Genomic DNA, 40453 nt, shown 5'->3' with positions numbered 1-40453 from the left:
GATGCCCAGCCAGGGGAAGTTCGAACATGGGTCACTTCTCAGTGGAAATTCCCGGTCCACCCGGGTCAGCTCTCAGCCGAAATCAACACCTGGTGGACCCAACGGCCGTCCGGCTTGGCCGTTTCTCGGAAGGTTCCAGAATCGAGCTGATCAGCGGGTTCTGAGGTTTCGCCCGCGTCGACCGCATCAACGCCCAGGCTCGCGACGGCGGGGGCCATTCCAGCCCGGTCTGGCATCGTGGAAGGCCAGTCGACGGCTGGAAGGTAACGGCGGCCTCAAACCCTTCGATCGCATCGGACCCGTGGTCGACATGGTGCCCTGACCGCGATCTTTGTCCAACATAATCGTTGACCTTGTCGGACAAGGAGGCAGACTAACCCCAACAGATGGAGCGATGATGGACGGACCTGTCACCCTTGCCCGCGCGACGCATGTCAGCCGCGACGTCATGGATGACCTTGTCGCGCTCATCGTGGCCGAGGGGATCAGGCCCGGCGACCGCCTCCCGACCGAATTGGACCTCGCCCGCCGCCTTGGCGTCAGCCGCCACCGCCTGCGCGAGGTGCTGACCGCCTGGACGCGCGTCGGCATCGTCAGCCGCAACAAGGGCGCCGGGACCGTTCTTGCGGCGCCTGTCACGGGGCGGACCCTGCATCTGCCCCTGACCGTGACGGTGGAGGCCGAAAGCCTGCTGCGGACCCTGGCGGTCCGGCGGCCCCTGGAGGTCGAGGCCGTGCGCCTTGCCGCCCGCGATGCCTCGCCCGCCGCGCGGGACCGCATCGTGGCCCGGATGCTCGACCTCATGGCGCAGCACGAAGCCGGGGCCGACTGGCGCGCGGCCGACAGGGCCTTCCATGCCGCCATCCACGACTCGACCGGCAACCCGCTCTTCGGGCAGCTCATCACCCAGCTCCAGCGGGCCTTCGACACGATCTACGAGACGCCCTTCGGGATGTCCCACCTGGGCTCCGACACGATCCCCATGCACCGCGCCCTGGCCGAGGCCGTGGTGGCCGGGCAGGGGGAGGAGGCTGCGACCCTCATGACCCGGATCCTCGACGACACCGAAGCGGCCGCCCGCGCCGTCATGGAAGGACCTCAATGACCGGCCGCCCGTCCCTTGCCACCCGTCTCGCCAAGCCCTGGGCCGAAGGCTCGGGCCCCATCACCCCGCCCATTCACCAGACCTCGCTCTTCGCCTTCGACGATTACGCGGCCTTCGAGGCGCGGATGATGGGCCAATCCGCCGAGCCGCTCTACACCCGTGTCCAGAACCCGACCGTCGCCGCCTTCGAGCAGATGATGGCCGACCTCGAAGGGGGCGGGGCCGCCGTCGCCTTCGCCAGCGGCATGGGCGCGATCTCGGCCACCGTCCTCGCGCTCGTGAACCCCGGCGACCGAGTGGCCTGCGTGGAGCACGTCTACCCCGACAGCTACCGCCTCCTCGAACGGGTGCTGCGGCCCATGGGGGTCGAGGTCACCTACCATCCGCCCCAGGCCTTTGCCGAGGACCCGGACCTCCTCCGGGGCGTGACCCTCGCCTATCTCGAAAGCCCCACTTCCATGGTGATGGAGGTCATCGACCTCCCCCGCGCCGCCGAGAACGCGCGGCGGCATGGGACCCTCACCGTCCTCGACAATTCCTGGGCCACGCCGCTCCACCAGCGCCCGCTGGAATCCGGCATCGACGTCGTGGTCCATTCGGCCTCCAAGTACATCTCGGGCCATTCCGACACCGTGGCGGGCGTGGCCGTGGCCTCCTCGGCGCTCATCGCACGCCTGCGCGACCTGACGCTGCCCCTCCTTGGCGCCAAGCTCGCCCCGTTCGAGGCCTGGCTCCTCGTGCGCGGCCTGCGCACGCTGGTCCCCCGGATGCGGATGCACGAGGCGACCGCGAACCTCTTCGTCGACCGCCTCGCGACCCTGCCGCAGGTCACGCGCGTCCGTTCCCCTGGCCCGAACTCCACGCCGGGCCTCACTGGCCGCTCCGGCCTCCTTTCGATCGAACTGGCCGAGGGCATCGACATCCCCCGCCTCGCCGACGCCCTCCAGCACTTCCGCCTGGGCGTGAGCTGGGGCGGCTTCGAGAGCCTGATCGTCCCCGCCGCCATCACGCTGAAGCAGGCGGGCGAAAAGAACGCCCCCCAGCGCTTCGGCGTCTCGCCCCGCCTTGTCCGTCTGTCGCTGGGGCTGGAGGACGCCGAGGATCTTTGGGCCGACTTCTCCGCCGCGGTGGAGGCTGCCGCCACCTGAAACCACCAGGCCCACCAAGAGGCCGCATCACCAACCCCTGGGAGGACCCGCATGACTCTGAAATCTACCCTGCTCGCCGGCGCCGCGCTCGCGCTCCTGGCCGGAGCGGCCCCCGCCGCCGACCTCACCCTGGTCGAGGTCATCACCTCGCCCGAGCGGACCGAGGTCCTCCAGGGCCTCGTGTCCGCCTGGGAGCAGGAGACCGGCAACACCGTCGAGATCGTCTCGCTGCCCTGGGGCCAGGCCTTCGAGACGCTGGCCACCATGGTCGCGGGCGGCGACATCCCCGACGTCGTCGAGATGCCCGAACGCTGGATGGCCCAGTATTCCGCCGCGGGCCAGCTCACCGACCTTGGGCCCTATGTCGAGAAGTGGGAGAACGGCGCCACGCTGACCGAGCAGACGGTCCGCATGGGCAGCATGACCGCCGCAGGCAAGCTCGAGATGATCCCCTACGGCTTCTATCTGCGGGCCATGTTCTACAACAAGGACCTGCTCCAGCAGGCGGGCGTCGCCGAGCCGCCCAAGACCATGGAGGAGTTCGTGGCCGCCGCCAACGCGGTGAGCCAGATCGAGGGCAAATCCGGCTACTGCCTGCGCGGCGGCCCCGGCGGCACCAACGGCTGGATGATGTTCGCCGCCGCGATGAACGACAATCCGGAGTTCTTCGACGAGAACGGCCAGTCCACGATCAACCAGCCGGGCGCCGTCCAGGGCCTTCAGATGCTGATCGACCTTTACACCTCGGGCGCGGCGCCCCGCGACAGCATCAACTGGGGCTTCAACGAGATCGTCGCGGGCTTCTACTCGGGCACCTGCGCCTTCCTCGACCAGGACCCGGACGCCCTCATCGGCATCGCCGACCAGATGGACCCGGACACCTTCGCCGTGATGCCCATGCCCGTGGGCCCCGGCGGCCGCGCCTTCCCGACCATCGGTTACGCCGGCTGGTCGATCTTCAACACCACCGAAAGCCCCGACGAGGCCTGGAGCCTCGTGGCGCACCTGTCCTCGCCCGAGTCGAACTCCACCTGGGCCAAGCGCGTGGGCGTGATCCCGATCCACCAGGGCGCCGACCAGGACCCGTACTTCCACACGCCCCAGTTCGCCGGCTGGTTCGAGGAGCTGAACAACCCCGACACCTACATCCCGCTGTCCATGCCGTCCTACCTCGAAGGCTTCGGCTACTTCGCCGACCAGCTCTCCATCGAGACGGCGCAGCAGGCGCTCCTGGGCCAGATCACCGCGCAGGAGATGGCCGACCAGTGGGCCGAGTACCTGACCGCCGAATACACCAAGTACAAGGACGCGGGGGGCAATTGAGCGCCGCCCTGACCGACACCCCCGGGGGAACCCGGGGGCGCCTCAGCCGCGCCTATCTCGGGATGGTGGCAGAGCCCTGGCTCTACCTCCTTCCCTCCCTGCTGCTCATCGGCGGGGTGATGCTGCTGCCGCTCGCCATCGGGCTCGGCTACGCCTTCCAGGAGTTCAACCTGCTGCGTCCCGGCGCCGCGAAATGGGTGGGCCTCGACAACTTCCAGGACCTCTGGGCCGACCCGCAGTTCTGGCGCGCGCTCCGCAACACGCTGGTCTGGACGGGGGCGAGCGTCACGCTCCAGTTCGCCGGCGGCCTCGGCCTGGCGCTGCTCCTCAACACCCGGTTCCACGGAAAGAAGCTGGTGCAGGCGCTCGTGTTCCTGCCCTGGGCGGTGCCGACCTTCCTGACCGCGCTGACCTTCTCCTGGCTCCTCAACCCGGTCATCGGGCCAGTCCCCTACTGGCTTTCCGGCCTCGGCCTCATCGAGGAGCCCTACAACATCCTCGGCAACCCCGACACCGCGCTCTGGGGTCCTATCCTGGCCAATGTCTGGTACGGCGTCCCGTTCTTCGCCATCACGCTCCTCGCTGCCCTGTCCGCGATCCCGTCCGAACTCTACGAGGCCGCCGAGATCGACGGCGCCTCAGGCTGGCAGAGCTTCACCAAGATCACGCTGCCCTTCCTCGCGCCCATGATCGTCATCACGGTGATGCTGCGGACCATCTGGATCGCCAACTTCGCGGACCTGATCTACGTGATGACCGGCGGCGGCCCCGCCAACTCCACGCAGATCCTGTCCTCCTACATCTTCACCACGGCCTTCAAGCGGCTGGACTTCGGGCACGCCTCGGCCATCGCAGTGGTCCTTCTGGCGCTTCTCATGATCTATGCCGCGATCCTGCTCGCGGTGCGGTCGCGGCTGGTGCGCCGCTGATGGCCGCCCTCGGTCGCCCCCATCCGGCGCTGGTCGCGGGGAAATACCTCGCCCTCGCGGCCTACGTCGCCTTCGCGCTCTTTCCGCTCTACTGGCTGGTGAAGATCGCGGTCACGCCCGACCGGCTCATCTACTCCGAAGGCACCCGCTACTGGCCCTCGGCCGCCACCTGGGACAACTTCCGCGAGGTCCTGGGCTCGGACTTCCTGCGCTTCTTCGGCAACTCGGTGATCGTGTCGCTGTCCACCGCCGCCATCACGGCGGTCATCGCGGCGGGCGGCGGCTATGCCTTCTCGCGCTTCGACTTCCGGGGCAAGCGGCTGGTCTCGGCGCTCCTCCTGCTGACGCAGATGTTCCCGCTCCTCATCATCATCGCGCCGATCTACCGGATCGTGGCGTCGCTCGGGCTGCTCAACACGCTGCCCTCGCTGATCGTCACCTACACCGCCTTCAACATCCCCTTCGCCCTCTTCCTGATGCAGTCCTTCTTCGACGGCATCCCCAAGGACCTGGAGGAGGCCGCGATGATCGACGGCTGCACGCGGATGCAGGCGCTCCGCAAGGTGATCCTGCCCCTGACCCTCCCCGGCCTCGGCGCGACGCTGGGCTTCGTCTTCACCGCGGCGTGGAGCGAGATCCTTTTCGCCCTCATGCTCATCCGCAAGGAGGAAAGCATGACCTTCCCCGTGGGCCTCCTCAACTTCGTCTCCAAGTTCTCGGTGGACTGGGGGCAGATGATGGCGGCGGGCGTCCTCGCGCTCGTGCCCTCCTGCCTCTTCTTCGCCTTCATCCAACGCTACCTCGTCCAGGGCCTCACCTCGGGCGCGGTGAAGGGCTGATCCATGGCAGGCATCGAACTTTCCGGCATCGCCAAGTCCTACGGGGGCGTCGAGGTGCTGCGCGACGTGGACCTCGCGGTGGGGGAGGGGGAGTTCGTCGTCCTCGTCGGCCCCTCCGGCTGCGGCAAGTCCACCCTGCTCCGCATGATCGCGGGGCTGGAGCCGATCACCGCCGGAGAGCTCCGCATCGGCGGCCGCCGCATGAACGAGGTCCCCCCGCGCGGGCGCGACATCGCCATGGTGTTCCAGAGCTATGCCCTCTACCCCCACATGACCGTGGCGCGGAACATGGGCTTTCCCATGGAGATCGCCCACCGCCCCAAGGCCGAACGCGCCGGCCCCGTCGCCCGCGCCGCCGAGGTGCTTGGGCTTGGGAAGCTCCTTGACCGCTACCCCCGCGCCCTGTCCGGTGGCCAGCGCCAGCGTGTCGCCATGGGCCGCGCCATCGTCCGCCAGCCCCAGGCCTTTCTTTTCGACGAGCCGCTCTCCAACCTCGACGCCGCCTTGCGGGTCGAGATGCGGCTGGAGATCGCGCGCCTCCACCACCGCATCGGCGCCACCACCGTCTACGTCACCCACGACCAGGTCGAGGCCATGACCTTGGCCGACCGCATCGTGGTGATGAACGCGGGCCGCATCCAGCAGGTCGGCACGCCCATGGACCTTTACGAGCGTCCCGCAAACCGCTTCGTCGCGGGCTTCATCGGCTCGCCCACCATGAACATCGTCGAAGGGACGCCGGTCCCGGACGGCCTGCGCCTCGCCGACGGCACCGTCTGGCCTGCGCCCCTTGGCGCCCGCGCCCTCGGCATCCGGCCCGAGCACCTGCACGTCGCCCCCGACGGCGACGGCGCCGGCCTCCGCGCCGAGGTCCAGCTGATCGAGCGCCTGGGCTCGGACACCAACCTGTTCTGCGAGGCGCCCGGCGTCGGCCCGCTCCTCGCCCGCGTCCATGGCGACGTGAACCTGGCCCTGGGCTCCTCGGTGGTCCTGACCCCCGACCTCGCCCGCCTCCATCCCTTCGACGCCGAGGGCCGTCGCGTCCCCGTCGGGCGCTAGGCGTTCCCGACACACCCATCCCCGACCGTCCCAGGCCGGAATGGCCCCGCGTCCCATTCGCCGCTATGCGCACTGGGACGCGGCCAAGGTCTCTCTTGGGTTGTTCCCGCTTCATCTGATAAACTGTCAAAGCAGGACCGGAGGACCCATGGCGAAGCGGGACGGAGTGGTGGCCGAGGAACGTGCCGGCGCGCGCCGATCCACCCGCCGCGCGGGCCAGCTCGACGGGGTCATCGAGTTCCGCGGCATCCTCGGCTCGACCGTCGCCGAACTGGGCCGCCGCATCGTCGGCCAGGAGTGGAAGCCGGGTGACGCCCTCCCGCGCGAAAGCGACCTCGTGGAGGAGCTGGGCGTCGGACGGTCCGTCGTGCGCGAGGCGTTCCGCATCCTGGGCGCCAAGGGCCTGATCCGCAGCCGCACCTCGGACGGCACCCGCGTCCTCCCGCGCGAGGAGTGGCGGCTCCTCGACGCCGACGTGATGGACTGGCGCATCAAGGCCGGCGACACGCGGGACCTTCTCCTTGAACTCCTCCGCGTCCGCGCCGTGCTCGAGCCCGGCGTGGTGCGCGAGGCGACCCTGTTCGCCTCGCCCGAGGCCCGCGCCCGCATCCACGCCGCCTGGGACGCCAAGGTGGAGGTATTCCTGAACGAGGACCCCGACCTCGCGGAGCGCCGCCGCCGCTTCATCGAGACCGACCTGGAGTTCCACCGCGCCTTCCTCGCCGCCGTCGAGTCCCCGCTGCTGGGCCAGCTCTTCAACGTCATCGAGGCGGCGCTGCGGCTCCTCTTCGACCTTCAGATGCGGGCGCGGGGCTACGAGACCGAGATGATCGGCATGGAGGACGGCCACCGCCACCACGCCGAGGTCATGGCCGCCTGGCTCGAGGGCGACGCCGACGGCGCCGCGCAGGCCATGCGCGCGCTGGTGGCACGGGCCATGGAGGACGCGCAGGAGGGGCTGGCGAAGGCGGGGCGGTAGGGCTCGCCGTAGGGTGCGCTTCAGCGCACCATGGCACGGGGGCCGCGAATTGGTGCGTTGAAGCGCACCCTACGACCGTCCCACCGATCATTAGTCTTTCCTCAACCTTTCCATGCCATCTTGACCCCGTCCGCGGGAGGCCACCCGGCGGGGTAGGGGAAGCTGCGCCTTCCGCTCATTCGTACATCCGGATCGACACGCCGCCGTCGATCACGATGTTCTCGCCCACGATGAACCGCGCCTCGTCCGAGGCGAGCAGCACCGCTACCGCCGCCACCTCCTCGGGCCGGCAGAGCCGCCCCGGCGGCTGCTTGGCCTCCACCTCGGCGCGGAACGCCTCCGGGTCGGGCTGGCTCGCGAAGTAGGCGGCCACGGCGGGCGTTTCGGTGTAGCCGGGCGAGATCGCGTTCACCGTCACGCCCTGCGCCGCATACTCCAGCCCCAGCGCCCGCGTCATGCCAAGGAGCGCGTGCTTGGCCACCGGGTACGGGAAGGTGCCCCGGATGACCGTGAAGGCGTGGTTCGAGATGATGTTGACGATGCTCCCGTGCCGCTTCGCCAGCATCCCCGGCAACACGGCGCGCGAGCAGTGCCACGCCCCTTCGAGGTCCACCGCCATGCAGCGCCGCCAGTCCTCGTCCATCATGGCGAGCGGCTCGCGAAAGACGTTGATCCCGGCGTTGTTCACCAGCACGTCGATCCCCCCGACCCGCGCTACGGCAGTCTCGTGCATCACCTTCACCGACCCCGGATCGGCCACGTCGCACCGAAGTCCCAGCGTCACCGCTTTGGTCGCTTCCGTGATGGCCCGCGCCTCGTCCTCGGCGCCGTCGAGGTCGGCCAGCACCACCGTCGCGCCCTCCTCGGCAAAGCGCCGAGCGATGGCCGCCCCGATCCCCCGGGCCGCGCCCGTCACCAGCGCGACCTTGCCTCCCAACCGGCCCATGCGACTTGCCTTTGTCTGATAAACAGCCATACTCGGGCGCATAAGAACACATCCCAGGGAGGAAACAATGCACTTCCGCAGAACGGCGGCTGCCGTGCTGGGCCTTGCCGTCGCCGCGTCCGGCGTTACGGCGCAGGAGAGCAAGGGCCTGCTGGTCGCCATCTACAAGTCGGGCACCCAGCAGTACTTCATCGACCAGGCGCAGGGCTTCACCGAGGCCGCCGAGGCGGCCGGCTATCAGGCCCAGACCATCAATGTGGAACTGGATTCCAACCTCGCAGTCAGCGCGGTGTCCGACGCCATCGCGGCGGGCGCCAAGGGCATCGGCATCACCGTGCCGGACCAGTCGCTCGGGCCGGCCATCGCGAAGGCGGCGGCGGACGCGAACGTGCCGCTGGTGGCGACCGACGACGCGATCCAGGACGAAGCTGGGGCCGCCGTGCCCTTCGTGGGCTTCAACGGCACCGACATGGGCACCAAGGTCGGCCAGTCGGCGGCGGAGCTGCTCCAAGGGTCGGGCTGGCTCGATTCGGGCGACTACGGCGTCCTCGTGGTCGAGGTCTCGACGCTGTCGGTCTGCATGGATCGCACCAACGCCGAGCGCGAGCAGCTTCGCGCTGCCGGCGTCACCGACGACAAGCTCATCACCGTGCCCTACGATGGGACCACCGACGTGGCGCTGACCGCCGCCGGACCGGTCATCACCGCGAATTCGGGGATCAACAACTTCGTGGTGGTGGGCTGCAACGACGAGGGCGTCCTGGGCGTCGTCAACGCGCTGCGGAACGCGAGCTACGAGCCGGCCTCGGTGATCGCCGTGGGCCTGGGCGCCTATGAGGCCTGCCGCCCCTGGAAGGAAGGCATCGACACCGGCTTCCGCTCGGCGCTGTACCTGTCGGGCGTGGACGTGGGCAAGGCGGCGGCCGAGGCGCTGATCGCCCACATCGAGAACGGGACGCCGCTCCCGCCCGAGACGGTCGCCAACACCACCATGGTCACGCCCGAGAACTGGGAAGCGACCATGCCCTGTGGCTGAGGCCGATGACATCGTTCCAGGCGGGCCTGTCGCGGGCCCGCCCTTCGGTTCGGACCCATTCATGACCGCATCCATCCTCGACGTCGCCCATGTCGGAAAATCGTTCCCCGGCGTGCGCGCCTTGGCCGACGTGTCGCTCACGGTCGCGCCCGGCGAGGTCGTGGCCCTGGTGGGCGAGAACGGGGCGGGCAAGAGCACGCTCCTCAAGATCCTGTCCGGCGACTACCGGCTGGACGAGGGGACGGTGAGCCTCGGCGGCGCCGAAGTCTCCCACGCCTCGCCGCTGGAGGCGCGCCGCGCAGGCTTTCGGCTGGTGCGGCAGGAGCCCGAGATCGTGCCCGACATCTCGGCCGCCGAGAACGTGTTCGTGGGGGAGTATCCGCGCCGCTCCCTGGGTCGCGTGGACCACGGCGCGATGCGCGAGGCCATGGCGGCGCAGCTCCGGCGCTATGGTTTCAAGGGCCTCGTGGACCCCGACCAGGCGGGGCGGTCGCTGTCGCCCGCGCAGACGCACATCGTGGAGATCGTCTCGGCGCTGAAGCCCGGCGTGAAGGTCGTGGCCTTCGACGAGCCTACTTCCTCGCTCACCTCGGACGAGGTGGAGCGGCTGTTCCAGCTCATCCGGCAGCTCAAGGCCGAGGGGCTCGGAATCATCTACGTCTCGCATCGCCTCAAGGAGGTGCTCGCCATCTCGGACCGCGTGGTCGTGCTCAAGGACGGGCGGGTGACGGGGAACCTTGTCACGGCCCGGACCAGCGAGGACGAGATCGTCCGCTACATGGTCGGGCGCGAGCTGGTCCACGATTTCCGGCGCGAGGAGACGACCCGCCCCGAGGTCGTGCTGGAGGTGAGCCACCTGTCGAGCCGCTGGCACCGGGACGTGAGCTTTTCCATCCGAGCGGGCGAGATCCTGGGCTTTGGCGGCCTCGTCGGAGCAGGCCGGACCGAGCTCGCCAAGGTCCTGTTCGGAGAATACCCGCGCGCCGGGGGCACGGTCCGCCTGCTGGGGCGGGAGCGGGACATCCGCTCACCGTCGGATGCCATCGCGGCGGACATCGGCTTCGCGCCCGAGAACCGCAAGGCCGAGGGGCTGATCCTGGTGCGGAGCGTCATCGAGAACGCCTCCATGGCGGTCTACCGTCGGCTGTCGCGCTGGGGCGTCCTCAGCGACCGGCGCATGGTCGAGAAGGTCGCCCCGGTGATCCGGGCGCTGGACGTGAAGACGCCCTCGATGGAGCAGGAGGTCGGCAAGCTGTCGGGTGGCAACCAGCAGAAGGTCGTGCTGTCGCGCTGGCTGGCCGCCGGGCCGCGCCTCCTGATCCTCGACGAGCCCACGCGGGCCGTGGACGTGGGCGCCAAGGCCGAGATCTACCGGCTGATCGACCGCCTCGCACGGGATGGCATGGCGATCATGCTGATCTCCTCCGAGATGCCGGAGCTCCTGGCGCTGTCGGACCGGATCGTGGTGATGAGCGGCGGGCGGCTGTCGCCCGTCATCGAGAAGAAGGACGCGACCGAGGAGATCGTGGTCTCCTACGCGCTGGGCAAGGGAATGGCGGCATGAGCGTAGCGGAGGCGCGGGACAACCGCGCGCGCAAGGGGGCGGGCCAGAGGGCGCTGGAGGCGGTGGGGGCGGAGAACCTGTCGCTGCTCATCGCGCTCGCGCTCCTCGTGGCGCTGATCGCGTCGCAGTCGGACGCCTTCTTCTCCTCGCGCAACATGCTCAACATCGCGCAGAACATGGCCGTGACGGGGCTCGTGGCCGTGGGCATGACCATGGTGATCGTGTCGGCGGGGCTCGACATCTCGGCGGGGGCCATCGCGGGTGTCGCCGGGGTGGTCTGCGCGCTGCTGGTGACGCAGGCTGGGACGCTGGTCGGCGGGGTCGCGGGGGGCCTCGCGATGGGCGCGCTTCTGGGCCTCGTGAACGCGTCGATCATCAACTACCTACGGGTGAACCCGGTGGTGGCGACGCTGGCGACGCTGTCGGCCTTTCGCGGGGTGGCCTTCCTCATCGCGCCGGAGGGGAAGCCGGTGGGCGTGCTGGACCCGACCTTCGCGCTCCTGGGCTCGGGCCGGCTGTTCCAGTTCGGGGGCTTCCCGGGCCTGCCGATCGCCTTCCTCATCATGGCGGTGGCGGCCGTGGTTGGGCACTTCATCATGTCTCAGACGGTGTTCGGGCGGTCCATCTACTCGATGGGCGGCAACCCGGCGGCGGCGCGTCTGGCGGGGATCGACCTCAACCGGATGCGCCTTGCCATCTACACCATTGCGGGGGCGCTCTCGGGCCTAGCCGGGGTGATCCTGGTGGCGCGGACCTCCTCCGGGCAGCCGCAGGCGGGGACGGGGCTGGAGCTGGAGGCCATCACCTCGGTCTTCTTGGGTGGCGCGCTGCTGGCGGGGGGCAAGGGGACGGTCGCGGGGACGATGCTCGCGGTCCTGCTGCTCGCGGTGCTGTCGAACGGGATGAACCTTTTGGGCATTCAGACCTTTTACCAGCTTGTCGCGAAGGGTCTGCTGCTGGTCGTCGCCGTGGCCATCGGGCAGTGGCGCATGGTCCGGGCCGAGCGGCGGCAGGCGCGGCTCACGGCGGCGGGGCAGGGCTGATGCGGATCACGGCCCTCAAGACCTTTCTCGTCCCGCCCCGCTGGCTGTTCCTGAAGATCGAGACCGACGAGGGCGTCTCGGGCTGGGGCGAGCCGGTGCTGGAGGGGCACGCCGAGACGCTGGCGACCCAGGTCGCCGAGTTCGGGGATGTCCTGATCGGCCAGGACCCGAGCCGGATCGGCGACATCTGGCAGACGCTGTATCGCAATGGCTGCTACCGTGGCGGGCCGGTGCTGATGAGCGCGCTCGCGGGGATCGACACGGCGCTCTGGGACATCAAGGGGCGGGCGCTGGGCCAGCCGATCCACGCGCTCCTGGGCGGTCCGGTGCGGGACCGGGTGCGGAGCTACGCTTGGATCGGGGGCGACCGGCCCCGCGATCTCCTCCAGGGGGCCGAGGCACTCATGGCGCGGGGGTTCGACGCCTGCAAGTTCAACATCTGCGACGAAATGCAGATCGTGGACACCCACGCCAAGGTGGACGCCGTGATCCGCAATCTGTTCGGCTTGCGCGAGGCGGTGGGGACGCGGATGGACCTCGCCTTTGACTTCCACGGGCGGGTGCACCTGCCGATGGCGCGCGTGCTGCTGCGGGAGCTGGAGCCGCTGCGGCCGCTGTTCGTCGAGGACGCCGTGGCGGCGGGCGCGGTGGAGGAGGCGGAGGGGCTGTCGCGCCTCACCTCCATCCCGCTCTGCTTCGGGGAGCGGATGCACAACCGGTCGGAGTTCAAGCACCTCTTCGAGCGGCGCATCGCGCAGGTCATCAACCCGGACCCGGCGCATGTGGGAGGCATTTCCGAGACGGTGCGGATCGGGTCCTGGGCCGAGGCCTATGACGTGGCGCTCGCGCCGCATTGCCCGCTCGGCCCCATCGCGCTGGCGGCCTGCCTGCAAGTGGACGCCGTCTGCCACAACGCCTTCATCCAGGAGCAGAGCCTCGGCATCCACTACAACACCGGGGGGGAGGTGACGGACTACCTCCTGCCGGGGAACGACCTCACGCTCCGGGACGGGTTCCTGCACGTCCCCACGGGGCCGGGCCTCGGGATCGAGGTGGACGAGGCGGCGGTCGTGGCTGCGGCCGAGCGGGGCCACCGCTGGCGCGCGCCGGTCTGGCGGCACCGGGACGGGTCCATCGCCGAATGGTGACGCCCAACGTCACGGGCGTCCACTGCGTCCTGTTTGCGCTGTTCGATGCGGAGGAGGGGCTCGACCGGGCTCATACGATTTCGGTCACCCCCGGGTGGGTGACGGGGGCCAGGGCAAACAATCCTGCTTGGTCTCCCGCAACCTGAAAGATCGCGTGCAATGTCGTTCCCACAGCCGATCAGGATCCTCTATGTCGCTCCGTACGTCGGGATAGATTCGATATCGGAGCCACGGCAGGCGTATGATCTGATCGCATCGGTCAGGTCGCACGTCACCGGAGTGATCCTGAAGCGGCAGGACCGCCATACCCGCGACCTGGAGGCGGCGCTGCCCAATTTCCAGGTCGTTGAGATCAAGGCGGAACGCCCGCGTGCATTCCCCCAACGCCTGGCCTCGGTCGCGCTGCCAGAGTATTTCATCTTCGAAAGAAAGGCCAAAGGTGTAATAAAGCGCCTGATGAGCGAGCAGCCGTTCGACCTGGTCCATCAGGTCACGCCGATGTCGATCAGGTATCCCAGCCCGGCGCGGCATTTCACCGTTCCTTACATCATCGGCCCCGTCAACGGCAGCCTGAAAACCCCCGTCGCGCTCCGTGTCGAGATGGCGAAGGAGCCGAGCTACATGAATCTGCGCGGTCTTGATGAATTCCGTCTGCGATACAGCCCAGCCCTGCGAAGATCCTTCAGCCGCGCCCGCCTGGTCATCGGAGGTACCTCCTACATTGGCGAGACCCTGAAGGCGGTCACGAGGGGCCGTTTCACGGTTCTGAGCGAACACGGGATCGAGCGACCGGATGTCTTGCAGGGCGTCGCGCGATCGTTCCGTCACGATACCCTGAACATCCTGTTCGTTGGCCGGCTGGTGAGAACGAAAGGGGCGAGAGAGCTGGTGCGGGCGATCTCGCTGGTTCAGCCTCACGTCAAGCTCGTCTGCAGGATCGTGGGCTCGGGTCCTGACTTCGATGATACCTGCGCTGAGATCGAGCAGTTGCGCCTGGGTGATCGCGTCAGGATGTTGGGGCGTCTCGGGCCGGATCAGGTCCGAGAGCAATACAGGAGCGCTGACGTCTTCATCTTCCCGAGCTTCCGCGAGGCTTCGGGCGGCGTTCTCATCGAGGCGATGTCATCCGGGTTGCCGATCGTCACGGTCGATTATGGCGGGCCGGCTGAACTGGTTGATCGAGGATCAGCCATTCTCGTCCGACCCCAGGAAAGCTGGGGGATGGCGAAGGAGATCGCCCAAGCCATCTCCGCGCTTCACGATGATCGGAGCCAGCTCGAACGGATGTCACGGAGTTCCCTGGAGCATATCAGGCGGAATTACCTTTGGAGCAGCAAGTCGATGCGCCTGCTGGACATCTACAGGACCGCTTTGTCGTGAGCCGTCGCCCCGGTTGGTCACCATTCGGAGCTGGGGCGATCTGTGCCGTCGGGGGTCAGGCCTCCCGGTCGCCCTGATGGTGCGCCGGAGTTCGCAGGGCATCCGCAGGGCGCTGCCGGCACGGGGCTTCGCTGCATGGCGAAATCACTCGCCGGCTTGATCTCCCTGTCCGGCCCCCTGGTAGCCGTTCCACCATTGCGCTCGACTCGCCCATACTTCTTTCTTGAGCAAGAACCCTGGCCGCTTCACCTGGAACGCTTGGAGGGCCAGGGCCAGTCCATATCTTGAACCCGCCCCCAGTCGGATCAGGGCAACGGCGATAGGCTGCTGCCAGACCGGGAAATGTTTGCGCGCGAGTCGGATCCGCGCTGCGAACAACTGGATTTCCCGTGGGCCGTCTTGTTGGGACTGACCGTTCAGGTGAACGATCGTTGCTGCTGGCGTGAAGGTGGGACGCGCCCCGAACGCGCGTGCTCTCAGGCAAAGATCGGCCTCCTCGCCGTAGACGAAGAAGGCCGGGTCAAAGCCGCCGAGGTCATCCCACAGGCTGCGCTCGATCAGGAAGAAGCACCCCGTGACGATGTCGACCTCCCGTTCGTGGTCACGACCGAACCTCGGGTAGGCTTCCGGGTTCGCCAGGTTCGAAGCCGGCCAGGAGGCACTCAGGCCCAAGCTGCGGCAGATCACGCTCCAGAGTGTCATGCGGCGCCAGCAGGACGTGGGATTGAGCCGTCCATCCTGGAAGATCGTGCGTCCTCCCCAAATCCGCGCAGCGGGGCGCCTCCGGGCGAATGCGAGCAGGGCGTCGACCGCGCCCGGCAGCACGACCGTATCGGGATTGAGCAAGAGGAGGTACGGCGCTCTGGACGCCTGCGCGGCCAGGTTGTTGCCGGGGCCGAATCCGATGTTGGCCGGCAGCGCCATCAGGCGCACGCCCGGGAACTCCTGACGGATCCTCGAGGCTGAACCGTCCTCCGAGGCATTGTCGACCACGATCACCTCGTGGGGGGCTGTGGTCCCGGCGGCAAGGCTTCGAAGGGCGGCACATGTCAGATCACGAGTGTTGTAGCTGATGATGAGGACGGAGACGTCCGGATCTGTCTCAAGATTCCGCTCCTCGCCCGGCTGGACCAATGAAACCTCCACAATCTCTCGGCGCTGATCCGATTGGAATGGCACGCAGCGCAATGTCGCGGCTATCGTCGTCCAGGTGAAGCGGCTTAGTTGAACCTAAGAGCCTCCCTTGAGCCGCTTCTGGCTTGGCCCACGGAATTGCAACTTGTGAGATCCGGCCGTCGAGGTGCCGGAGACCAGACAGTAGCGGAGTATGCCAGTTGAATCGTTCCGTGAGGGAGCCCCGAGCTATCCGTCCTGCAAGGGCGACGTCGCCCGCCAGCCGACCCGATGGCTCCTCCGCGCTCCCCCAGGCCCACCGGGTCCTGATGGTCGACCTCAACAACTTCGCCAGTTTTCCCACTCTGGCCATCGGCCTTCTGGTCGCGGCGCTCCGCAATCGCGGTCATCAGGTCCAGCTGATCTCCCCATTGGCCCACGATGTGCCAGCCACGGCCCGCGAGCGCCGGGAGACGTGGTTCGATCACGCGCAGCGCCGCATCCATCTATCTGACTGGCAGCCTGTTCTCTCGGTGCGCGATGCTCTGCGCCGGATGCGGTCATGGCGCAACGAGTTGCTGCATCCCGTGGTCCTGCGCGAAGTGGCGCAAGCCATCGAAGCCCGGCCGGACGCAATCCTGCTGTCGGCCTATCTCCAGCATTTCAACACGGTCCGTGAGATCGGTCGTCTCGCCGCCGCCCGGGGTATACCTGTCCTGCTCGGCGGGCCGATGTTCAACGTCGCCGATGTTGCGGAAGCGTGGCGGGGCCTCCCGGGGCTGGCGGGCGTGGTCGGAGCCGAGGCCGATCGCGATCTGCCGGAGATGGTCGAGACGCTATGCTCGGGTGGGGACATCGGCCGATTTGCCGGGCTTACCCTGCCGGACGGATCGCGGAGGACCACGGCGGCGCCCCTGCGCCAGTTGGACGCCACGCCCATGGCCGACTTCACCGATTTTCCCTGGGACCGCTATCCGGTGCGGATCGTCCCCCTGATGACGGGGCGGGGGTGCCAGTGGGACAAGTGCCTCTTCTGCAGCGACGTGATCTCGGCCAGCGGGCGCACGTTCCGCACCCGGTCGGTCGAGAACGTTCTGCTGGAGATGCAGGAGCAGGCCCGGCGGCACGCCACGACCAACTTCCTGTTCCTCGATCTCAAGCTCAATTCCTATCCCGACATGATCCGTGGCATCGCCGACGGGCTTGGCCGCTACGTTCGGGGGGCGGAATGGATCGGCACCGTCCATGTGGACCAGCGGCAGGACAACGGCCTGTCGCGGCAGGACCTGTTCGCCGCGGTTGCAGGCGGGATGCGGCGGGTGAGCTTCGGGCTCGAGACCGGAAGCCAGCGGCTCTTGGACCTGATGCAGAAGGGTGCTTCGGTCGAACGCAACTCCGAGTTCATCCGCGACGCCCATGCCGCGGGACTGAGCGTGCGCTGCACGATGTTCAAGGGGTTTCCCGGCGAGACCGCCGCGGACATGGAGGCCACGGCCCGGTTCCTGGAGGCCCATTCACGCTACCTCGACCGGGTCCGCTTCAACGATTTCTCGCTGCAACATGACACGCCGATCTTCAGGAAGGTCATGGAGAAGGGGGGCGCCTTGGGCGCGCTGGTGGTGCGCCGGACCGAGGACCGACGGGCCCGGGCGGAGTACCGTAATCCAGATGCAGGCGACCGCAGCTATCGCAGGGCCAAGGCGCGCGCCCTGGCGGTCGTGCATGAGATCAACCGCCGCCCGTTGCGGGACACCGCGCGTCAGTTCGATGGCCTGATGTGATGCTGCGACGTCTCGCGCGGTTCGGCGTGGCCCGGCAGGACTACGCCCGGGGGAGCAGTCCGCTGGAGCGGCGGCTGCGACGGATTTCGGCTCTCGAGCGGCGCGAGGAGGCCCGCGCGTTCCTTGATGCGTTCCATGACACCACCGGAGCCCCGCGCGAGGTGCGCCAACGACGCTGGGCCGAGGTCCGGCGCGGCCTGTCGTGCGAGGGGTTCTACGAGCACACCCCCGCGGAGCTCGCCTTTGGTGCCAGGCTGGCGTGGCGCAACCACGGACGCTGCATTGGCCGGCTGTTCTGGGAGAGCCTCGATGTCGTGGACGCACGGACCCTGACCGGGCCCGAGGCGATGGCCGAACGGATCACGGGACACATGACGGAGGCGCTGGGCGATGGTCGCGTCCGTTCGGTGATCTCGGTGTTCGCGCCGGTCCGGGGCACGGCGCTGCCGGCCTTCGTGGAAAGCGCGCAGATCACGCAATACGCCGGGCACGCGGTCGCAGGGGGCGCGGTCATCGGCGACCGGAGGAACGTGGAAGCCACCCGCATCGCCCGATCGCTCGGCTGGCACCCCGAGGGGGAGCCCGACCGCTTCGATCTGCTGCCGTATTTCGTTCGCGATGCGCAGGACCGGCGCGTCATGTTCGAGCTTCCGGCCGGGGCCCTGCGCGAGGTGCCCATCACGCATCCCGAGAACGCGGCCCTCGCCGACCTGGGCCTGCGCTGGTATGCCGTGCCCTGCGTGAGCGGGATGATCCTGACGATCGGGGGCATCGACTACCCCTGCGCACCGTTCAATGGCTTCTACATGTGCACCGAGATCGCCTCGCGAAACCTCGCGGACCGCGACCGATACGATCTCCTCCCCGAGGTGGCCCGGGTGTTGGGGCTTGGTCACGCGGCAGGAGAAGCCCCGTTCTGGCGAGACACGGCGCTGACCGAGCTCAATCGCGCGGTGCTGCACTCCTACAAGGCAGCCGGTGTGACGATGGTGGACCACCATTCGGCCTCGGACCAGTTCATGGAGTTCCACCGCCGCGAGCAGGCGCAGGGCCGCCAGGTCGCGGCCGACTGGCGTTGGATCGTACCCCCGCAGGCCAGTGGGGCCTGCGAGGTGTTTCACCTGCGGATGCGCAACTTCCATCCCGTGCCCAACTACTACACGAGTCGTGTGGACGACGGATTACGGCTGATGCCGTGGTATGGGGACCGGTATCGCAAGCTGCCGGAGCGGGTGATCGACCGGCTCAGGCGGCGCTGGAAGCTCTGGAAGCGCATGGCGTGGTAGGGCTGGCCTGGACGCGCGACCATGATGCGAGCGTCGGGTCGATCCGAAGGCTGCCGGTGCCCGGGCCCATGCCGTCCCAAGTGGAATGCCCCAGTGCGTCCGCCAGAATCATTCCTTCGGGTTCGTGAACAGCAGCCCCAGGGAGCCCGCGAAGGCCACCATGCAGAAGATCATGGCCGCGTGATCGGTCATCCCGGACAAGGCCGTTGCGAGCCCCATCATGGCCACCTGCAGTCCCAGAAAGACGCCCTTCGTGGAAATGAGCCATCGGGTGCCCAAAAGCCGTTCCGGCCGATGGGCGGGGAGCCAAGTTTCCCAGGTTCCGGGCTGACCGGCTTCTTGCTCGACGACGAAGTTCTTGATCTGCATGGTGCGGACGCCGTGGTGGCACCACTGCAGCAACAGGGCCCCAGAGGCTACGGCATGGATCGACGCCGTGATCCAGGCCGAGCCGGGCCGAACGAGGCCTACGATGGCCAAGCCAGTGAACATGGCCACCGCCCCGACGAGCAGAAGGTTCTGCAGGACGATCCGGACTAGCAATTCAAACTTCTGGGGAGTCAGGTCAGGGCGCAAGGGACAGTCCACCGGGCAGCAGAATGGTTCATGACACACGCCGGATGCACGGGGCCCGACCTGCACGACTGCAGCAGAGGAGCCGAAGGGGCGTCGCTCGCTCCCTCATCTCTGCCCCGATCCCGGCACAGGAACAACCGGATGGTTGGCCGCCCTGGAAGTGTGGAGATGATAAAGGTGGATCGGGCCCAAGAGGCACCCGTGCCGATGCGGCCGAGGTCACGGACCGGGCAGCGCGTGCATCCAGGGTTCCGTGGCTCGAGCCAAGCAGGGATGGGGGAAGCGGGTCAGGGAGCCGGTCGATTGGCCGCTTTCCGGTGAACTCCCTGGCCAAGCTGGACGCCGATCCTTGCTCGACCCTTGCAACGGCTCGTTGGCTGCCGGCGAGAGCAGTCCAGGCGACGCGAGATCCGGCACGCCCGCCAGAACCGAGACAAGTTCGCATTGGTCTGACAGCACATTCCCAAGACTGTCCTTGAATCCCCCTGCCGCGCGTCCACTATGGCGGAGCCGTGGACACAGGCTGCCTTCGCGGCCCGCCAGAGGAGTCACCATGCCCCAGGCCCGGATCCTTGCCCTGACGCGGAGCGGGCCTTCGCCACGCCTCGCGCTCAGCCTCCTGGCGCTCGCCTCGGCCGTCTGGGCCTGGGAGGCGCGGGCGCAGGAGGCTGACAGCGACGCGGCATCACCCCAGGCTGCTGCGGGAGGCACTGAGGTGGCGGGGATGAGCGCGGCCGGCGCCCCTGCCGCCGGGAGCGAGACGATCATCTCGCACGGCTATTCCTTCTTCGGCGACCTGAAGTACGCGGCCGACTTCGATCACCTCGACTACGTGAACCCGGACGCGCCCAAGGGCGGCGAGATCTCGGAATGGGCGCAGGGGAACTTCGACAGTTTCAACATGTACACCATCCAGGGCAACGCGACCCCCTGGGGCGCCTTCCCGTTCGAGTCGCTGATGGCCAGCACCGCCGACGAGGCGACCGCGTCCTACTGCCTGATCTGCGAGACGCTGGCATATCCCGAGTCCCTCGACTGGGTGATCTTCACCATGCGCCCCGAAGCCAGGTTTTCGGACGGGTCGCCGTTGACGGCCAACGACGTCAAGTTCTCCTACGACCTTTTCATGGAGCAGGGCCTGGAGTCCTACCGCATGGCGGCGGGCGGCTTCGTGACGGAGGTCGAAGTGCTGGACGACCATCGGATCAAGTTCACCTTTGCGCCGGATTCGCCGGTTCGCGACCGGATCCCCTTTGCGGGCGGCATCTCCATCCTGTCGCAGGCGGAGTTCGAGCGGACGGGTGCGCGGCTCGACGCCCCGAGCGACGTGCCGTTCCTGGGCTCCGGGCCCTATCTGGTGGACAGCTGGGACATGGGCCGCCAGGTTTTGCTGCGCCGGGACGACGACTACTGGGGCAAGGACCTGCCCATCAACGTGGGGCGCAACAACTTCGACACCATCCGGGTCGAGTACTTCGCCGACGCCACCGTGGCGCTCGAGGCCTTCAAGGCCGGCGAGTACACGTTCCGGAACGAGACCGACCCGCTGCTCTGGGCCACGGCCTACGACTTTCCGGCCGTGCAGTCGGGTCAGGTCGTGCGGGAGGAGATCCTTAACGGCGGCGTCCCGGTGGCGGCCTATTGGGCCTACAACCTGCGCCGTGCGGTCTTCCAGGATGTCCGGGTCCGCGAGGCGTTGAGCCTCGTGTTCAACTTCGAATGGACCAACGCGACCCTGCTTTATGACCTCTACGAACCGTTGCCGTCCTTCTTCACCAACACCGACATGATGGCGGTGGGCACGCCGACCGAGGGCGAACTCGCCATCCTGCAGCCGCTGGTGGACGACGGGCTCCTGGACGCGTCCATCCTGACGGACGAGGCCGTGCTGCCCCCCGAGTCGAGCCCCGACCGCGAGATCGACCGGGGCAACCTGCGCCGCGCGAGCGGGCTCCTGGACGAGGCGGGCTGGACCGTGGGTGCCGATGGCCTGCGCCGCAACGCCGACGGAGAGGTGCTGCGGGTCGAGATCCTCGAGTTCTCGCCGACCTTCGAGCGCCTGACCCTGCCCTACGTCTCGAATCTCGAGCGGCTGGGCGTGGACGTGGAGTTCGAGATCGTGGACCCCGCGCAGGCCACGCAGCGCCGCGACAGCTCCGACTTCGACATGAGCCGCTGGAGCCCGGGCATGGACTTCGAGCCGGGCTCGGGGCTCAAGCAGTGGTTCGGCTCGGAGTCCGCGGCCGAGTCCAACCGCAACCTTCCGGGCATCCAGGACCCGGCGGTGGACCGGATCATCGACATCGTGGTCAACGCCGACACGCGCGAGGGGATGGAGACGGCGGCCCGCGCGCTGGACCGGGTGCTGCGCGCGATGCGGCTGGGGGTGCCCCGGTGGTACAACCCGAACCTTTGGGTGGCCTACTACGACATGTTCGACCATCCCGAGGCGCTGCCGCCGTTCAGCGTCGGCGAACTGGACTTCTGGTGGTATGACGCCGAGGCCGCGGCGAAACTCCAGGCGGCCGGGGCGTTCCAGTAAAGCGACACGACCTCGAGCTGGGGCAGCCCGCACCGGCATCATCAGGACAAGCCGGTGTGGCAGCGAGAGTGCGCAGGCCGCTGGCGGGTTTCCAAGGGCCCCTTTCGGCCCTGAGCCAAGCGACGCTGATCCAGTGCCCAAGAGAACGGGGCAGGGCCTCTGCCCGCTCATCTGACAAAGCTGCCTGGGCCGCCCGATCCAGGATCGGGCTGGCAGTTTTCGCTCGACTCCGCTGACAACTCTCGGTGGCGTCGGGGGCCCACAACCAACACTGATTGCAAGGCCGCCTCCGGCAACGGGGCGGCCTGGTTCGCCTTTGGCCCACCCCGCCCGGGAGTGGTGCCGAACCAGCAGCCCGGTCCGCGGGTCCTTTGGTGGGATGCCGGGACCCGCCGGATCCTCGGGCGAAAGCGTCAGGGCGCCCCGGTTGCGAACGCGTCGATGGGGGTCACAAATCGGATTGCCGCATCACTGGTATGATGAGTATGCTTGGGAACAGAATGCGCGGCTGCCCCGGTCTGGGCCGGGGCCAGACACAGCGCAACCAACCAGCGGAGGAGGAAACCAGATCATGTCCAGGCGATTCGTCGTTCTGCTCGGCGCGGCCATTGCGGCCATTCCCGTTACTGGTCTGACCAGCGCGGCTGTGGCGCAGGACGCCCCGGTCATCGCGCTCAGCAACTCGTTCTACGGCAACACCTGGCGGCGGCAGATGGTCGATGCCTTCACGGAGCAGGCCGAAGCCGCCAAAGCCGAAGGGCTGATCGCCGACTACGTCGTGCTGAACGGCGACGGCTCGGTGGCACAGCAGAACGCCCAGTTGGCCGAACTCGTGCTGCGGGGCGTGGACGCCATCGCGATCAACGCGGCCTCCGAGACGGCGCTGAACGGCATCGTCAAGCAGGCCTGCGACGCCGGCATCAAGGTCATCGCCTTCGACTCGCTCGTCACCGAGCCCTGCGCCTGGAAGGTCGGCTTCGACTTCACCGAATACAAGACGGCCCAGGCCGAAGCGACGCTCGACCTCATCGGAGATGCGGGCAACGTCATCGTCGTGCGGGGCGTGGCGGGGTCGGGCCCTGACGAGCAGATGTATGCGGCGCAGATGGCGGTGCTGGCGCAGCACCCCGAGGTGAAGGTCGTGGCCGAGGTGATCGGGCAGGCCACCGCCTCGGAGGCGCAGCAGGCCATCGCCAACATCTTGCCGAGCCTGCCTCAGGTGGACGCGGTCCTCGCGCAGGGGGGTAGCGACGATTACGGCATCGCGCAGGCCTTCGAACAGTATGGTGGTCCCTACGCCGAGAAGATGCCGGTGATCGAGGGCGGCGGCAGCAGCGACTTCGTCCTGTGGTGGGCTGGCAAGGCGGCGGACGGCTACAAGACCACCTCCATGAACACGACGCCAGGGATCGGCGGTGCGGCCTTCTGGCTCGCCTACGAGATCACCCAGGGCGCGCAGCCGCCGATGGAGATGACCATGCCCGTCGCCGTCGTCGAGGACGAGAACCTTGCGACCTTTGCCGAGGGGCTCGAGCCCGGGTTCATCATCAGCCCGAGCTACGACCGCGCCTGGGTCCAGGCGAACCTGCTGAACGCGCAGTGAGCGCTGCCACGGCCTCGCGGTGTCGGTCCTCCCTGTGGCGAGACCAGGCGGCGACATGAACGAAATGAACGCCACGCCTCTCGCGGCCCGTGCCGACGCCCCGTCGCGGCCCGCGTTACTGCGGCTCGAGGGGATCTCGAAGTCGTACGGCCCCACGCGCGCGAATCGCGAGGTGACCTTCTCCATCGCGCCGGGCGAGGTGGTGGGGCTCGTCGGCGCGAACGGCGCGGGCAAGAGCACGCTGATGCGCGTGCTCACGGGGGGCGCGGTGCCCGACGCCGGGCGCCTGGTCGTGGACGGAACGGAGGTGGCTTGGGACCGCTACGGCCCGCGTGCGGCGCAGCGGCTCGGCCTCCGGATCGTTCACCAGGAACTCTCGCTCTGCCCCAACCTGACGGCGGCCGAGAACATGTACCTGGAGCGGCCCAGGACCCGCGCGCCGGCCTTTTGGCTCGGTCCCTACCGCCGGATGGTGCGGGAGGGGCTCGCCGCCGTGTTCCCGGACGCGCGGATCGACGCCGACCAGCGCGTCGGGCGGCTCGATCTGGCCGAGCAGCAGATGCTGGAGATCGCGCGGGCGGCCGGCGACCCGGCCCTGCGGCTCCTCATCCTCGATGAGCCGACCTCGTCGCTGTCCTCCGAGGCGGCGCGCGCGCTCCACGCCCATGTGGCGGCGCGGGCCGCGCAGGGGCTCGCCGTCATCTTCATCAGCCACAAGCTGCCCGAGGTGCTCGCCGTCTCGGACCGGGTCGTGGTCATGAGGAACGGCGCCGTGGTGGCGGACGCGCCGCGTGAGGAGATGACCCTGCCTGACCTCATGGCTGCCGTCGGCGGACGTGCGGCGCTGGCCGAGGTCGCACCTCCCGCCCCGTCCGGAGCCGAGGGGCCGATCCTCGTCCGGCTGGGTGGCGCGCTCACCTCGGCGCTCGGGCACGAGGTGGAGTTGCGGGCAGGCGAGGTCGTGGGGCTCGCGGGGCTCGAAGGCGGCGGGCAGAAGACGCTCCTGCGGCGCATCCGGGAGGCGGACGGGCGCGGCGCCAGCGAGGTCGAGCGGCGGGGCCGCGCGAGCTTCGTGTCGGGCGACCGCAAGGCCGAGGGCGTCCTGCCGCTGTGGAGCGTGCTGCGAAACATCGTCCTCGGTCGTGTCGCCGCCGCGCCGCCCCTGCGTGCCGTTCGTCCCGAGGCCGAGGCCGCAGCGGCGCGGCAATGGGCCGAACGCCTCTCCCTCGCGCCCGAGCGGCTGGACGACGGCATCCTCGACCTTTCAGGGGGCAACCAGCAGAAGGCGCTGATTGCCCGTGGCCTGGTGGACGCGAGCCCGATCGTTCTCCTGGACGACCCGACACGCGGCGTGGACATCGGCGCCAAGCGCGACTTCTACCGGGTGTTGCGGCAGGTCGCCTCCGAAGGGCGGCTGGCGGTCTGGCATTCGACCGAGGATGCCGAGTTCCTCGAATGCGACCGGGTCCTCGTGCTGAGCCATGGCCGGATCGTCGCCGACCTGCGGGGCGCGGCCATCACCGAGGAGGCGATCATCGCGCAAAGCTTCGCGACCCCGGACGGAACCAGCCCAGCCCGACGACAGGCAGCCGCGCCGTCGGAGCGGGTCTTCGGCGCCATCCCTTTCCTCGGGCTCGCGTTGCTCGTGGGGCTCATGGCCTGGATCAATCCGCTGGTGCTGTCAGGCTTTGGGATGCAGCTCCTGCTTGGGCCGGCGGTGACGCTGGTTCTGGTGGCGCTGGCGCAGATGTTCATCGTGGGCGGCAGCGAGGTGGACCTTAGCGTCGGCAACTTCGTCAGCATGGTCAACGTGCTGAGCGCCACGGTCCTCGTGACCGCGCCGTTCTTCGGGGGGCTAGCGCTGGCGGCAGGCCTGGGGGGCTATGCGTTCCTGGCGGTCCTGATCCGCACGCGGGGCATCCCGGCCATCGTGGCGACGCTGGGCGCCTCCTTCATCTGGTTGGGCGTGGGGCGGACCATTCAGCCTTCACCGGGGGGAAGCGCGCCGGACTGGCTGGGCGCCGCCTTCGACTGGCAGATTCCGGGCCTGCCTGCGCCTCTTGCGCTCATCCTTGCGGCGGGCGCGGTGGCGCTGCTCATCGACCGCTCTCCGCTGGGCGTGGTGCTCCGGGGGTTCGGCGCGGCGCCCGACGCGCTCGCGCGGCTGGGTTGGTCGCCGCTGCGCTATTCGGTCTGCCGCTACGTGATTGCGGGGGCCTTCGCCATGGCCGCGGGGCTTTATCTCACCGCCATGAACGGGGCGAGCGACGTGCGGGTGGGTGGATCCTACACCCTGCTCAGCGTCGCGGGAATCGTGGTGGGCGGCTGTGCGCTCCTGGGCGGGCGCATCAACCCGCCGGGCGTGGTGGCCGGAGCCGTCACTTTGGCCCTGATCGGGGCGGCGCTCGCCATGCTGGGGGTGGGGACGGACTTCAACGCACTGGTGCAGGGAAGCCTTCTCATTGCGATCCTCGGGCTTCGAACGGCTCTGGGGGGGAGGCGGTCCGATGCGGCCTGACTTGATGCGGTTCGCCGGGCGGCATCGCTGGATCTGGGCGGCTCTGGGCGTGGTGATCCTTTGGACGGTCCTCAGCGGGCTCACCCAGAGCATCAGCCTGCACGCGCTGACGGGGGTCGCCACCTCGGCCGCCTTCCTGCTCATTGCCGCACTGGGGCAGATGGTCGTGGTGACGACCGGGCGTGGGAATATCGACCTCTCCATCCCGAGCGTCATCACCCTGTCGGCCTTCGCCACCGTTACCGTCTCGGGCGGGCAGGACGCCAACGTGCCGCTTGCGGTCGCGGCAGTGACAGCCGTGGCGCTGCTGACCGGCGGCCTGAACGCCATCCTGGTGGTGCTGCTGCGGATCCCTGCGATCATCGCGACGCTGGCGACGGGCTACATGCTCGCCACCGTGACGCTGCTGGTGAACCGGCAGGTCAAGTCCTCGGGCACGGCCGAGACGCTCGCCTGGCTGGCCACCAACCGGGTCGGTGGCGTGCCCGTGGTGGCGCTGCTGGCCCTGGCGGCCACTGTTGTCGCCGCCTGGGTGCTGGCGCGGCTTGCCTATGGCTGGCAGCTCTCCGCCACTGGCCAGAACTGGGGTGCGGCGCGCCTTGCAGGGGTTCCGGTGGGGCGCACCACCGCGCTCGCCTTTCTCGCAAGCGCGATGCTTGCCGGGATCACCGGCATGCTCCTCTCGGCCTATGCGGGAGGGGCCTTCCTCGAGATGGGGACACCCTACCTCCTCCAGACCGTCGGGGCCGTGGTGCTGGGCGGCACCCTCATCGCGGGCGGCTCGGCGGTGCCGGCGGGCACCCTGTTCGGGGCGCTTCTCCTGGTTCTCATCGTCGCCACCATGCAGATCGCGGGCCTGCCCCTGGGAGCACAGGATATCGTGCAGGGGGTCGTCATCATCCTGGTGCTGGCGCTGGCCGGTCCCCGGAACGCCCGCTGAGCGCATGGGAGGCCATGTTTGCTTCCCGCGAGCCCACGTCAGGGCTCGGCGGATTCCGCCTGTCGGTCAGATGACCGGCACTGCTGGCAAGGTTGGGACGAGTTGAAGCCGCAGGTCGTCGAACATGTCGCCCGGGAAGGGGTGACCCCGACCCGTCGGGTCTACACCCGGTCGAAGCTGTAAGGTTCGGCTCTCATCGGGGCTCGTTCAGCAGCCCGCGCCGGATGGCATAGCACGCGCCCAGCAGGACCACCGGGGACGGGAAACCCGTCGAAACAGCCATGGCCTGCAATCCCGCGAGTCCCCCGCCCAGAAGCAGCGCAATGGCCCCAAGCCGGCCGAACGTGACCCAGAACACCCTCTGCGGAATGGGCGCGTTCACCTTGCCTCCGGCCGCGATGGCGTCGAGCACCAGGGAGCCCGAATCCGAGGAGGTGACGAAGAACACCACCACGAGCACGATGCCGACCAGGGAACTCAGGAAGGTCAGCGACAACCGGGTCAGCATGGCAAAGAGCTTCGGCTCCAGCGCGGCCTCCTGCGCCGGAGGCCAAGGCGATGGCCGTAATCACAAGGATGACGACCGCCAGCGCCGGGTTCGAGGAGGGGAGGCGAAAGAGATCGTCGAGCCCACCCGCGACCTGCTGGGCGCCGATGCCCAGAGACGTCGCCAGCCCGAATATCGTGGCGGGAATGGCCAGGATGTCGATCACATGTCCCGGCCGTCCTCAGGTCCACTCTCCCAAGATGGGTTAGACGCAGGAGCGCCGCGTCAGCGGCACCGGGCCCACATCCGCAATCCGCCGATGTCGGAACGTCCGCCCTACGGGAGCGCCGCAAACCGCTCGACTTCGCGTACCGGGCCCGAGACGATCAGGAGGTCCCCTTGCTCCGGCACGGTTTCCGGGACGGCATAGGTGAAGTCGGCTCTGGGCCGCTTCACGCCGACTACGGTGACCCCATAGCGACTCCGCAACCTGGATTCGGCCAGGGGGCGACCCACGGCCTCCTTGGGCGTGCAGGTCTTCACGATCGCGAACCCGTCCTCGAATTCCATGAAGTCGATCATCTTGCCGGTCACGAGATGCGCCACCCGCTCGCCCATGGCGGATTCGGGAAAGACCACATGGTGAGCGCCGGTGCGTTCCAGGATGCGGCCGTGATTGCGCGTGCTGGCCTTGGCCCAGATGTCCGGCACGCCCAACTCGCTCAGCGCCAAGGTGGTCAGGACGCTCGCTTCGATGTCCGTGCCGATGCCGACGACGGCGTGCTGGAAGTCCTGCACGCCAAGCTGGCGCAGGACCTCGGCGTTGCTGGTGTCGGCCTGGACCACATGGGCCAGCTGGTCGCTCCAGGTTTGAACCAGCGCGGCGTTCTCGTCGATGCCGAGAACATCGTGGCCGAGCCGCGCCAGGGACTCGGCGACCGCGCCGCCGAACCGGCCAAGGCCGATGACGACAACGCTGTCGCCGCGCGGGATGAAGACCTTACCCAACAATGGGACGCTCCTCGGGATAGCGGTAAAGGCGCTGACGCGGGCGCAGGGCCAGACCAGCGGCGGCGGTGATGGTGCCGACGCGACCCACATACATCAACAGGACAAGGATGAACTGCCCGCCGGATGGAAGCTCGTCCGTGATGCCAGTGGACAGGCCCACCGTGGCCGCCGCGGAAAGGACCTCGAACAGGATCAGGTCGAGAGGGAAGGATGTCATGAACAGCAGCGCCAGGGTCGCCAGGCTCACGATGGCGGTGGCCAGGAGCACCACGGTCAGCGCCTGACGCTGGACTTCGGTGCTGATGCGCCTCTTGAAGGCCGATGCGTCTGAATGCCCCCGGACCTCGGCCCAGACGACGAAGCCCAAAAGGAAGAAGGTCGTAATCTTGATGCCCCCCGCCGTGCCGGCGCTGCCGCCTCCGATGAACATCAGCATGTCGCTGAGCAACAGGCTCTCGGAGCGCAGCGCGCGCGTGTCGAAGGTGTTGAATCCTCCACTCCGGGTCATGACGGAATGGAACATGGCGTTGAGCAGACGTCCCCCAAACGGCAGCTGACCCAGGGTCCGCCTGTTGGTCCACTCGAACGCCAGGAAGGCAAGGAAGCCCCCCACGAGGAGGATGACGGTTCCTAGTATCGTGATCTTGGCATGGACCGACCAGAGCCCAGGCCTCCGCCACTCCTCGTGCAGTTCGTGGAGCACCGGAAACCCCAGCCCGCTGACCACCACGGCTGCCATGATCGGCACGAGAACGACGGGATCGAGCGCGAACCGGGTCAGACTATCGGAGTGAAGCGCGAAACCTGCGTTGTTGAAGGCCGATACCGAGTGGAAAAGACCGCTCCAGGCCGCACGAGCCCAGGGCTCGCCGTAGCTCAGATGAAAGCGCAGCGTCAGGATGGCGGCAACGATCGCCTCCACCGTCAGCGTGACAGCCAGGACCACGTGGATCACGCTCCGCACGTCCGCCGGGGTGAGGCTGCGGGTCTCGGCCTGCAGGATGCGCCGCTGCGTGAGGCGAAGCCGTCGACTGATTAGAAGCCCCAGTAGCGTCGCCCCGGTCATGATGCCAAAGCCACCTACCTGTATCATCCCCAGGATCACGGCTTGGCCGAAGGCGGACCAGTAGGTCGGCGTGTCGACCACGACCAACCCTGTGATGCAGATCGCGGACGTCGCAGTGAAGAGCGCCGTGATGAACGGCGTTGCGCCGTCCCCCGAGGCTGCAACGGGCAGGAGCAGCAGAAGCGTGCCCACGACGATGGCGCCCAACAGGGTGAGCGGGATCACGCGAACTGGATGAGTAATCTGGCGGGAGTTCACCGGACCATCCGACTTGGACGCTGCATCAGAGTTTTGCCTTCGGAGGTAGGCTCATTGGCGTGGTGGGCGACTGCAATCGTAACGGGCAGTTAATCGTGGAGCCGCTACTCCGCGACGCTTGCGACAGTCGCGCCGCAACGTCCAGACTCGTCGAAGCCGGAAGGGATGTTGCCAGGGTGACGAGGATCGAGCGGGGCAGCGGGCCTGCGACACTGCTGATGCCGGCCAAGCACGCCCCATCTCGGCACTGGGCCTCGTGCCGCTAGCCTTGGCCTTGAGCCGCGCAACGCTGATCCAATGTCCGGACGGATGAAGGGCAGGGCGGAACGGAGCGGATGCTACCGTTGAGTCTGACAGATCCGTCGAGATACCCAAAAAGCTGCGCGTGACATCGCTCTCGCTGGGTGCCGGGCGATTTGTGCCGCCTGAGATCAGGCGCCCGCGCCGAACTGGGACTGGTTCGTAGCTGTCCGACAGCACCCTTGATCATCCGCAGATCGGTCCGGGGCACATGGTTCCCTTGGCCGCACAACCCTCAGGGAAAGGCTAGCCCGGTGGCCCACATTCAGCTGGCAGGTCATCTCAGCTGAAGACCTCGACAGAACTCGACCCAGCTTGGGGGAAGGGCCACCTTGCCTGTTGGCTGATCCGAAATGGTGGGGCCGCCGCCTAAGACCCTTCGACCAGATCCGCGAGATGCCGTCCCAGCGGCTGCTTGGGATCGGCGAGGTCCAGGACGACGTTCATGTGGTTGAGGTTCGGCTCGGTCCGCAACTCACTCTCCGAGCCTTGGGCGCGAAGCAGCCTGTGCAGCCGGCCGGCCTGGTCATGGAACGGCTGGGTCTCCTCCCCGCCGACGATGAAGGTCCGTGGCGGGGAGGACATCTGGCGCGATGTGACCGGGGACCAAGCCGCAGCCTCCTCGGGCGTCATCCGCGCCTCGTCCTTGAGGAAGCTCGCCGGGATGCCGGACAGGTCGTAGATCCCGCTGACCAGCAGCAGCCCCCGGAGCCGGGGCAGGTCCGGCGGCGTTTCTTGTGGGCCTGCGGCCGCGAGATAGGAGGCCAGATGGGCCCCCGCCGAATGGCCGCTGACGGTGATGCGGTCGGGATCGGCCCCGATCCCGGCTGCGTGGCGCTGCAGCCAATGGACCGCGCGACGCACCTGCCCGACAAGGATCGCAAGACGCGTGCCGGGCATGAGGTCGTACTCGACCACGGCAGCGATCCCGCCTGCGGCCAGCACCGGTGCGGCCACGCAGCGATAGGCCTCCTTCTCGCCCGAGCGCCAGTAACCCCCATGCACGAACACATGGAGCGGTGCCCCGGCGGTCGGGGCGGGCGGCAGGATCAGGTCCAGCGTCTCGCGCGGGCCCTCCCCGTAGGCGAGGTCGGCCCGCACCGTGGCACGGGCGGTCAGGCTCCGGCTGCGCGCCGCGATCTCGGCAGAGATCGCATCAAAGCCGGGCACGAAGTCCCTGATCCGGTAAGGGTCGCGACCGTCCATCCACATCCTCCCCGCCCCGAAGGCTAGCTCAGAACTCCAGGGCGTAATACTTCGCTTCCATGAATTCGAGAATGCCGGTCGTGCCGCCCTCGCGTCCGAGCCCGCTTTCCTTGACCCCGCCGAAGGGGGCGGCCGGGTCCGACATCAGGCCCCGGTTGAGCGCCACCATGCCGCTTTCGAGCGACCGGCCCACCCGCAGCGCGCGGGCGAGGTCCGATGTGTAGACATAGGCCGCGAGGCCGTATTCGGTCGCGTTGGCAAGCTGGATCGCCTCGGCTTCGTCGGCGACGCGGTAGATCGCCGCCACGGGGCCGAAAATCTCCTCGCGGGCAATCTCCGCGTCCCGGGGCACGTGGTCGAGGACCGTGGGCGGATAGAAGAAGCCGTCACCGCCAAGCGTCACGCCGCCCGTCCGGACCCGCGCGCCCTGCGCGACCGCGTCCGACACGAGGCGGTCGATCTTCTGCACGGCCTTCCGGGTGATCATGGGGCCGCACTGGGTCGCGGGGTCCGTCCCCGGGCCGACCTTCAGCGCCGCCATGCGCCGGGTCAGCCCCTCCACGAAGGCGTCGTGGATGCCGTCCTGGACATAGAAGCGGTTCGCGGCGGTGCAGGCCTCGCCCGCGTTGCGCATCTTGGCCACCATCGCCCCGTCGAGCGCGGCGTCGAGGTCGGCATCATCGAAGACAAGGAACGGCGCGTTGCCGCCGAGCTCCATGGAGCAGCTCACGACCGATTTTGCGGCCTCGGCGAGCAGCCCCCGCCCGACAGGCGTGGAGCCGGTGAAGGACAGCTTTCGCACGCGCGGGTCGGCCAGGATGGCGGACACGACAGGGCCGGGCCGCGTGGTCGTCAGCACGTTCACCACGCCGGGCGGCACGCCGGCCTCCTCGCCCAGCCGCGCCATGGCGAAGGCGGTGAGGGGGGTCTCGCTCGCGGGCTTCAGGATGACCGTGCAGCCGGCAGCGAGGGCAGGGCCGATCTTGCGCGTTGCCATGGCGGCCGGGAAGTTCCACGGGGTGATGAGGAGCGCGATGCCGATGGGTTCGTGGTCCACGAGGATGCGCTGCGCGCCGGAGGGCGCGGTGCGGAACTCGCCGGGGATGCGCGTCGCCTCCTCGGCGTACCAGCGGAAGAACTCGGCCGCATAGGCGACCTCGCCCCGTGCGTCGGCCAGCGCCTTGCCGTTCTCGCGCGAGATGAGGACGGCCAGTTCCTCGGCGTGCTCCTTCATCAGGTCGAACCAGCGTCGCAGGATCTCGGAGCGCTGGCGGGCGGGCGTCGCGCGCCAGGACGCCGCGGCGGCGTGGGCGGCGTCCACGGCGGCGAGGCCCTGCTCGACCGAGGCGTCGGGCACCTCGGCGAGGATGGCGCCGGTCGAGGGGTCGACGACGGGGATGCCGCCGCCGGGCAGCCAGCGGCCGCCGATGTACTGGCCCTCGGCGTGCAGGGCGGGGTCGGAGAAGTCCGGGTTCAGGCCGCGGACGGAAGCGACGGTCATGGCGGGGGCCCTCCTGGGCATCAGTGGACGAGAGCCCGGTCGCCCGCATAGGCAGCGGCGACGAGGCGGCGCATCCCGGTCCGGTCGATCGGACGGGGGTTGTTCTGGATCAGGCGCTCGATGCCGCAGGACTGGTCGGCGACCCAGTCGATACGGTCCTCCTGAAGCCCCAGGGAGCGGAGGGAGGACGGGATGCCGATGCGCTCGAACAGGGCGGCGATGGCGGGGATCACCTCGTCCCCGCACGGAAGGCCGATGGCCTGGGCGATCTCGTCCAGCTCGGGGCCGATGGCGGGCCGGTTCCACTCCATCACAAAGGGCATCAGGCAGGCGACGCCGGTGCCATGGGCGGTGTGGGTCGTGGCCCCGATGGGATACTGGATGGCATGGGCCGCGGCGGTCCCGGCCACCCCGAAGGCCAGGCCCGCGAAGGTCGCGCCCATCATCACGCGTTCCCGCGCGGCGCGGTCCGCTCCATCGGTGCAGGCCGCCTCGAGTCCTTCCCACAGGAGCGCGATGGCCTGGAGCGCCAGCCGGTCGGACATGGCGTTCTTGCCGATGAAGACCCGTTCGGTCGCGAGCGAGGCCGAGACGGGGCGCCGTCCAGCCGTAAAGGCCTCGATGGCATGGGTCAGGGCGTCGGCGCCGGCGATGGCGGTGAGGCCCGGCGGGCAGGTCATGGTCAGCTCGGGGTCGCAGATGGCGACGGTCGGGATCAGGTGTGGGCTCGACACGCCGACCTTGAGGCTGCGTTCGCTGTCCGACAGGACCGCGACCGGCGTGACCTCGGACCCCGTTCCGGCCGTGGTGGGAAGCGCGATCAGCGGCAGCACGGGGCCCGGCACCTTGAGTTCGCCGTAGTAGTCCTGCGGCCGCCCGCCATGGGCGAGGAGAAGCGCGATGCACTTGGCGAGGTCGAGGCAGGACCCGCCGCCCACGCCGATCACCAGGTCGGGCGCGAAATCGCGCGCTGCCTTGGCGCAGGCCACCGCCGAGTCCACCGGAACGTCAGGCAGGGCTCCGGCTTCGATCCGCACCTCGAGGCCCTCGCGCCGGACGGATTCGGCAAGGGCGACGAAGTCCGGGTCACCGGCCAGCCGGGCGTCCGTCACCATGAGAGCGCGCTGTCCCAGCCTGCGGGCCATGGCGCCCACGGCGTGCCGCTGCCCGAAGCCGAACAGCAGCTCCCGTGGGGCCCTGATCGTTCCAAAGAGATCCATTCAACCCTCGCATCGCATGAGTCAGGCCAAGGCGGCCCGGAGACCGTGAAGTTCGTCGAAAAGAGCGTCCGGCACGTCGATGCCGTCCCGGAGCGCGGCGGCACGGCGGCGTCGCATCCCGTCGCCCGGCGCTTCCACCGGGTGCCGGGGGTCGGCAGGGCGCGAGGCCCGGAGGGCGTCGAGGTACAAGGACAGCCGGCGCGTCCCGGCGGCGTCGCGCCCCGGATCTATCAGCAGGAGGAGGTCGCCCTTGTTGGCGACGTGGGTGTCGTCCAGCGTCCCTCGCACCTCAGGCGCCAAGGCCGATCCTGCGAGCAGCGCGACCATGAGCTCGAGCGCGAGGCCCAGGCCGTAGCCCTTGGCGCCGCCGAAGGGGGCGATGGTCCCCGCCTTGGCCGCCTCGGGGTCGGTCGTTGGGCGGCCCTGCGCGTCCACGGCCCAGCCTTCGGGCAGGGGCTCCTTGCGTAGCGCATGGGCATGGATGCGGCCCATCGGCACAAGGCTCGTGGCCATGTCCAGCACGAAGGGCGCCCCGCCAGTCGGGAGACCGATCGCGAGGGGGTTGGTGCCAAGCATGGCCTGGGTGCCGCCAAAGGGATGGACCAGGGCCTCGCTGTTGCAGGTGACCAGGGCGATGAGGCCGCGCGTGGCAGCCTGCTCGGCGTAGTAGGCCAGCATACCGATGTGGTTGGCGTCGCGGATGGCCGCGACGGCGATGCCGGTTGCGGTCACGGTCGTGGCCAGGGCCTCGAGCGCCGACATCATCACCACCGGCCCGAGCCCGCGCTGTCCATCCACCTCGAGCATCCCGACCCGTGGCCAGCGGTGCCGACCCGACGCCACCGGATCGGCGAGCCCGTTCGCCACCCGGCTCAGGAGCCGCGGCAACCGCTGGAGACCGTGCGAGGGAAGGCCCCGCAACTCGGCCTCGATGAGGAGGTCCGACTGGAGGCGAGCCGCCGACGCGGGCACGCCCCGGCTTTCCAGCAACTCGGTCGCGAGGGCACGCAGCAGCGGCTCTTGGCACAGCATCCCCTCGCCTCCCTATATCATATACGATATTATATTTGACAGGGACCATCCTATCTGGAACAACAGTCCTCGTGTCAAGCCGAACATCAGGAGGCCCCATGGGGATCGCGGCGGATCGAGAGGGGCGGAGCGGGCCGGTGCGGCCGGCGAGCATCGTCGATGGGGTCTACGACGCCATCTACGAGCGGCTGATGGCCCTCGACATCGCCCCAGGGGCGCGCATCACCATCGACGTCCTCGCGCGGGAACTGGAGGTGTCGCAGACCCCCGTCCGCGAGGCGCTGAGCCGCCTCGAACGCGAGGGGCTCGTGCGGAAGGCCCATCTGATCGGCTACAGCGCCGCGCCGCAACTCACGCGCAAGCAGTTCGACGACCTTTACAGCTTTCGCCTGCTTCTGGAGCCCGAGGCCGCCCGCCTTGCGGTGCGGAACATGAGCCCCGAGGACCTGGCCGACCTGGAGGCCAAGGCCGCCGAAATGCGTCGGGGTGGCGCGCCGGCTGACCGCAGCAGCCGGTACTCGCATTTCGCCCGCTCCGACGCCGAGTTCCACGACCATATCCTGCGGCTCGGGGGGAACGAGGTCATCCGCAGCACGCTGGCCAACCAGCACGTCCACCTGCACATCTTCCGCCTCATGTTCCACACGCGCGTGACCCAGGAGGCGCTGGAAGAACACGACCGCCTTCTCGCGGCGATCCGCGACGGGAATGCCGATGGCGCTGCAGCGGCGATGCACCAGCATATCGAAAGGTCGCGGGATCGCCTTCTCGCGGCGTTCGATTGAACATGGCGGCGACCTCGCGCCTCCGGGACCGGATCCCGGTGCTCCGCGCCGAGGGGCTTGCCAAGGCCTACGGCCCGATTACGGTCCTGTCCGGCGTCACGCTCGACATCCATGCGGGCGAGGTCCACGCGATCATCGGCGAGAACGGCGCCGGCAAGTCCACCCTGATGAAGATCCTGTCCGGCCATGTCCGGCCGACCGCCGGTCAACTCGTCCTCGATGGGCAGCCAGTGGTCCTTGCGGACGCCGTGGCGGCCGAGGCGGCCGGGATCTCGCTCGTGCACCAGGAAATCCTGCTCGCGGCCGACCTGACCGTGGCCGAGAACCTGTTTCTTGGGCGCGAGATCACGCGGGGACTCATGGTCGATGACCGGGCGATGAACCGCCGCGCGGCCGAGGTTCTGGAGTCCATCGGTGCGACGGGCCGCCCGCGCGACCTCGTCCGCGACCTGCCGCTCGCCCAGCGCCAGCTGGTGCAGATCGCCCGCGCCCTTCTGGAAAAGCGCAAGGTCGTCATCCTCGACGAGCCGACCGCCGTGCTCGCCAACGACGAGGTCGCGGCGCTCATGCGCGTCGTCCAGCAGCTGCGCGCGGCCGGTGTCGCCGTTCTCTACATCTCCCACCGGCTGGAGGAGGTCGAGGCGCTGGCGGATCGCGTCACCGTCCTGCGCGACGGCCAGATGATCGGCACCTACCCCGCCGCGAGCCTCACGCAGCGCGCCATGGCCGAGCTCATGGTCGGGCGGGAGCTCGCAATGCTCTATCCGCCGAAGCGCCCTGCCGCCACCGCCGCGCCGCTCCTCGAAGTCGAGGGGCTGTCGGTGGGGCACGGCGAGCAGGCTGGCTCGTTCCACGTCCGACCGGGCGAGGTCCTGGGGATCGGCGGCATGATCGGCTCGGGGCGGACGGAACTGTTCGAGGGGCTCATGGGCCTCAGGCCATCGCGCGCGGACCGCGTCGCGTTGAACGGGCATGCCATGGCGCGCCGCTCCGTCCCGGCGTGGCGGGACGCGGGGCTCGTCTACCTTACCGAGGATCGCAAGGGGCGGGGCCTGCTCCTCGAGGAGCGGCTCGCCCCGAACCTGACGCTTCTTGCCCTGGACCAGGTCCATGACGGTTTCGTCCTGAACCGCGGGCGCGAAGCCGCCGCCCTGGGCGACGCGGTGCGGGATTACGACATCCGCGTGCGGACGGTCCATCTGGACGCGGGCCAGCTCTCGGGCGGCAACCAGCAGAAGCTCCTGCTCGCCAAGGTGATGATGTCGGACCCATCGGTGGTCATCATCGACGAGCCGACGCGGGGCATCGACATCGGCAACAAGAGCCAGATCTACGACTTCATCGACAGGCTGGTGCGGTCAGGGAAGGCCTGCATCGTCATCTCCTCGGAACTGCCGGAACTGGTGGGCCTGTCCGACCGCGTGCTGGTGATGCGCGGCGGCCGGATCGTGGCCGAGCTCGGGGGAGAGGAGATCACCGAGGCCAACGTGGTCTACGCCGCGGCCAGCGGCCGGACCGCAGACCAGGGCCGGGAACCAAGGGAGGACAAGCGATGAGCATAGCAAGCGCCCGGGTCGCCGCCAGGGAGAGAGGGTGGGCGATCCGCTGGAGCGACCTGGGGCCGTTCATCGCCCTGGCCGTCATCATCGTCCTGGGAGCCCTCCTGAACCCGAGCTTCCTGTCCGAGACGAACGTCCTGAACGTCGTCACGCGCAGCGCCTTCGTGGCGATCATCGCGATCGGCGCGACCTTCGTGATCTCGTCGGGCGGGCTCGACCTGTCCGTGGGCTCGATGATGGCCTTCGTGACCGGCGTGATGATCATGATCATGAACGCGCTGGCGCCGTCACTGGGCAGCGGAGCCATCGTGGCCGGCGCGGCCTGCGCCCTGGTGGTGGGCGCCCTGTGCGGAGCGGCCAACGGCCTGATCGTGACCGTGGGGAAGATCGAGCCCTTCATCGTGACGCTGGGCACGATGGGCATCTTCCGGGCGCTGATCACCTTCATGACGGACGGCGGCTCGCTCCCCATCGACCGCAGCCTGCGCGAGGCCTATCGCCCCGTCTATTTCGGGAATCTCCTGGGCGTCCCGGTTCCCATCGTCATCAGCCTGGCCGTGATCCTGCTCGGGGCGTTCCTGCTTTACCGAACCAAGTATGGGCGGCGCTGTGCCTCGGTGGGCGCGAACCCCGAAGTGGCGCGCTTCTCGGGGGTGCCGGTCGCGCGGGTCCAGACCATCGCCTATGTCATCCAGGGCCTTTGCGTGGCGGTGGCGGCCATCTGCTACGTCCCGCGGCTTGGCGCGGCGACCCCCACAACCGGCCAGCTCTGGGAGCTTCAGGTCATCACGGCCGTGGTGATCGGTGGCACGGCCCTGCGAGGAGGCAAGGGCCGCATCTGGGGCACCGTGGCCGGCGCCCTGATCCTGGAAGCCATCGCGAACCTGATGGTGCTGTCCGACATGGTGTCCGAATACCTCGTGGCCGCCGTGCAGGGGGTCATCATCATCGTCGCCATGCTGGTCCACCGCTTCACCAAGTAGCCGCGGCAGAGAATCGCGGCTCGAATTCCAGAGGAGGAGAAGACATGAACACGATCACAAGGACGGCCTGGTTGTCCGTCTCCGTCGCGACCCTGTGCGCGACGGCAGCCATGGCCCAGGACAAGACGGTCATCGCCGTCTCGATCCCCGCCGCCACGCATGGATGGACAGGTGGCGTGGTCTACCACGCCGAGCAGGCCGAGCAGGAGATCGAGGCCGCGTTCCCCGACATCGACGTCGTCGTGAAGACGTCGCCTTCCGCGACGGCCCAGGTGTCCGCCCTCGAGGACCTGACGGCGAGCCAGGACCTCGACGCGCTGGTCATCCTGCCCTTCACCTCCGAAGAGCTCACCGGACCTGTCGAGCAGGTGAAGGCCGCCGGCACGTTCATCACCGTCGTGGACCGGGGCCTGGCGGATCCGTCGATCCAGGATCTCTACGTCGCGGGCAACAACATCGCCGTGGGCGCCAACACCGCCCGCTACCTGAGCGAGCAACTGGGTGGCGAGGGCGAGATCGTCGTGCTGCGCGGCATCCCCACCGTCATCGACGACGAGCGGATCCAGGGCTTCACCGACGTCATCGATGACACGAACATCAAGATCCTCGACATTCAGTACGCCAACTGGAACCAGGACGAGGCCTTCACGCTGATGCAGGACTACTTGGCCAAGTACCCGCATATCGACGCGGTCTGGGCCAATGACGACGACATGCTCCTGGGCGTGCTGGAGGCCATCAAGGAGTCCGGCCGCACGGAAATCCGCTACGCCCTGGGCGGAAACGGCATGAAGGACGTCATCGAGAAGGTGATGGCCAATGATCCGGTCACGCCGGTCTCGACTCCATATCCGCCTTCGATGATCAAGACCGCCATCTACATGACCGCCGCCCAGTTCCATGGGCAGGCCCCGGTCCGGGGCACCGTGCTGCTCGATGCTCCTCTCATCACGCCCGAGAACGCCGAGCAGTTCTACTTCCCCGATTCCCCATTCTGACCCCGATCCGGCAAGATCGGCGCCCGCCGCCGTGTGGCGGGCCCTACCAACACCACAACCGAAGGATAGACCCATGCCCGGCAAGACGATCCTCATGCTCTGCGGCGAGTTCACCGAGGAATACGAGATCTTCGTGTTCCAGCAGGGGATGGAGGCGGTGGGCCACACCGTTCACGTCGTCTGCCCCGACAAGGCGGCCGGCGAGGTCATCGCGACCTCGCTCCACGACTTCGAGGGGCACCAGACCTACACCGAAAAGCCGGGCCACAACGCCCTGATCAACAAGACCTTCGCCGAGATCGACACGGCCGAGTACGATGCGGTGTACTGCGCGGGCGGTCGCGGGCCGGAATACATCCGCACCGACCCGCGGGTGCAGGACATCGTCCGCCACTTCCACGAGACCGGCAAGCCGATCTTTACGATCTGTCATGGCGTGCAGATCCTGATGGCGGTGGACGGGGTCCTGACCGGCCGCAAGGTCGCGGGTCTCGGCGCCTGCGCGCCCGAGGTGCGGCTTGCGGGTGGGACCTATATCGACCTGTCTCCGACCGAAGCCTACGTGGACGGGAACATGGTCTCGGCCAAGGGTTGGACGGCGCTGGCCGCCTTCATGCGGGAATGCCTGAACGTCCTGGGCACGAAGATCACCCACAGCTGAGGCAGTCCTCTGCATTCGATACCCGGGACGGCCAACTCCGCCCGGGTATCGAGGTCGCTCGGGACGACCTGCGGTCAAGATGCCGAGGATCGGCATCTTGTCCGCCGCCCTGAGGATCGATCTCTGGTGGACTCCTGAGCCTTCGGACTGTCGCTGCGGCCCCCCGTCCTGATCAAATCAGGCCCGATTGAGCGCTCCCGTCCTGTCGCTGAACGGGGTGAACCAAAGCTTCGGTCCCATCCAGATCCTGTTCGATGTCTCGATGGCCCTCCGTCCCGGCGAGGTTCATGCCCTCATTGGCGAGAATGGCGCGGGCAAGTCCACGACCATGAAGATCATGTCCGGGGACCTCGCGCCGACGACAGGGGAGGTGCGTCTGGATCACCAGTTCGGCCCCTAGGTGTCCGCAGCCCGCGCGAGGCGCAGGCGCTGGGCCTGATGTATCTCACGGAGGACCGCAAGGGACGCGGGCTCGTGCTCAACATGGGCATGCGCGAGAACCTGACCCTTCAAAGCCTGCCCAGGTTC

The 40453-nt window shown here is 68.5% G+C and carries 33 protein-coding genes and 1 pseudogene; 24 read left to right on the top strand and 10 right to left on the bottom strand.

Annotated elements, in window-relative coordinates; translation table 11 throughout:
• The first annotated feature begins 394 nt into the window (after positions 1-394).
• The 7 genes from J3P31_RS20430 (at position 395) to J3P31_RS20400 (ending at position 7382) form a co-directional block, all read left to right on the top strand.
• Entirely contained in the window at positions 395-1105 is a 711-nt protein-coding gene (locus tag J3P31_RS20430; protein WP_246849810.1) for a FadR/GntR family transcriptional regulator, read from the top strand.
• Positions 1102-2253: an aminotransferase class I/II-fold pyridoxal phosphate-dependent enzyme gene (locus tag J3P31_RS20425; RefSeq protein WP_210530380.1), complete on the top strand. Its 1152-nt coding sequence runs from the start codon at positions 1102-1104 to the stop codon at positions 2251-2253. Before J3P31_RS20430 ends, J3P31_RS20425 begins: the two co-directional genes overlap by 4 nt.
• 51 nt (positions 2254-2304) lie before the next feature.
• On the top strand, positions 2305-3576 hold the full coding sequence (locus tag J3P31_RS20420) for an ABC transporter substrate-binding protein (protein ID WP_210530379.1): 1272 nt from the start codon (positions 2305-2307) through the stop codon (positions 3574-3576).
• Entirely contained in the window at positions 3573-4505 is a 933-nt protein-coding gene (locus J3P31_RS20415) for a carbohydrate ABC transporter permease (RefSeq protein WP_246849717.1), read from the top strand. Before J3P31_RS20420 ends, J3P31_RS20415 begins: the two co-directional genes overlap by 4 nt.
• Complete coding sequence (locus J3P31_RS20410) at positions 4505-5344, top strand: carbohydrate ABC transporter permease (protein ID WP_210530378.1); 840 nt, start codon at positions 4505-4507, stop codon at positions 5342-5344. The genes J3P31_RS20415 and J3P31_RS20410 overlap by 1 nt, the downstream gene beginning before the upstream one ends.
• A gap of 3 nt (positions 5345-5347) precedes the next feature.
• A complete protein-coding gene (locus J3P31_RS20405; protein ID WP_210530377.1) occupies positions 5348-6403 on the top strand; it encodes an ABC transporter ATP-binding protein in 1056 nt (351 codons plus the stop codon).
• A gap of 148 nt (positions 6404-6551) precedes the next feature.
• The gene (locus J3P31_RS20400; protein ID WP_210530376.1) at positions 6552-7382 is read left to right on the top strand and encodes a FadR/GntR family transcriptional regulator; all 831 of its coding nucleotides are present in this window, start codon (positions 6552-6554) and stop codon (positions 7380-7382) included.
• A 175-nt stretch (positions 7383-7557) separates the two neighbouring features.
• Here the strand turns inward: J3P31_RS20400 and J3P31_RS20395 are convergent, their stop codons facing one another.
• The gene (locus J3P31_RS20395) at positions 7558-8328 is read right to left on the bottom strand and encodes an SDR family oxidoreductase (protein WP_210530375.1); all 771 of its coding nucleotides are present in this window, start codon (positions 8326-8328) and stop codon (positions 7558-7560) included.
• Positions 8329-8395: 67 nt separating this feature from the next.
• On the opposite strand from J3P31_RS20395, the gene J3P31_RS20390 reads away from it, so the two are divergent.
• The 5 genes from J3P31_RS20390 to J3P31_RS20370 all read left to right on the top strand — a co-directional run bounded on the left by J3P31_RS20390 (position 8396) and on the right by J3P31_RS20370 (position 14499).
• Positions 8396-9364, top strand: coding sequence for a substrate-binding domain-containing protein (locus J3P31_RS20390; RefSeq protein ID WP_210530374.1), 969 nt, complete (start codon positions 8396-8398; stop codon positions 9362-9364).
• Between the two features lie 61 nt (positions 9365-9425).
• Positions 9426-10928, top strand: coding sequence for a sugar ABC transporter ATP-binding protein (locus J3P31_RS20385; RefSeq protein WP_210530373.1), 1503 nt, complete (start codon positions 9426-9428; stop codon positions 10926-10928).
• Positions 10925-11971, top strand: a complete 1047-nt coding sequence (locus tag J3P31_RS20380; RefSeq protein ID WP_210530372.1) for an ABC transporter permease — start codon at positions 10925-10927, stop codon at positions 11969-11971. Before J3P31_RS20385 ends, J3P31_RS20380 begins: the two co-directional genes overlap by 4 nt.
• Complete coding sequence (gene dgoD, locus J3P31_RS20375) at positions 11971-13119, top strand: galactonate dehydratase (RefSeq protein WP_210530371.1); 1149 nt, start codon at positions 11971-11973, stop codon at positions 13117-13119. The genes J3P31_RS20380 and dgoD overlap by 1 nt, the downstream gene beginning before the upstream one ends.
• Positions 13120-13278: 159 nt before the next feature.
• Complete coding sequence (locus J3P31_RS20370; protein ID WP_210530370.1) at positions 13279-14499, top strand: glycosyltransferase family 4 protein; 1221 nt, start codon at positions 13279-13281, stop codon at positions 14497-14499.
• Between the two features lie 144 nt (positions 14500-14643).
• Here the strand turns inward: J3P31_RS20370 and J3P31_RS20365 are convergent, their stop codons facing one another.
• Positions 14644-15633: a glycosyltransferase family 2 protein gene (locus J3P31_RS20365; RefSeq protein WP_210530369.1), complete on the bottom strand. Its 990-nt coding sequence runs from the start codon at positions 15631-15633 to the stop codon at positions 14644-14646.
• A 308-nt stretch (positions 15634-15941) separates the two neighbouring features.
• Between J3P31_RS20365 and J3P31_RS20360 the strand changes: the two genes are divergently transcribed.
• Positions 15942-17393: a B12-binding domain-containing radical SAM protein gene (locus tag J3P31_RS20360; RefSeq protein WP_210530368.1), complete on the top strand. Its 1452-nt coding sequence runs from the start codon at positions 15942-15944 to the stop codon at positions 17391-17393.
• Entirely contained in the window at positions 17393-18679 is a 1287-nt protein-coding gene (locus J3P31_RS20355; protein WP_210530367.1) for a nitric oxide synthase oxygenase, read from the top strand. Before J3P31_RS20360 ends, J3P31_RS20355 begins: the two co-directional genes overlap by 1 nt.
• A gap of 108 nt (positions 18680-18787) precedes the next feature.
• Here the strand turns inward: J3P31_RS20355 and J3P31_RS20350 are convergent, their stop codons facing one another.
• Entirely contained in the window at positions 18788-19222 is a 435-nt protein-coding gene (locus J3P31_RS20350; RefSeq protein WP_210530366.1) for a hypothetical protein, read from the bottom strand.
• A gap of 586 nt (positions 19223-19808) precedes the next feature.
• On the opposite strand from J3P31_RS20350, the gene J3P31_RS20345 reads away from it, so the two are divergent.
• The 4 genes from J3P31_RS20345 (at position 19809) to J3P31_RS20330 (ending at position 26858) form a co-directional block, all read left to right on the top strand.
• Positions 19809-21797: an extracellular solute-binding protein gene (locus J3P31_RS20345; RefSeq protein ID WP_210530365.1), complete on the top strand. Its 1989-nt coding sequence runs from the start codon at positions 19809-19811 to the stop codon at positions 21795-21797.
• Between the two features lie 571 nt (positions 21798-22368).
• Positions 22369-23400 carry an ABC transporter substrate-binding protein gene (locus J3P31_RS20340; RefSeq protein ID WP_210530364.1) on the top strand — a complete coding sequence of 344 codons (1032 nt, stop codon included), beginning with the start codon at positions 22369-22371 and terminating at the stop codon, positions 23398-23400.
• Positions 23401-23455: 55 nt separating this feature from the next.
• Positions 23456-25918: an ATP-binding cassette domain-containing protein gene (locus J3P31_RS20335; RefSeq protein ID WP_210530363.1), complete on the top strand. Its 2463-nt coding sequence runs from the start codon at positions 23456-23458 to the stop codon at positions 25916-25918.
• Positions 25908-26858, top strand: a complete 951-nt coding sequence (locus tag J3P31_RS20330; RefSeq protein WP_210530362.1) for an ABC transporter permease — start codon at positions 25908-25910, stop codon at positions 26856-26858. Before J3P31_RS20335 ends, J3P31_RS20330 begins: the two co-directional genes overlap by 11 nt.
• A 193-nt stretch (positions 26859-27051) precedes the next feature.
• On the opposite strand, the pseudogene J3P31_RS20325 reads toward J3P31_RS20330, so the two are convergent.
• The 7 genes and pseudogenes from J3P31_RS20325 to J3P31_RS20295 all read right to left on the bottom strand — a co-directional run.
• A pseudogene (locus J3P31_RS20325) lies at positions 27052-27586 on the bottom strand (BCCT family transporter); the annotation flags it as partial.
• 95 nt (positions 27587-27681) lie between these two features.
• Complete coding sequence (locus tag J3P31_RS20320) at positions 27682-28356, bottom strand: potassium channel family protein (RefSeq protein ID WP_210530361.1); 675 nt, start codon at positions 28354-28356, stop codon at positions 27682-27684.
• Positions 28346-29680 (bottom strand): TrkH family potassium uptake protein, encoded by a 1335-nt coding sequence (locus J3P31_RS20315; protein WP_210530360.1) that lies wholly within the window; start codon positions 29678-29680, stop codon positions 28346-28348. The genes J3P31_RS20320 and J3P31_RS20315 overlap by 11 nt, the downstream gene beginning before the upstream one ends.
• A 669-nt stretch (positions 29681-30349) precedes the next feature.
• Entirely contained in the window at positions 30350-31186 is an 837-nt protein-coding gene (locus tag J3P31_RS20310) for an alpha/beta hydrolase (protein WP_210530359.1), read from the bottom strand.
• A 28-nt stretch (positions 31187-31214) separates the two neighbouring features.
• On the bottom strand, positions 31215-32687 hold the full coding sequence (locus J3P31_RS20305) for an NAD-dependent succinate-semialdehyde dehydrogenase (protein ID WP_210530358.1): 1473 nt from the start codon (positions 32685-32687) through the stop codon (positions 31215-31217).
• A gap of 20 nt (positions 32688-32707) precedes the next feature.
• Positions 32708-33907, bottom strand: coding sequence for an iron-containing alcohol dehydrogenase (locus J3P31_RS20300; RefSeq protein WP_210530357.1), 1200 nt, complete (start codon positions 33905-33907; stop codon positions 32708-32710).
• Positions 33908-33928: 21 nt separating this feature from the next.
• A complete protein-coding gene (locus tag J3P31_RS20295; RefSeq protein WP_210530356.1) occupies positions 33929-34939 on the bottom strand; it encodes an Ldh family oxidoreductase in 1011 nt (336 codons plus the stop codon).
• A 98-nt stretch (positions 34940-35037) separates the two neighbouring features.
• Between J3P31_RS20295 and J3P31_RS20290 the strand changes: the two genes are divergently transcribed.
• The 6 genes from J3P31_RS20290 to J3P31_RS20265 all read left to right on the top strand — a co-directional run bounded on the left by J3P31_RS20290 (position 35038) and on the right by J3P31_RS20265 (position 40325).
• Entirely contained in the window at positions 35038-35724 is a 687-nt protein-coding gene (locus J3P31_RS20290; protein WP_210530355.1) for a GntR family transcriptional regulator, read from the top strand.
• Between the two features lie 2 nt (positions 35725-35726).
• On the top strand, positions 35727-37280 hold the full coding sequence (locus J3P31_RS20285; protein ID WP_210530354.1) for a sugar ABC transporter ATP-binding protein: 1554 nt from the start codon (positions 35727-35729) through the stop codon (positions 37278-37280).
• Positions 37277-38266, top strand: a complete 990-nt coding sequence (locus J3P31_RS20280) for an ABC transporter permease (protein ID WP_210530353.1) — start codon at positions 37277-37279, stop codon at positions 38264-38266. The genes J3P31_RS20285 and J3P31_RS20280 overlap by 4 nt, the downstream gene beginning before the upstream one ends.
• Before the next feature lie 44 nt (positions 38267-38310).
• The gene (locus tag J3P31_RS20275) at positions 38311-39264 is read left to right on the top strand and encodes a substrate-binding domain-containing protein (protein ID WP_210530352.1); all 954 of its coding nucleotides are present in this window, start codon (positions 38311-38313) and stop codon (positions 39262-39264) included.
• 73 nt (positions 39265-39337) lie between these two features.
• The gene (locus J3P31_RS20270) at positions 39338-39925 is read left to right on the top strand and encodes a DJ-1/PfpI family protein (protein ID WP_210530351.1); all 588 of its coding nucleotides are present in this window, start codon (positions 39338-39340) and stop codon (positions 39923-39925) included.
• A 187-nt stretch (positions 39926-40112) separates the two neighbouring features.
• Positions 40113-40325, top strand: a complete 213-nt coding sequence (locus J3P31_RS20265; RefSeq protein ID WP_210530350.1) for an ATP-binding cassette domain-containing protein — start codon at positions 40113-40115, stop codon at positions 40323-40325.
• Positions 40326-40453: the final 128 nt, after the last annotated feature.

The organism is Rubellimicrobium arenae, assembly GCF_017916275.1.
GTDB classification, from domain to species: Bacteria; Pseudomonadota; Alphaproteobacteria; order Rhodobacterales; family Rhodobacteraceae; genus Rubellimicrobium; species Rubellimicrobium arenae.
The sequence above is the reverse complement of the archived record's forward strand: the minus strand, read 5'-3'. Positions and strand labels throughout refer to the sequence as shown.

Bases quoted from the DNA above. Each gene is read 5' to 3' on its own strand.
- J3P31_RS20405 (WP_210530377.1), top strand. From the start codon at position 5,348: ATGGCAGGCATCGAACTTTCCGGCATCGCCAAGTCCTACGGGGGCGTC.
- J3P31_RS20390 (WP_210530374.1), top strand. From the start codon at position 8,396: ATGCACTTCCGCAGAACGGCGGCTGCCGTGCTGGGCCTTGCCGTCGCC.
- dgoD (WP_210530371.1), top strand. From the start codon at position 11,971: ATGCGGATCACGGCCCTCAAGACCTTTCTCGTCCCGCCCCGCTGGCTG.
- J3P31_RS20400 (WP_210530376.1), top strand. From the start codon at position 6,552: ATGGCGAAGCGGGACGGAGTGGTGGCCGAGGAACGTGCCGGCGCGCGC.
- J3P31_RS20285 (WP_210530354.1), top strand. From the start codon at position 35,727: ATGGCGGCGACCTCGCGCCTCCGGGACCGGATCCCGGTGCTCCGCGCC.
- J3P31_RS20310 (WP_210530359.1), bottom strand. From the start codon at position 31,186: ATGGACGGTCGCGACCCTTACCGGATCAGGGACTTCGTGCCCGGCTTT.
- J3P31_RS20340 (WP_210530364.1), top strand. From the start codon at position 22,369: ATGTCCAGGCGATTCGTCGTTCTGCTCGGCGCGGCCATTGCGGCCATT.
- J3P31_RS20420 (WP_210530379.1), top strand. From the start codon at position 2,305: ATGACTCTGAAATCTACCCTGCTCGCCGGCGCCGCGCTCGCGCTCCTG.
- J3P31_RS20385 (WP_210530373.1), top strand. From the start codon at position 9,426: ATGACCGCATCCATCCTCGACGTCGCCCATGTCGGAAAATCGTTCCCC.
- J3P31_RS20300 (WP_210530357.1), bottom strand. From the start codon at position 33,907: ATGGATCTCTTTGGAACGATCAGGGCCCCACGGGAGCTGCTGTTCGGC.
- J3P31_RS20275 (WP_210530352.1), top strand. From the start codon at position 38,311: ATGAACACGATCACAAGGACGGCCTGGTTGTCCGTCTCCGTCGCGACC.
- J3P31_RS20360 (WP_210530368.1), top strand. From the start codon at position 15,942: ATGGTCGACCTCAACAACTTCGCCAGTTTTCCCACTCTGGCCATCGGC.
- J3P31_RS20330 (WP_210530362.1), top strand. From the start codon at position 25,908: ATGCGGCCTGACTTGATGCGGTTCGCCGGGCGGCATCGCTGGATCTGG.
- J3P31_RS20270 (WP_210530351.1), top strand. From the start codon at position 39,338: ATGCCCGGCAAGACGATCCTCATGCTCTGCGGCGAGTTCACCGAGGAA.
- J3P31_RS20305 (WP_210530358.1), bottom strand. From the start codon at position 32,687: ATGACCGTCGCTTCCGTCCGCGGCCTGAACCCGGACTTCTCCGACCCC.
- J3P31_RS20290 (WP_210530355.1), top strand. From the start codon at position 35,038: ATGGGGATCGCGGCGGATCGAGAGGGGCGGAGCGGGCCGGTGCGGCCG.
- J3P31_RS20295 (WP_210530356.1), bottom strand. From the start codon at position 34,939: ATGCTGTGCCAAGAGCCGCTGCTGCGTGCCCTCGCGACCGAGTTGCTG.
- J3P31_RS20335 (WP_210530363.1), top strand. From the start codon at position 23,456: ATGAACGAAATGAACGCCACGCCTCTCGCGGCCCGTGCCGACGCCCCG.
- J3P31_RS20380 (WP_210530372.1), top strand. From the start codon at position 10,925: ATGAGCGTAGCGGAGGCGCGGGACAACCGCGCGCGCAAGGGGGCGGGC.
- J3P31_RS20395 (WP_210530375.1), bottom strand. From the start codon at position 8,328: ATGGGCCGGTTGGGAGGCAAGGTCGCGCTGGTGACGGGCGCGGCCCGG.
- J3P31_RS20430 (WP_246849810.1), top strand. From the start codon at position 395: ATGATGGACGGACCTGTCACCCTTGCCCGCGCGACGCATGTCAGCCGC.
- J3P31_RS20425 (WP_210530380.1), top strand. From the start codon at position 1,102: ATGACCGGCCGCCCGTCCCTTGCCACCCGTCTCGCCAAGCCCTGGGCC.
- J3P31_RS20345 (WP_210530365.1), top strand. From the start codon at position 19,809: ATGCCCCAGGCCCGGATCCTTGCCCTGACGCGGAGCGGGCCTTCGCCA.
- J3P31_RS20355 (WP_210530367.1), top strand. From the start codon at position 17,393: ATGCTGCGACGTCTCGCGCGGTTCGGCGTGGCCCGGCAGGACTACGCC.
- J3P31_RS20410 (WP_210530378.1), top strand. From the start codon at position 4,505: ATGGCCGCCCTCGGTCGCCCCCATCCGGCGCTGGTCGCGGGGAAATAC.
- J3P31_RS20370 (WP_210530370.1), top strand. From the start codon at position 13,279: ATGTCGTTCCCACAGCCGATCAGGATCCTCTATGTCGCTCCGTACGTC.
- J3P31_RS20280 (WP_210530353.1), top strand. From the start codon at position 37,277: ATGAGCATAGCAAGCGCCCGGGTCGCCGCCAGGGAGAGAGGGTGGGCG.